Origin of the sequence: Mycolicibacter kumamotonensis, from assembly GCF_002086285.1 — a bacterium.
Classification (GTDB): Bacteria; Actinomycetota; Actinomycetes; order Mycobacteriales; family Mycobacteriaceae; genus Mycobacterium; species Mycobacterium kumamotonense.
The window spans coordinates 1-55,045 of the sequence record NZ_MVHU01000027.1 but is presented as its reverse complement, the minus strand read 5'-3'; the positions used below and the strand labels follow the sequence as shown (position 1 = coordinate 55,045).

Sequence of the window (55,045 nt, the reverse complement as noted above, 5' to 3'; positions counted from 1 at the left end):
ATTCGGTGATCCTGACGTTCTTGCCGTCGTGTGGGCACTGCTCTTACTGCGCGCGGGGGATGGGCAACATGTGCGACTTGGGTGCGGCGCTCATGATGGGACCCCAGATCGACGGGACTTACCGTTTCCATGCTCGCGGCGAGGATGTCGGCCAGATGTGCTTGCTGGGCACGTTCTCGGAATACACCGTGGTGCCGAAGGCCTCCTTGGTCAAGGTTGACCACGGGACACCGTTGGACAAGGCGGCGTTGATCGGGTGTGGTGTGACGACCGGGTACGGGTCGGCGGTGCGCACCGGTGAGGTGCGTGCCGGGGATACCGTGGTCGTGATCGGCGCCGGTGGCATCGGCATGAATGCGATTCAGGGTGCCCGCATCGCGGGCGCGTTGACCATCGTGGCTGTCGATCCGGTGGCGTTCAAGCGTGAGCAAGCTGCCGGTTTCGGTGCGACGCATGCCGTTGCCTCCATCGATGAGGCTTGGTCACTGATCAGCGACATCACCCGCGGCAAGCTCGCCGACGTCTGCGTGTTGACCACCGATGTCGCCGAGGGGTCCTACATCGGCGAGGCGCTGTCTTTGGTCGGTAAACGCGGCCGTGTGGTCGTTACCGCGATCGGGCACCCCGAAGACACGTCGATGTCGGGTTCGCTGCTGGAGTTGACGCTGTATGAAAAGCAGATCCGCGGCGCGCTGTACGGCTCGTCGAACGCCGCCCACGACATCCCGCGGCTGGTCGAACTCTACAACTCCGGACACCTCAAACTCGACGAGCTGATCACCCGTGAGTACACCCTCGATCAGATCAACGAGGGCTACGCCGACATGCGATCAGGCCGCAACATCCGAGGACTCATCCGCTTCTAATGCAGCAGCCCAAGCAGGGAACCGCAAAACGGCACCAAGCGAGCTCAGTACAACGATGGAGATGCTGCGGGTCAAGACTCTTCGTTGACGCTTTGATGCGGGAATAGCGATCGAAAGCAATGTGCCGCATATGCATAGGCGGTCGAGCTCGCGCCTGCGATCGGACCGGTCACCAGTTCTGGCTCCTACTGTCAGCGGGGAAGCCCTGATGGAACGTAGCTTTCGACGAGTTCACAGTGCTATTGGATAAGAGAGGAGGCGGCGATGACGAGGATTCAAATTCCCTATCCCCATAGGAAGGGAGGGCACTGTGGTTCCGGTGCGCTGCGTGACCTTACTGAATGGGCCCAACTAGGATGGGGGACAGAAGCACTCAATGAAGGATTGGTCTTCACCCTCGGTGGAGCCTTGGACTTCTCGTACGTCCGCTCTACGCAGTTGTTTCCCCAGATCTACCTGGTAGGACGAGGAAGCGACCTGGAACAAAATTACCTCTCCCGAGTTGGTGCAAACTGCGTCGTGCGATCGACCGATGACGCAGACGTGGGATGGTCATTTGTTACCGACGAAGTCGACAAGGGCCGACCCGTCATGGTCTGGGCTGACATCGGCGAACTTCCTTACCTGCGCGTCCGATTGCACATGAGCCGTCACGACATCGTCATCACCGGATATGATGACGAACAAGGGGTTGCCTATGTGGTCGATAATGACCGCGAGACCACCCAAACGGTGGCTTATGACGACCTGCGCCGGGCGCGGTCCTCGGTAGGGTTCCCTACACCGACCCGGCACACCACATATCACGTCGACTGGCCGGAGCGAGTGCCCGACCTTGGGCCGATTGCCGCCACTGCATTAGCCGCGAGCGCAGCTTTCATGCGCGGCGGTGCCGTAGGTGCGCCGCTACTGCGCATCGAGGCAGCTGAAGTCGAGGCTTCCGGTTTGAAGGGTGTGCAGGAGTTCGCCGATGACGTACGGCATTGGCCAACGGTGTTTGATGACGACGCCCTGACCGCGGCATTGTTCGGGCTCGGGGCGTTCATCGAGAAAGCCGGAACCGGTGGCGGGCTCTTTCGTATGCTGCAAGCACAAGGTTGCCAGAATATCGCCGATCTCCTCGGGGACGCCGCCGCAGCCGAAGCGGCGGCCGCGGCCCGACACGCTTCCCAAGCGTGGTCTGAGCTTGCGGCCGCAGCCACCGATGCCGGCACATCGCTACGGAGTCGTAGTCTCGCTGCGGCCAAAATCGCCGCGACGATCCCGGACTCCGAAACACGCCTCGTCGAAGCCCTCGAAACGGCCAGTCGATCCGTTGGCACTGTCGATACCGGCCTCGAGGCTTATCTGAAAGGCTATCTGTGAGCGACACTTCAAACGAATCGAGTTTCCTGGAGACAACTGGGTTCCTCGATTGGCAGCACGACGATGTACAGCGCTTCACCGAGGACGCGGTCGGTGACGTTCGTGACCCTGTGCAGAAGGCGAGGTTGATCTTCACCGCTGTGCGGGACAGGATTTGGTACGATCCCTATAGCACCGACGACGATCCCGAGCATTATCGGGCGAGCTATGTAGCGACAGCGTCGAGGGCGTATTGCATACCGAAGGCGGTGCTGCTGACCGCGGCAGCTCGTGCGGCGGGCATTCCGGCCCGGCTCGGATTCGCGGACGTGCGCAACCATCTGCAGACCACCACATTGCGTGCCCGGATGGGAGGTACCGACGTGTTCGTCTACCACGGATATAGCGAATTACAACTCAACAACCGCTGGGTGAAGGCCACTCCGGCGTTCAATGCCGAGCTCTGCGCGCGATTCGGTGTACCTCCGATCGACTTCGACGGCCACACCGATGCGCTCCTCCATGCCTACGACGGTGGGGGAAGCCAACACATGGAGTACCTCAACGACCGCGGTTGGTACCACGATCTCCCCTTCACCGACATCGTTACAGAGTTGCATCACCGGTACGGCCCGCTCATGGCTGGCGCCGAAGCCGAGCGTGACGCCTTCTCCCAGGAGTTGTGAGGCGCTGCGGACTGTGTGCCAGTTCATTGTGACGCGATCTGGCCGGCTATGAATACACTGCAGTCCAAGGGATTACGGGCAGGACCAGATAGCCGACAGTGTCCTAATCGGAAGGTGTGCCGCAGCGATGATCTCGGCGGGCTAACGAGTCCTACATACATATCTACCGGCGATCAGCGCTGACGCCGGCGCAATTCTTCAGTCGCGGGGTGAACCACGCGCTACGAGGGTCTATTTAGGAGGGTTTCGTCATCGAAGAGCAAGCGGAAGAAGATTCGGCCATCGCATGGTGGCAGACCTTTCAGAATCGTGCTGTCGCCGCCGACGGCGACTACCTCGATGCGCACCACCCGTGGTGCCTTGGTTGCGGCACAGACAATCCGCACGGTCATCGCCTGCGAGCGCGTCGGCATGGCGACGGGGTGAGTGCCAGGCATATCTTCGACGGCAGACATCGCGGCGCACCCGGTATCGCACATGGCGGCGCAGTCATGACCGTACTCGACGACATGGTGGGCATGTTGCTCTACGTCGTCGGTGAGATGGCCGTCACCCGCAAGTTCGATACCGAGTTCTACGCGCCGGTGTTGCTGGGGGTCCCCTACGAGGTCAGCGCGGAGCTGGTGTCCAAGACCGGCCGGAAACTCGAAGTCCGGACAGAATTGCGCGAGGAGACTACCGGTCAGCTAGTCGCGTCCGCGTCTGGGTTATTCGTCGTCGTCACGCTGGCGCACTTCACTAGTTCCATGCAGAAGGCGACTTCGACACGCTGCATTGTGGGATCGCCCCGGGAGGGAAGATCCTGAGCACCAGCTTTGAAGGTGCCGCACGCCTGGCGATGCGCGACCCACGTCCATTGCCCCGCTCGGCGCGGTCACCATCAACGCACTCATGTACCTGGTCGCCGAGGATCACCTCGACGAGACGGTGTCCAATCAGCGCCGTCATGTTCGACGGCCTTCGCCCGCGTTCAGGAGACGAGATATGAGCACCTACGGCCTGTCGGTTCTCGGCGCGGATTTGAAGTCACTGGCCCAGACCGCACAGGCCGCCGACGCGGCCGGATTCGACGCGGTATGGGCCTCGGAGTTCTACAACCGCTCCGGGTCGATCTCGATGGCCGCGATGGCGAACTGCACGGAGAACTGCCGGATCGGGTCCTCCGTTCTCTACGGCGTCGGCCGAAGCCCCCTGGTGCTGGCCACCGAGGCGCGCGACCTCGACGAACTCTCCGACGGACGACTGGTGCTCGGCATCGGCAACGGGACCAAACGGATGATGAGCGACTGGCACGGCGTGCCCGACGCCTCCGCACCTGCGCTGCGGATGGAGGAACTCGTCATGTTGCTGCGCCGCATCTGGAACCTGCACGAAGGTCCGGTCCATCACGAGGGTCGCTTCTACACGATGAACCTCATTCCAACCGGCGACATGCAGCCCCCGAGTCGGCCGATCCCGATCATCACCGCCGGTGTCCGACCCCGGATGTGCGAGGCGGCCGGGCGGGTGGCTGACGGCCTCGCGGGGCACCCGCTGTTCACCACCACCTACGTCCAGGAGATCGTCCGTCCCGCCGTCGCCAAGGGCGCGGCGCACGCCGACCGTGACCCCAGCGAGGTCGAAATCGTATCCATGGTCATGTGCTCCATCCACGAGAATGCCGAAGTCGCCAGACGCGAACTGGCGCAACAGATCGCGTTCTACTCCGCGGTCAAGTCCTACGAGTTGGTGCTCGACGTGAACGGCTTCACCACCGAGGGACGAGCCATTCGGGATGCATTCACCCGACGCGATTTCCCGGCGATGTTCGCCGCGGTGTCCGAGGAGATGATCGACACCATGGGCGTCGCAGGGACGGCACACCAAGTCCGTGAACAACTAAGACGCTACGAAGGCGTCCTCGACCACATCATGCTGTATTCACCATCGGTCGGCATTGCCCCGGAACGCGTGCAGCAAAATCTCGACAGCATCATCCGAGAATGCTCGCCGGCTTCGATGTCGCCAGGGCGGTCCAGTCCACGTTCAACCTGATCCAAGCATTGCCGCCCACGTCGACCCGGCCCCCCGCGGCCGCATCTAGTGCGCCTTTAGCTCAGTCCCCGATCTTCAACTACAGCCCGGTGCTGCCGCTGGCGCGGTTAGCCGGAGGAGGGTCCGGTCGGACCGTTCTGGCCGGGCATGCCGGGCCCGAAGGTGGCGCCGCTGACCCCGGCAGGGCCAGATCACGCCCGCGCGGGCCAGGCTGGGACACCGCAACCAGGCAGGACCGCGAGCGCTACCCGGTCGACCTGCTGCGGCCGGTCTCAGGTGCCGGCTTGGCCGCTGGCGCCGGTGTTGCCGTTGCTGCCCGCCGTGCTGTTCGTGCCGTTACTCGCGGGTGAGAATCAGGACGGGTCGAGCCTTGTCAAGCTGTGCGATGTGGATTGGTCGCATCAGTCGATGTCGAGGAAGGTACGAGCCGAGTGGCCGGCCAGCGCATCCACATCGTTCGGCGCTGACATACCGGCCGCGAGAATCTCCGCATCCCGTTCGGCGAGACGATGGCGACGTTCCCGTTCCAGCGCCCGTACCACGGCAGCCGCACGGCTGCGGGCGTGTTGTCCCCGGACCTCGTCATCGATAAAAGCGACGATCTCGTCGGGTAAGCGGACTACAATTTGTGTGCTCATTTCATAGATGGAACCAGTTTGGTATGCACTTAAAAGCCGCATATGCTACGGCCAAGGCGCTCACGCCTCGGCTCTGCTGGGGTCGAATCCGTTCGGCCGCAGCCTGAACAGAGCGGGTAGATTCCCGACTTGTCAGCAATGAACGCCTCGTTCAACCCCTTCCATCTGGTCAACACCTACGGGGCGTTCGGGACGGTCGGTCGTTCCCGCCGAGAAGTGGTGATCGAGGGAACCGACGATGCTGAACTCACCGAGACGACTGTCTGGCGGGAATACCAGTTCAAGGGCAAACCCGGTGCGATCGACCGGTTGCCGCGGCAATGGGCGCCCTACCACCTTCGGCTGGACTGGCTGATGTGGTTCGCGGCGCTGTCGCCGGCGTACGCGCTGCCGTGGCGGGAAGCACTGCTGCAACGTCTGCTGCGCAATGATCGGGATACGCTGCGACTGTTGCGACACAACCCGTTTCCCGATGAGCCGCCGCGCTACGTGCGAGCCCTGCTGTACGACTACCGGTTCACCACCCCGGCTGAGCGCCGGCGGGATCGGGCGTGGTGGCACCGCAGCAAGGTGGGCATCTGTCTGCCCCCGGTCTCGGCGGCTCGTCCCGGGCGTTAGCGGGTGTCGATCCACAACGCGGCGGCCGCCATCGCCAGGGTGAGCACGGTTAGCAGCACCTTGTCGACGACGCCCAGCGCTGGTGTCTCCGAGTTCTCCGCCGCCAACCGCCGTTCACGGGCGATCAGAAACAGCGGGAAGGTGACGCTGATCGCGATCAGCAAGCCACCGGCGATGTAGGCCCACACGAAACGCACGTTGTGCCTGCGCGCTTCGAGCACCATCAGGAAGGCTGCGGCCAACAACAGCAGCACGATATCGGCGGTGATCGACCGGGAGGCCGGCGTCACCGTGGTTTCTTGCAGGAACCGCGGGAACACCTCGGCGAAGTCGTAGGCCAGGTTCTGGCTCCAGGTGGCGATCAGCGCGACGACGGCTATCGCGGCGTAGATGGCGCAGCGGATCTTGGCGGCTTTGTCCATTCGGCCAACGTTAACGGCGCGCCGCCACACGTACGGTGGTTTCGGCTCACAGTTCCAGCAGCACGGTCACCGGACCGTCGTTGACCAGTTCCACCGTCATGTGCGCGCCGAAGACGCCGGTCTCTACGTGGGCACCCCACTCGCGAAGCGCATCGCCGAATGCGGCGACCAGCGGCTCGGCGAGAGTCCCCGGCGCCGCGGCGTTCCACGCCGGCCGGCGGCCCTTCGCGGTGTCGGCGTAGAGCGTGAACTGACTGATGACCAGGATCGGTGCACCGACGTCGGCGGCCGACCGCTCACCGTCGAGAATCCTTAACTGCCAGAGTTTTTCGGCGAGCCGCCGCGCCTTGTTCACGTCATCGTCGTGGGTGACACCGACCAGCGCCACCAGCCCCTGGCCTGCCGGTGTGATCGCGCCGACGGTATCACCGTCGACCAAGACCCGAGCCGACGAGACCCGCTGCACCAGAACCCGCATGAGCCCGATGCTAGGTAGGCTCGACGGTGGTGCGAGCGAGAGGGGTGCTCAGGTGTCGGTGCTGGTGGCGTTCTCGGTCACACCGCTCGGGGTGGGCGAGGGAGTCGGTGAGATCGTCGCGGAGGCGGTGCGGGTCGTTCGCGAGTCCGGCCTACCCAACCGCACCGATGCGATGTTCACCGTGATCGAAAGCGACAGCTGGGCCGAGGCGATGGCCGTGGTGCAGCGGGCGGTGGAAGCGGTGGCGGCCCGATCACCACGGGTGAGCACCGTGATCAAAGCCGATTGGCGAGCCGGCGCGGTCGATGCGATGAATACCAAGGTGGAGTCGGTGGAGCGGCACCTGGCGGCGCCACCCGCTAATTGACCGCAACGTCGAGGATGGGCCGGCCCACACCGGCACCCGGACCGTCGAAGTGCCACCATTCCGCGGAGTAGATCGCGAGGCCGCCGGCGCTCATCGCCTCGCGCAGGGTGGCGCGTTCGGCCGCGGCCCGCGCGCTGATGCCGTCGGCGAATGCCGCGGCGCGCGGCGAGAAGTCGTCGAAGTCAGTGCCCATCTCGACCAGGTGCCCCTGCGGGTCGGCGGTCGTCACGTCGACCGACCGGCCGGTCTCGTGGCTGCGGGCCAACGGCCCCGGCCGGGCCACCCAGTTCGGATTCGGGACCACCTCGAACATTCGCACCTGCACCTCGTGCGGCCGGTAGCAGTCCCAGAACACCAGCGTGCGGCCGCGGCCACGCAGCGCGTCGGCGGCCGCTGCCAAGCCCGGTGCCAGCGACTCGTGCACCAGACACCGGGCATCGGCCGGGTACAGCTGCACGCCGGTGAAATTGTTCGCCGTGGCATACCGCAGATCGATGACCGCGTCCGGCACCGCGCTGCGGACATCGATGAAACCGGCCGCGCGGGCCGGGGCGGGCAGCGGCGGCACATCCGATCCCGGAGTCGCCGCGGCAGGCCCGGCCGGCGCCCCGACGGCGATCATCGCCGCACCGATCAGGGCCCGCAGCGTCGCCATGTGCCCATTGTCGCTTCTCAAGCGGCAACCACGACGGTCAGCCGGTGCTCGTCGCGCTCCACCCGCATCCCCGCCCGGCGTGCGATGGCCGCCACGGCCGCGGCGTCATCCGGTTCGGATCGGGTGCTCGCCAGCACCCGGGCCAGCCTGCCCTTATGCGCCTTGTTGAAGTGACTGACGCTCGCCCGCCGACCGTCGGGGTGCTCGGCGACCACGTCGACGCGGACCGCGCCGGGGATCTTGGCCAACGCCGCATAAGACCCGGACCGCAGATCGACGATCAGTTCGGCGGCGGCGATCTCGGCCAGCACCGGCTCCAGCACGGGCCGCCAGCGTTGGGCCAGGCCGGGCCGACCGGGCAGCTTCGATGTCGCCGACAGCCGGTAGGCCGGCACCGGGTCCGTCGCCCGCAGCAGTCCGAACAGGGCCGAGCCCACCGCCAGGCGCTTCGCGGCACGCGCCGCCGCCAAGCCGCGCAGCGAGTCGACGTCCAGTGCCTCGTACAGCACGCCGGTGTAGCGGTTGATCGCCGGTGCCGTCGGCGCGGCGCGCAGCATCGCATTGCGCTCGATCTCAGCATCCTGGGCGGCCGAGAGCGCCAACGCGCGCCGGCTGGCGTCTCGATCCGCGGCCAGGGCGACCAGCTCGTCGACCAGCGCTGCACGTACGTCGGTGAGTTGCGGGGATCCCAGCGCGTCGAGGCGCAGCGGCTTCCCGTCGCCGCCGGTCCGCTTGGTCTCCGACGGGGGTAGCAGCACCATCACAGCGCAGACGTTAATCGAGCCGCTGCACAGACCGCCGCGGTGGCGAGCATCGCCGCGCCGAGGGTGTCGGTGAGGAAGTGATAACCGCAGGCGACCAACCCGAGCATGCCCAGCAGACTCAGCAGTGTCGCCAGGACCACAGCCCAACGCCGAGCCGCCACCACCACCATCATGCCCAGCACCGCGACCAGCAGCGTGGTGTGCCCACTCGGATACTCCAGGTAGGGGCCGTTGCGGCGGTCGAACAGGTATTTGAGGGCCTGGCTGACCGCGGTGACGGCGAACGGGCAGACCAGCACCGCGGCCGCCAGCGCCCACTGCCGCCGGAGCAGTGTGACGACCAGACAACCCGCCAGCACCGCGAGCACCAGCCAGCCGCTGGTGAAGGCCAACAGCCACCGCGGTTGTGCACCGGTGACATCGCGGAGGCGCTGGTCGAACCAGCTGTCGAGGGTTGTCGAGCCCCGGCCCACCGCCCAACCCAGAACCAGCGTCGCCAGCAGGCCGACCGGCGGCCACCAGCGCAGCGCCGCGGCCGCGCTACGGGTGCTCCGGTCTATCGTTAGGCCGATTTCTGAAACAGCGGCAGCAGTGCCTGACGGCGCTGGTCGTTGCCGTCGGCGAGCGCGTGCAGGGCCTGCTCCACCGAGCGCGCCGTCGGGAACATGGCGTCCTCGTCGAAGTCGCCGAGCAGTTCGTTGACCGCCTGGCCCTCGATGAGCGTCCACTCCACGCCCGCGGCGCGGCAGTCACCGTCGAGGACGCACAGCAGCCAGATGCCTGCGGCGGCGAACGAGGTGACCCCGCTCAAGTCGAGCAGCAGCGGTTCCTTGGCCAGGACGAATCGCCGGGCGTGTTCGCTGAGCTGGTCCACGTTGGTGGAATCGATCCGGCCCCGGATCGTGATCACCGTGGCGAGGTGACGGGAGTGAGCTCGGATCTGCGCGCCACCGCACTCGACGGTGGGGTTGCCCTGCTGACTGATCCGCGCCGTATCCGGAGTGGTGATCGTGATAGCCATGCCAGCCCCCGCTCTGCTCGTCTGCTCACTGCCGGTGGATAACCGACCGTGACATTTCCCGACGTTAGGCGGCGAAGTTAAGGCGCGTTGGGCGGCGGATTAACGCTTTGGTGAGATATCGAAGGGCTCCGTCCGCCCGCTGAACGCGGTGATCCGTCCGTCGCGTCCCCGCGCGTCGCCGTGGTAGCGGAGCCGGTAGCGTCCCGCGGCGGTGTCGTCGGGCACCGTCCAGGTCACGGTGATGGTCGACCCGCGGCGGCCGGTCCGGTGCCAGCGGAACGTCGTCGACCAGTCGCCGTCGTCGGCGACGGTGCTCCATCCTTGGCCGGTTTCGCGCTCAACGCGCAGGTAGGTGCCGCCGCGATGCAGGTCGTTGTTCGGGTACGCCCCGGCGAACACCGCCGTCACCGTGGCCCCCGGCTGGTAGCGGGACTGTGGCGGCAGCAGGACGTCCCCGAACCGGTGACCGGGGTCAGGTTCGTCCGGGTGTACGCGGCGCCGCGACCGCCGGTGGCGGGGCGGCTCGGCGGGGGGCTTGCCGTGCGGTGCCGGCCGCTGCTGGTGCATCGCGGTGGCCAACTCGGCGACCACCTGCTGCAGCGCTGCCAGCTCCCAGCGGCCGAACATCGTGCTGCCGCCTTCGTAGCGTTGCTCCTCGTACTCCTCGGGGGTGGTGACGTAGTGCAGGTAGCCGTTGCTGTAGCCGGCCACCAGCACGTCGCGCAGCTCCGCGCCGACGATGGCGGCTACCGTGCGGCGCAGTCGCAGCCCGGCCACGATGGTCACCTCGGCCGGGATGCCGATCAAATACAGCTGCCCGATGCGCAGCAGCTGGATCGGGCCTCCGGTGGCCATCAGGGTCAGGGCCTTGTTGAGCCGGCGTCCCGGTCCCACCGCCCCTTTGGGGGCGTGGGCGTCCCGTAGCCGGGGAGCCAGCCGGTAGACGGTGCCTGCGACCAGCGCATCGATGGGCCGGTTGCGGCCCTGTCTGACCAGCGGGTGCAGTGGGCCGGGGCCTTCGTCGGTGCCGGCCAGGGCCGCCGCGCCGGCCAGCGCGGGGCCGGTTCGATGGGATCGGCCGTCGCCGGTGAATTCGGGCCGGACCTCGAAATCCGACAGGTCGACGTAGGTGGCCCGCGCGTCGAGACCGCCGGTGACCTCGGTGCCGTGTCCGGTGGTCAGGTCGGTCGCCGCGGCCGCCTGCCGGGCGCCGATGATCCGGGTGTTCTCGAACTCGTCCTGGGTGGGGCCGCTGCCGGGCCGGTGGTTGAGGTTGGGCGACATGTCCCCGGCGTTGGTCTGGGCGAAGGCGGCGATGAATTCCGGCGGTTCGGACGCCAGGTAGTCGACGCCGCGGTCGAGGCGCTCCACCTGGTAGGCGGCGTAACCCTTATTGTCGCCGCTGATCAAGGTGTTGCGGTTGGTCATGGACGTGCCGTGGGTGGCGAACCAGTTGACCGCGCCGACCAGGCGGCCGCTGCGTTCGATGCGCAGCAGCGTGCTCTGGGGGTCGATGGCGTCGGGGAAATGGGCGCGGTCGGCGGCCGGGTTGCGGGCGAATGCCGAGGGTGAGCGGTTGCTGCTGGCATCGTGCAGACGGCCAACGGCGAGGCTCAAGCCGGCGGGCGCCAGGTCGGCATGCGCGCGATCGACGGCCTCGCAGATGCCGTCGACGATCGCAGCGAACGTCTGCGGCCGGAACCCGCCGGTGTTGGAGTTGTAGAGCCAGTGATCGGCGTAACCGCCTGGGCCGCAGTGAGTGTGCGTCGCGGTGAGCATCACGTTGTGGAACGTGTACGCCTCGCCGTAGGCGGCGGCGAGGCGACCGAGCACCTCCTGGTGCACGCTTTCCAGCAGCAACGGCAGTTCGCAGACGACCAGAAGCAGGCGGTCGGTGGCGGCGGCCGGGGCCGGGTGGACGAAAACGAAGGCCCGGGCGCGCAGCCGGTTGTGCAGGCCGGAGGTCTGCTGGGAGGCCACTCCGTAGCCGAGCATCCCGCACTCGGCCGGCTCGCCGGTGATATCGGCGATCCCGCGACCCACCCGATAGTCCTCTGGCATCGCTTCAGTATTCACAACGGTCGGCAAATATCCGGCAGACGCACCCGGTCGACAACTTCACCGCGGACAACGCCGCTGCTAGTCTGCGATGGCTGCCGGTCACCCCGCACCCTCGGCGGCCGAGACAGCAGAGCCCACCGGCGAAAGAGTGTTGTGCGCAGCGGAGAGATCAAAGCCCTCACCGGGCTCCGCATCATCGCTGCGGTGTGGGTGGTGCTCTTTCATTTCCGGCCGCTGCTGCGGCTGGCGTCGCCGGCATTCAGCGACGCGCTGGCCCCGGTGCTCGACCGCGGGGCCCAGGGCGTCGACCTGTTCTTCATTCTCAGCGGATTCGTGCTGACCTGGAACTATCTGGAACGGATGGGGGAGTCGTTCTCGGCGCGGGCTACCCTGCATTTCCTGTGGTTGCGGCTGGCCCGGGTGTGGCCGATCTACCTGGTCACGCTGCACCTGGCGCTGCTGTGGGTGATCTTCACCCTGCACGTGGGCCATGTCCCCACCGAGGACCTCAGCAGGCTGACCGCGACCAGCTATGTGCGCCAGGTTCTGCTGGTGCAGTTGTGGTTCGAGCCGTTCTTCGACGGGTCGAGTTGGGATGGGCCGGCCTGGTCGATCAGCGCCGAATGGCTGGCCTACCTGCTGTTCGGTGGGTTGATCCTGGTGGTCTACCGGATGATGCGGGCTACCTCGGCGCGTGGTCTGGCCGCCCTGGCGATCATCGCCTCGCTGCCGCCGCTGTTGTTATTGCTGGCCACCGGCCAGTTCTACACGCCGTGGAGTTGGTTGCCGCGCATCGTCATGCAGTTCACCGCGGGCGCGCTGGCCTGCGCTTCCGTGCGCAAGCTTGGACTGAGCGACCGGGGGCGCCGCGCCGCCGGATACTGCTCTGCGCTGCTCATCGCCGCGACCGTCGCCATCCTGTACTACTTCGATGCCCATCCGATCTCCGGGCTCTACGACAGCGGCGGCCTGGTCGACGTGCTGTTCGTGCCGCTGGTGATGGCCCTGGCGGTCGGAACCGGCAGCCTGCCCGCGCTGCTGTCGACGCGGCTGATGGTGTACGGAGGACAGATCTCGTTCTGTCTGTACATGGTTCACGAGCTGGTGCACACGGCGTGGAACTGGGCCGCAATACAATTCGAGATCATGCTGGACGAAGGGGCGACCGCGGCAAAGTGGACGGTATGTGCACTGTTGGCGGCGGCGACGGCGTTGTCGGTGCTGCTGTTCCACGGCATCGAGGAGCCGGGTCGGCGCTGGATGCGCAGGATGATCGGTGCTAGGCCCGAGACACCGCAGGTGACGCCCGCGGAGGACCCGTTGGCCGTCGAATCCGTGGATGAGATCCTCGATAAGCGCGCCGCCGCAGTTCCGGTCAGTGTGTCCTGACGGGCTGACCGCGGCTGACGTGCGCGCTGCCGATCGGGGAGGTGGGCTGTGAGTCGGGTGATGACATGTGCGGTCTCGTTGGTGGCCGTCGTCGCCGCAGTCGTGGGGGGAACCGGTTACCTGGCCCGTGGCCACGATTCGGCCCGCCACTTCCAGACTGTGCCGCTGAGCGCTTCGCCGAACCGGGTCGCGGTGATCGGCGACTCCTACACCGCGGGGTTTGAAGACACCGGTCGCGGCGCGGCGAACTGGACCGCGCGGGCCTGGCAGACCCTGGCCGGCCGCGGGATCTACGTCAGCGCCGACGTGGCGGCCGAGGGTGGCGCCGGCTATGCCGTGCGCGGCAACCGCGGCGGACTGTTCGGGGATCTCACCGCCCGAGCCGTGCAGCCCGACGACGCGCTGGTGGTGTTCTTCGGCTCCCGCAACGACCAGGATGTCGAGCCGGGCGAGCTGACCCGGTTGGTCGCCGACACCCTGAGCCTGGCCCGGCGCACCACCCCGTCGGCCCGGATGCTGGTGATCGGGCCGCCGTGGCCCACCGCCGACGTGCCCGCAAACGTGTGGCGCATCCGCGACATCCTCAGCGCCGAGGCACGGGTCGTCGGGGCGGAATTCGTCGACCCGCTGGCCGAACGCTGGTTCGTCGGCCGGCCGGAACTGATCGGTCCCGACGGGGTGCATCCCACCGACGCCGGGCACGCCTACATGGCGGACAAGATCGTGCCGCTGATCGCCGGCCAGCTGCCCAAGCGGACCTGACCCGCCCCGGTCGGGGCCCGAGCCGTAGCAGAATCGGTGGATGGCTGCAATGCGGGTGCTGATCACCGGAGGAACCGGATTCGTCGGCGGCTGGACCGCGAAGGCGATCAGTGACGCCGGGCACCGGGTGCGCTTCCTGGTTCGCAAACCCGCCGGTCTGCACACCAGCGTCGAACGGCTCGGTGTCGACGTGTCGGACTACGTCGTCGGCGACATCACCGACGCCGACTCGGTGCGGCGCGCGCTGGAGGGCTGCGATGCCGTCGTTCATGCGGCCGCGCTGGTCGCCACCGATCCGCGCCAGAACGAGCAGATGATGGCCACCAATTCCGATGGCGCCCGCCACGTGCTCGGCGGCGCCGTCGAATTGGGCTTAGACCCGATCATCCACGTCTCCAGCTTCACCGCGCTGTTTCGGCCCGGGCTCGGCACGCTGCGTGCCGACCTGCCGGTGGCCGGCGGCTCCGACGGCTATGGCCGGTCCAAGGCACGCGAGGAGCGCTACGTGCGCGGCCTGCAGGAAGCCGGCTTCCCGGTGGACATCACCTATCCGGGCATGGTGCTCGGTCCGCCGGTCGGCGACCGGTTCGGCGAAGCCGGCGAAGGCGTACGGGCCGCGCTGCAGATGCGGGTGATTCCTGGCCGCAGCGCCGCATGGCTGATCGTCGACGTGCGCGACCTGGCGGCATTGCACGTCGCACTGCTGGAACCCGGCCGCGGCCCGCGCCGCTACATGGCCGGTGGCCACCGGGTGCCGGCGCGGCAGCTGGCGAGCCTTTTCGCGACGGTGTCCGGCTCGGCCATGCTTGCCGCGCCGCTGCCGGATGTCGCGTTGCGCTGGGTGGGGCGCCTGCTGGATCAGGCCGAGCGGGTGCTGCCGATCAGCACGCCGCTCACCGCGGCGGGCATGCAGTACTACACCCAGATGCCGGCGTCCGATGATTCGCCGGCCGAACGCGACCTCGGCGTGGTGTTTCGTGATCCGCGGGAAACACTGGCCGACACGGTCGCCGCGATTCGGGCTTAGCCGCCTTCACCCGAGTGCGCGGCACCGGGTCCGACGGGTCGGTGGGACCCGGTGGTGCGGAATCGGTCTCGGTAAGCCTTCGGCGAGATGCCGAGGTGGCTGGCGAAGACCCGACGCAGCGTCTCGGTGCTGCCGAAGCCTGCCAGCCGCGCCGTGTCGGTGACGCTGTGACCCGCGTCGAGTGCTGCCCGGGCGATGTCGATCCGGATCGTTTCGACGTAGCGGGCCGGGGTGATTCCCAGTTCCGCATGAAACAGTCGGGTGAGCTGCCGTGTGCTCATCGATGCCCGTGCGGCAAGGGCTTTCACGCTGTGGTCGGCACCGGGATCAGCCGCGATCGAATCGAGAACACCGCGTAGCGCCGATCCCGGTGGTGGATCGCTTTCCACGAGGACCGAGAATTGTGATTGCCCGCCAGCACGTTTGAGGTACACCACCAGAGTGCGGGCTACTTGACGGGCCAGTTCGGTACCGAAATCCTGCTCGACGAGGGCCAGCGCCAGGTCGATGCCCGACGACACTCCCGCCGAGGTGAAGACGTCGCCGTCACGGACGAAGATCGCATCCGGTTCGACATCGATGTCGGGGAACGCGCGGGCCAGCCGCCCGGTGTGGCGCCAATGGGTGGTCGCGCGACGTCCCCTGAGCAGGCCGGCCCGGGCCAGGATGAACGCGCCCGTACACACCGACGTGAGACGGCGGGTGCGGGTGGCGACGGATGTGAGTGCGTGGACAAGCGCCGGATCTATGGGCCGGCCGACCAGCGCATCGCCACCGGCGACCATCACCGTGTCGACAGACTCCAGTGCCGAAATCCGGTCGGTGACCGTGAACGGGATCCCGATCGAGGTCCGCACCGCCCGACCGTCCACCGACGCGACTTTCAGTTGGTACGACGCGCCGAACCTGTTGGCTTCGGCGAACACCTCGGCCGGGCCCGCGACATCGAGAAGTTTCACGCCGTCGAAGACGACGAGCACCACCGTTCTGCTCACCGAAAACACCCCTCACACCTACCCAAGGGCATCAGCGACCTCCGCTCAACCAAGGTCAGTCTGCTGTGACCGCGCTCCGGACCCCAGGGTCATTGCCGCCGTGCATCCCACAGATAGCGACACGATCCCGGTTTCGGTGTCATGGTTGTAGCTGTGCGCCCAGTACTCGCCTCCGGTAGTCGCTCGGGGTAGTGGCGTGCCGCCGTCGCATCACCGTGGCGAGATGTTGGGAGCTGGCGAACCCGCATCGATGAGCGATCTCGGTGACACTCAGCGACGAGGTCGCCAGCAGTTCACACGCCCGCGCGAAGCGGCGGTGCATTAACCAGCGGCGCGGTGGCTCGCCGGTGGCTTCCCGAAAAAGCGCCGCAAGGCGTGTCACCGAGAGGCCTACCGACGCGGCGATCTCGCCAAGATCAAGCTCATCGGCGAGGTGGGCCTCGAGGTATTCGATCGCACGGTGTAGCCGCCAATCACGGTAGGCACCACCTGATTTCGGCGACTGCAGCTGTGTTCCAGTGACACTCGAATGCCGCCGCAACAGACCGGTCACCAGTTGTTGACCGAGTGCGCTCAGCATCGTCCGGGAAACCCTGTCGCCACAGGACATTTCCCGGAGGATCTGCCGAAAGACCAATTCGACGAACGGATCGTGTGAACACATCGGGTCGACGAGGGTGACCGGCTCGCCCATTGCCAGCAGGCCGCTTTCGACGGCCAGCCGCTCGATCATCTCGTGCCGCACGTAGACATGTAGATAGGTGAACGGCCGGTCCGAGGTGAACACTGCGCGCGGTTGTTCTCCGGCCACGACCATGTTCATGTGAAATACCGGATGCGGGCGACTCCATCTCAGCCGGCCGTTGCCGAAGTAGGTGTGGTGGTGGTGTCCGCTGATCGGCATCGCGATGACGTCGGTGTACCTGTCTGCGGTGCGGCTCAGTTCGTAGGACGGCCGGTCCCGGAACCGCCAGATCGCCGCCGACAACGACCCGTCCGGCGTGGCAAGGCAGCGTTGCGGGGCGAACCCCAATCCGCGTGCTATCGCCTCGGGTACCGCAATCATCGAGGAAGCCCGCGCGTAGCGCGACATCACCACAGCAGTGTCGGCTTCGGTGCAACTCAAGCGCAGTGGTCGATGTGACAACTTTCCCACAATAGCTGACATCGCGGGCCGTGACATCGGCGCGACGACGCCGACGAGCGTCTGGTGTACATGCCGCTCATCGCGGACACGCCTTGGCTTCGCCGCTTTGGTAAGACCACGGGGCGGTCGCGGCGCTCGGTGCCGTACCGACGTAACCACGTTCAGCAGAGGAGAAGTCATGCAATTGTCCTGTCACCCGGGTGGAACCGCAGGGGGGTCCGCCGCCCGGGTCCGGCTGTGCGTCGCCGCCGGCGCCGCGGCCGCCAGCGCGAGCGTCGTCGTAGGCCCCGTACCCGCGCCCGACATCGCGCAGATTCGCCGGGATGTGGCGCTGACCGCGGACCGGTTCAACGTCGGGGCTGCGGCCTTGGCCGACGACCCGGGCCCTGTCGTTCCCACTGCGACGGGAGCCGATGCGTTCACGATCGGCGGTTTCACCTTCGACCCGGTCAACGGGAACGAGGAGGGCTACGCCCTCGTTCACCCGCTCACCAGCGCTCCGCCCCTATTGACTCTGGGTGGGGGATTCGCGCTCGGCGGGCCAATGGCCGGGCAGGAATTCGAGGTGTTCAACGCTGCCGACGGCACCGACCTCGGCAGCATCAACACCAGTGTGGTGGTGGCGAATCTGGCGGGCTTCACCAATACCCAGTTCACCGTCGTCGGCGCGCCGCCGGCGACCGATGTGCCCTTACCGACGGTGGGATCGGTCTACGACGTATTCAACCTCGGTGGTGGCTTCGCGAACGTCTACACCGCCGTCGTGGGCGCCGACGATGAACCGGACACCGTCACCGACACGTTCGTGACGCCATTCGGAAACATGGATCTGACCCCGTTGTTCGGCGGTATCGATGCTGCGACTCCGCTGCAGCCCGGCGACGCATTCGCCGAGCTGCAAGCCGGTGCCGCCGGCGGGGGCGAAGACGCCTTTGCGATCGACGGGTTCACCCTCGACCCGTTCACCCAAACCGGCGGCTCCATCACGGAGGGCTTCGCTCCGGTCGCAGCACTGACCGGAGTCGCGCCGTTCCTGAATATCGGGGGCGCTTCGATCGGGGATGCCACACACGGCGGAATCATCTTGGCTCCGCAGAGTTTCGACGTCTATAGCGGTTCCGGTGATGCGGTCACGCAGGTCGGCACCATCACCACCTCTGAGCACGTGACGAACCTGTTGGGGATGACCAACACGCAGCTGATGGTCACTGGTGGAGAAGGCGACGACCTGCCGGCGGTGGGCACCGTGTATGACTCGGTCAATTTCGGCGGCGGATTCACGAACGTCTACACCGCCACCCCGGGACCAGACGGTGTCGTCACCGACACCCTGATCACACCGATGGGGAGTATGGATTTGAGCGCGTTGTTCGGCAGTATCGATGTGGCGGAGCCGCTGAACCCCGGCGATGCGTTCACCGGGTTGGCCGAAACGGCAATCGGCAAGGATGCTTTCAGCATCGGCGACACCACCTTCGATCCGTTCACCGGGGCCGGGGCTAACGCGACCGAGGGCTACACCCCGGTCTTCCAGACCATCGGAGCACCACCGCTGCTCAATATCGGCGGCGGTGTCGCCACCTTCCCCGGCACCTCGATCCTGCTACAGCTGGCACAGCAGAGCTTCCACGTCTACGACGGAACCGGTTCCGATGCCGAACAGCTCGGCAGTGTGCACACCGCGGAGACCGTGACGCAGCTGCTGGGCCTGACCAACACCGCGTTCACCGTCGACGGCGTCACCGCCGCCACCGGCGTGGACACAGCGGACTTGCCCGCGCTCGGCTCGGTGTATGACGTGCTCAACTTCGGCGGCGGTTTCGCCAACGTCTACACCGCAATCCCGGGTCTGGACGGCGCCGAGGGCACCGTTACCGACATCTTGGTGACGCCATTGGGGAACGTGGACCTCAGCGCACTGTTCGGCGTCTTCGACGCCTCCGCGCTGCTGGACCCCGGGGATGCGTTCCTCGGTCTGGACATTTAGGCAGTCCAGTCGTCACCACGGCCCAGGCGGTAGGAACCTACCGCCTGGGCCGTGCGCTGTTCATCGCAGCCCAGCGTCGCAAGCTGTGGGAACTACGGCGCATCTGCCATGGCTGGATCGCCGATTGGGCGACCAGAATCGGATCGAAGTGTTGTTGAGAGGAGAACAGATGCCCGAGAGCAGGTCGGACCGACGGGTGTTGATCACCGGCGCCTCCAAGGGAATCGGGCGGGCGGTGGTGGACCGCCTGGCATCGCGGGGGGTGGAGCCGATCGGTATCGCCCGCACCGCACCCGCGAGTTTTCCGGGGCCGTTCTATCCGGTGGACTTGGCCGACCGTGCGGCCACCGCGCGCACGCTGGATGCGATCCTCGCCGGCGGCACCGTCGATGCGGTGGTCAACAACGTGGGCTTCGCGCACTTCGGCCGGATTGGATCGATCGACCTCGATCACCTGTTTGAGACCTACGACCTCAACGTGCGTACCGCGGTGCAGGTGGTCCAGGCCGTACTGCCGGGCATGGTCGACCGCGGATGGGGCCGCATCGTCAACGTCACGAGCCTGACCACGTTGGGCAGCCCGGAGCGCACGCCGTATGCGGCGGCCAAGGCGGCGCTGGAAACCTGCACCCTGATCTGGGCGCGGGAACTCGCCGAGACGGGTATCACCGTGAATGCGGTGGCGCCCGGCCCCACCGAGACCGAAATGTACCGGGAGCGCAGCCCGGTCGGCTCGGAGCGGGAAAAGGTTTTCCTGCAGAACATTCCGATGCATCGCGTCGGTAGGCCGGAGGAGATCGCACATGCGATCTGCTTCTTGTTGGACGAGGACGCCGGGTACATCACCGGGCAGATCATCCGGGCGGACGGCGGCGGAAGTCTCGCCGGATAAGCCCACGTAGCGAACCGAAAGGAGCTGGATCAATGACCGCAGCATTGGAAACCGTTGCAGGGGTGTCGATCCCCGACACCGCGCTGGTGCGGGAGGCCACCGAGTTCATCCGCGACGTCGAAGACGATCTGCTGTATCACCATTCGCGCCGGGTGTTCTTCTTCGGCGCGCTACAGGGGCAACACCGCGGGCTGGCTCCCGACCTGGAACTGCTCTACGTGGGGGCGATGTTCCACGACCTGGGCCTGACCGAGCCGCGTCGCAGCACCTCGGCCCTGCGTTTCGAGGTCGACGGCGCGAACGCGGCACGGGATTTCCTGCTGGAGCGCGGCATCGACCAAGCCGATGCCCGCAAGGTGTGGTTGAGCATCGCTTTGCACACCACCCTGGGGGTACCGGAATTCCTCGACCCGGAGATCGCGCTGGTCACTGCCGGCGTCGAGACCGATGTCCTCGGCATCGGCCGTGACGATCTGTCCGCGGATCAGCTTGCCGCGGTGACCGTGGCGCACCCGCGACCCGACTTCAAACGCCGTATCCTGCATGCCTTCACCGAAGGCGTCAGACACCGCCCGGACAGCACATTCGGCACGGTGAACGCCGACGTGCTCGCGCACTACGATCCGTCATTCGTCCGTGGCGATTTCGTCGAGACCATTCTGGCAAACAGCTGGCCGGAGTGAGCCTCAGTCGTCTTTGCTGATCAGCTTGCCCAGCGCCACCCGATCCGATGCCAGCAGTTCGTCGATGCGCGGCTGGTTCACGTCGGCGACGATGATCTCGCCGACCTCCTGGTGCACGCTGCTGAAGATGCCGTGCGCCTTCATCTTCTCGGTCTGATACAGGTTGTCCTGGGTGGGCGTGACGTAGTGCACCGCGGCAGCTTTGAACCGGTGGATCAGCCACAGGTGGGTCAGATCCATCAGGCGCTTCTGGCGCAACTTCTCGGCGAAGGTGTTCTGGTCGCGCACGGTCAGGATGCTGCGGCCGTGTCGGTCCTTGATCGGGTCGACGATCACGTTGGCGAGTTTCTCGTCGTCGTCGCCGTAGATCCCGAGTTCGAGGACGTCGGAGCCGGGACGGGTCGGGCGAAGGTGCACGCGCAGACTCTCGGCGAGCTGATAGTGCTCGCTCCACAACGCCAGCCAGTCCTCCAGCAGCTTCTTGGGCACCTCGGTCTGCACCAGGTGCTGGGCCTGGGTGGAGCCGGCGCCCATCGCCTTGGTGGTGGCGGTGCGGCCGGAGGAGGCGGCCAGCGCGGCGTCGCTGCGGGGCCCGCCGACCAGGGTCTGCGGGGTCCGGTAGGGCGACTCGACCAGCCGCATCTTGCGCTGCAGCCGGGCCAGGGCCAGCATGCCGTCCTGCAGCAGGGTGGCCGCGAACTCCTCGGAGGCCACACCGTCGACCTGGTGGCCGCCGTAGGTGATGAAGTTGAAGACGAACCCCATCTTGCCGAGTTCGGCGGGGAAGGCCCGCATCTGATCGTCGGTCATGCCGGTGGTGTCCCAGTTGAACGAGGGGGACAGGTTGTAGGCCAGCATCTGGTCGGGGTAGACCGCATGAATCGCGTCGGCGAACTGGCGGGCGTCGTCGAGGTCGGCGGTCTTGGTCTCCATCCACAGCAGATCGGCGAATGGTGCGGCGGCCAGCGACTTGGCGATCGCATAGGGGATGCCGCCGCGAACCTGGTAGTAGCCTTCGGGGGTCTTGGCCCGCTCGCAGTCCCAGCCCGGATCGGCGTTCAGTTCGGCGGCCTTTGCGTGTGCGGTGTAAAACGGTGCCCGCTCGGCGAATTCGCGCCATTGGGCGGCGGTCATATCGCGCGGGTCGCCTTCACGCTCGGCGAACTCGAGCATCTCGGCCACGGCCTCCCCATAGGTCATCAGTCCGGCGTCGTTCTGCCAGGCCTCGACGAACTTCGATTCGATCTCGTCGTAGACCCGATCGACGGACCGGTGTCCGTTGCCGCGCCAGCCGTCGGCCGCCTTGGTGATCAGGGCGGCGATGCCGTTGCGTTCCAGCCAGGCGTCGGCGGCGGCGTACTCGCCGTCGGGCAGGTCGTAGAGCAGGTGACCGTTGACCTCGGTGACTCCGGCGTTGTACAGCATCCGGGTCATCGCCAGGAAGCAGGCCTTGTAGGCCGGAATCTTCAGGTTGGTGGTGCCCAAAATGAACGGCTGGTCGCGCTCGTCGGCGCGGCTGTCGATCAGGTTGGCCGCCTCGGCGTCGGTGCGCGCCACGATGATGCCGGGCACACCCATGATGTCCAACTGGAACCGGGCGGTGTTCAGACGCTTGATCTGCTCGTCGGAAGGCACCAGCACCTTGCCGCCCTGGTGTCCGCACTTCTTGGTCCCGGGACGCTGATCTTCGATGTGATAGCCGGGCACGCCGGCTTCGACGAATCGCCGGATCAGGTTGCGTACGTGCGGATCACCGCCGTGACCGGTGTCCGCGTCGGCGATGATGAACGGCCGGTAGTCCACGGCCGGGGTCGCGGCGCGCTGTTCTTCGGTCATCTGCAACCGCAGGTACTGCTGATTGCGGTCGGCGGTGAGCAGGGCGCGCACCAGCCCGGCCGCCTCGTCGGGCACCTGACTCAGCGGATAGCTGGCCAGGTCTGGGCCCGGGTCCTCGGTGATGGAACCCTTGGCCGACGTCGCCCAGCCACCCAGGTAGATGCCCTCGATGCCGACCCGCTTCATCACCACCGCCTGGCCGGGGGAGTAGGGACCGAAGGAGGTGATGCTCTTGTGCTCGGCGAACAGTTCGCGCAACCGCGCGTAGAACGCGGTCGCCGCCTCGCGCGCCACGGTGTAGTCGGCGGGGATGGTGCCGCGCTGCTCGACGACCTGACGCGCGGTGTAGAGGCGGGTGATTCCTTCGAAACGCGGGCTGTCGAAGTATTGCTGTGTCGCCACGACGTCGGCCTCGACGTCTCGGCCGGCCGGTGCGCTCGTTGCTGTGTTCGTTTCGGTAGTCGTCATGGATCCACGCTCCTGTTCGCCCCGGTTCGCACCTGTTACTCCCCAGTATTGTGCCGCCGCTGGCGCTGCGATAGCCCGGTTTCGCCATACATCTTCCGTACGCCGCAGACGATGCCCCGGAACTTGAGGCAAGCCGGTGGATTCGGCAGCTTTCGTGGCTATGGTGAACAGTTATGACGGCCCGGTCAGGCCATTGGAGCACCCCCGCGGGTCAACCGCCGCAGCGCATCGCTTCGGCGGATCGACCGATCGGCCGCTGGGGAGCGCGACGGATGAGCCGGCGCTTCGCCGAGGTCGGGGTACAGATCCCGGCGGCCCGCCTGCGGGAGATGACCGCCGGTGCGCCGCCGGGATCGGCGGAGTCGATCGACTACATGTTCGCGCTCGCCGCGACCGCGATGCAACGCGAGCAGAGGCTGGCCCGGGCGCAGCGCAACCGGCGCCGCCTGGTGCATGTGCTCATCGTGGGCGGGCTGATGCTCGCCGCGCTGAACCTGCTGATCTGCATGGGCTACCTCTTCATCAGCCTGGCACTGCACGAACCGGTGATGTGAGTCCCGCCGTACTCGTGGTCTGCGTCAGCCGATCTGTGCGAGTCTGGGCGCCAACTCGTCGCCGAGGCGGCGGACAAAGCCGACCGGGTCGGGGTTGCCCGGCAGCGGCCCGGTGTGGACCAGGTCGAATCCCAAGCCGGCACAGTAGTCCACGGTCCGCAGGTAGCCGTCGAGATCGGCGAACGGGTCGGCGAACAGTCCGACCGTCTTGCGGATCTCGGCCGGATCGCGTCCGGCCTCTTCGCAATGCCGGCGCAGCACCTCAACCTTGCGGCCCAAATCGTCGGGCCGCAGCACGGTGCCGTTGCGGTTCCATATGTCGGCGTACTGCGCCGCAAGCCGCAACGTCTTCTTCTCGCCACCACCACCGATCAAGATCGGTGGCTGTCTGACCGGCTGCGGCGCACAGATGGTCTCAGCCAGCCGGTAGTGCTTGCCGACATAGGGCCCATCGTCCGGGCTCCACATCTGTCTGCAGATCTGCAGCGTCTCCTCGACCATCTCGAAGCGGTCGCTCAGCGGTGGAAGCGGGACGCCGAGGCCGGTGTGTTCCCGTTCGTACCAGCCGGTTCCGATACCGAAGATGAACCGTCCTCCCGACAGGACGTCCAAGGTGGCGGCGGTTTTGGCCAGCACCCCGGGATGACGGTAAGTCACGCCGGTGACCAGCACACCCAGCGGGATGCTGCGGGTCTGACCGGCGACGAAAGCCAAGGCGGTATAGCACTCCAGAAAAGGATCCTGGGCGCGGCCCAGCTGTTCCATCTGGAAGAAATGGTCCTGCATGGTGAACATCGCCGCGCCTGCCTCCTCGGCGGCGACAGCGGCGCCGGCGAGCACCGGTCCGAGCCGGGCCGGGTCACCGGGCTGGAAATCAACAAAATGTATGCCTAATTCCATTGTGATGGACGTCCTTTGCGGTCAAGGCGGATAACGGCACGCGAGGGGCCGCGAACAGCCGGCGACCCATCACATAGTTGCAACCGCGGGCCGCCGAGGATGCTTCCGGGCACCGCTGCCGCAATTCGGCGGGCACCTAGACTGCGGTGCATGAAGGGCTTGGTCCAGATCGAGGAGTGCCTCGACGCGGACGGCGGCATCGTCCTGCCGCCGGGTGACACCCTGATCTCGCTGATCGACCGCAACGTCGCCAATGTCGGCGACGCGGTGGCCTTCCGCTATCTGGACTACGCCGGACCGGTCGAAGGCCGCGCCGTCGAACTGACCTGGGCGCAATTCGGTCGCAGGTTGCACGCCATCGCCGCGCGGCTGCAGGAGGTCACCGAGCGCGGCGACCGGGTGGCGATCCTGGCGCCCCAGGGCCTCGACTACGTCGCCGGGTTCTACGCGGCGGTCAAGTGCGGAACCATCGCGGTGCCGTTGTTCGCCCCCGAGCTGCCCGGGCACGCCGAACGCCTCGATACCGCGTTGCGTGACTCCACCCCGGTCGCGGTCCTGACCACGGCGGCGGCGCGTCACGTCGTCGAGGACTTTCTGGGCGGGCTGCCGCAGCAATTGCGACCACGGGTCGTGACCATCGACGAGATTCCCGACGCGGCCGCCGCAGCGTTCGTGCCCGTGGCAATCGATGTCGACGACGTGTCGCACCTGCAGTACACCTCCGGCACCACCCGGCCGCCGATCGGTGTGCAGGTGACCCACCGCGCGGTGGGAACCAACCTGCTGCAGATGATCCTGTCGATCGACATGCTGGACCGAAACACCCACGGGCTCAGTTGGTTACCGCTCTACCACGACATGGGCCTGTCGATGATCGGATTTCCCGCGGTCTACGGGGGGCATTCCACGCTGATCTCACCGACCGCGTTCATCCGCCGGCCGCAACGCTGGATCAACGCCCTGTCGGACGCATCACGGCGCGGTCGGGTGGTCACCGCGGCACCGAACTTCGCCTACGAACTGACCGCCCAGCGCGGCCTGCCCGCGCCGGGCGCCGACATCGACTTGTCGAACGTGGTGATGATCATCGGGTCCGAGCCGGTGAGCATGTCGGCGATCACTGCCTTCAACGAGGCCTTCGCGCCCTACGGGCTGCCGCGCACCGCGATCAAACCGTCCTACGGAATCGCCGAGGCGACGCTGTTCGTTGCCACGATCGCCCCCGACGCCGAGGCGAGCGTGCTGCACCTGGGCCGTGAGCAGCTCGGGGCGGGCCGCGCGGTGCCGGTGGCCGCCGACGCCCCGGATGCGGTGGTCCAGGTCTCCTGCGGCCGGGTCGCGCGCAGCCTGTGGGCGGTGATCGTCGACGCGGAAGCGGGCCGGGAGCTGCCCGACGGTCACATCGGCGAGATCTGGCTCCATGGCGACAACGTGACCGCCGGCTACTGGGGCCGGCCCGATGAGACTCGACGCGTCTTCGGCGCCCGGCTGCGACACCGGCTGGCGCAGGGCAGTCACGCCGAGCGTGTGCCGAGCGACGGCACCTGGCTGCGCACCGCGGATCTGGGGTTCTATCGCAACGGCGAGCTCTATGTGACCGGCCGGACCGTGGATCTGATGAACATCGACGGCCGCAGTCACTACCCGCAAGACATTGAGGCCACCGTGGCACACGCCTCGGCCATGGTGCGCAGCGGTTACGTGGTGGCGTTCACCGCACCGGCCGATTCCCTCGGCGGACTGGTGATCGTCGCCGAGCGCGCCACCGGAACCGGGCGCGAAGATCCCGCGCCGGCGATCGCGGCGATCCGCGCGGAGGTCTCCCGGGTGCACGGGTTGACCCCCGCCGATATCCGGTTCGTGCCGGCTGGAGCTATCCCGCGCACCACCAGCGGCAAGCTCGGGCGTACGGCGTGCCGCGAGCACTACCTCGCGGGCGCGCTGGACCGTCGCTGATACCGCGGCGTCATCGCCGGCACGCACAGCGGGCGCACAGCCGGGACATGTCGGGCACCCAAAGCAGCTAGCTAGCCTTCCTAAAGATATTGACCGGCGTGCCTTTGCCGGCCGGACATTAGGGGAGGCAATGGATTTCGGAGCCCTGCCACCGGAGATCAATTCGGCCCGGATGTACGCCGGAGCCGGGCCGGGCTCACTGCTGGCCTCCGCGACGGCCTGGCAGGATCTGGCCGCCGAACTGAACGCGACGGCCGCGTCCTACGGTTCGGTGGTCGCCGGCCTGACCACCGGGTCGTGGGCGGGGCCTTCGTCGGCGGCCATGGCGGCCGCGGCCAGCCCGTACATCACCTGGCTCAGCGCCACCGGGGCGCAGGCGCAGCAGGCGGCCGCCCAGGTGTCTGCGGCGGTCGGGGCGTATGAAACCGCATTCGCCGCCACGGTTGCACCTGCGCTCATCGCGGCCAATCGCAGCCTGCAGGCGACGCTGATCGCGACGAACGTGCTGGGGCAGAACACCGCGGCGATCGCGACCACCGAGGCGGAGTACCTGGAGATGTGGGCACAGGACGCAGCGGCGATGTACGGCTACGCCGCAGCGTCGGCGGCAGCCACCCGGCTCACACCATTCACGTCGCCGCCGCAGACCATCGACCCGTCCGGGCAGGCCAACCAGGCCGTGTCGGTGGCACAGTCTGCTGCCGCCACCACCGGAACCGACGCCGAGACGTTGATGAGTCAAGGGCCGCAGCTGATCTCGACAACCCCGGCGGCACTGCAGAGTCTGGCGGCGCCGGCGACAGAGACGTCGTCGGGTGCATCGGCGACGTCGCTGTCCAGTCTCTCCTCGCTGACCATGCCGTTGCGCATGGCGATGATGCCGATGAGCATGCTGATGCGGATGCTCATGGGCGGCACCAACGGAGCCAAGGGGGCTGCCGGGGCGGTAGCGACCGGGGTGGCGCCCGCCGCCGCGGCCGGGGCGCTGGCGTCTGGCAGTCGTGCGGTGACACTGACCGGACTCACCGGCGCTCCGACGGCGACGGCCGGACTGGGCCGGGCCGCCTCGATCGGTGCACTATCGGTGCCGCCGGCCTGGACCGGAGTGGGCGGCAGCGCCGCCCCGTCAGCGACGGCGCTGCCACTGGCCGGTGGGACGACCGCTCCGGCAGCCGGTGCCGGGATGATGCCGCCGATGGTGCCGGTCGGCAATCTCGCCGGGCGCGGCGGCATGGGCGGTGTCGCCACCCAGTACGACTTTCGTCCTAGCGTGATCCCGCGGTCACCGGCGGCGGGGTAGTCGCCGCTACCGCGGGCGGTGCGGTCCGCGCCGGCCGCACTCGGTGTATTTTGCTGGGCCACCAGAACCAACGGCCGAGCAGCGCCGCGATCGATGGGGTCAGAAATGACCGCACGATCAGCGTGTCGAACAACAGGCCGAGCCCGATCGTGCTGCCCGCCTGGCCGATCGAGTACAGGTCGCTGACCGCCATCGACATCATCGTGAACGCGAACACCAGACCTGCCGTGGTGACCACCGATCCGGTACCGCCGATGGATCGGATGATCCCGGTCTTGACCCCGGCGCCGATCTCCTCCTGGAACCGAGAAACCAGCAGCAGGTTGTAGTCCGAGCCAACCGCCAGCAGGATGATGACTCCGAACACCGGCGCGATCCAGTTCAGCGGCAGCCCGAAGATGTGCTGCCACACCAGCACCGACAGGCCGAACGCCGCACTCAGCGACAGCAGCACGGTTCCGACGATCACGGCAGCGGCCACCAGGGCGCGGGTGATCAACAGCATCACGATGAAGATCAACGTCACCGCGGCAACCCCGACGATCAGGATGTCGTAGGCGGAGCCGGCCTGAATGTCGTTGTATACCGCTGCGGTTCCGGTGAGATAGAACTTGGCGTTGGTCAGCGGCGTGCCCTTCACCGCGTCGTGGGCGGCAGCCAGCATCGGCTCGACGAACGAAATGCCCTTAGGCGTGGCCGGATCCGCATCGTAGGTGACGATGAAGCGAGCCGCGGTGCCGTCCGGGGACACGAAGATCGTCAGGCCCTTCTGGAAGTCGGGGTTGTCGAACGCCTCCGGCGGCAGGTAGAAGTAGTCGTCAGCCTTGGAGGCATCGAACGCCCGGCCCATCTCGCTGGCGGTGTCGCTCATCCGTGACATCTGGGTCACCAGGCCGGAGAAACTCGAGTGCATCGCAAGCAGGCTGGCCTGCATGGATTTCGCCACCGAGATCATCGGGTCGAACTGCCCGACGATCTGCGGCAGCACGGTGTTCATGTCGGCCATGTCGGCCAGCAGCGGCGCCATGTTCTCGCTGAACTTGTCCATGCCGTCGTAGGCGTCGAAGACCGAACGGATGGCATGACAGACCGGGATGCCGGTGCAGTGCTGTTCCCAGTAGAAGTAGTTGCGGACCGGGCGGGCGACGTCATCGAAATCGGCGATGTGGTCCCGGATCTCGTCGACGGTCGCGCTAATGGTGGCTATGTCGGCGTTCATGTTCTCGGTGGTGGTGCTCATTCGGGTGACGAGGTCCCGCAGCCGCACCATCGAGTCGACGGTGGCGTCGAGATCGTCGCTCATCGTGAGCATGTCGGCGAGCCGATCGCTCATGAATTGCAGGTTTTCCTGGATCGGAACGGCTTGCATGCTGATCTGGAACGGTATCGACGTGTGGTCGATGGGACTACCCAGCGGCCGAGTGATGCTCTGCACCCGCTCCACCCCCCGGGTGCGAAAGATGTTCTTGGCGATCCGGTCCAAGATGATCATGTCGGCGGGGTTGCGCAGGTCGTGGTCGGTTTCGACCATCAACACGTCGGGATTCATCCGGGCGGCGCTGAAATGCCGTTCGGCGGCGTCATAGCCAACATTGGCTGGCAGGTGGGCCGGGATGTAGAAGCGATCGTTGTAGCTGATCTTCATGCCGGGCACCGCGAGCATCCCGACCAGGGTGACCAATAGTGCGGCGATGAACACCGGTCCGGGCCAACGGACGTTGGCGGTGCCGATGCGCCGCCATCCACGCCCTTCGACCCGGTTGGGGTCGAGCAACGGGGCGGCGACCGCGACGATGGCAGGGGCGACGGTCAGCGCGCCGGCGATCACCACCAGCAGGCCCAGAGCCGAGGGGATGCCGAGTGCTTTGAAATAGGACAGCCGGGCGAAATGCAGACACAGCGAGGCTCCGGCGATGGTCAGCCCCGAGCCCAAGATGACATGCCAGGTGCCGCGGAACATCGAGTACCATGCCGTTTCGCGGTCATCGCCGGCGTTGCGGGCTTCGTGGTAACGGCCGATCAGAAAGATCGCGTAGTCGGTCCCCGCGGCGATCGCCAGCGACGACAACATCGCGACGACGAATGTCGAGAAGCCCAGCAGGCCCTGGTCTCCCAGCAGCGCGACCAGGCCGCGGGCGGTGCCCATCTCGAAACCGACCATCACCAGAACCAGGGCCACGGTGGCGGCGGATCGGTAGACCAGCGCCAGCATGATGACGATGACACCGCCGGTGACGGCCATCATCTTGAGCATGGATTTATCGGCGGCTTCGGTCATATCGGTGGTCAGCGCGGCCTGGCCTGTGACGTAGGCCTTCACCCCGTTTGGTGCCGGCACCGACGCGACGATCTTGCGGACTGCGTCGACGGACTCATTGCCCAGGGTGCTGCCCTGGTCGCCGGCGGTGTTGATCTGGGCGTAGGCGGCGCGGCCGTCGTTGCTCTGCACACCGGCGGCGGTGATCGGGTCACCCCACAGATTCGTGATGTGCTGGACGTGTTCGTGATCGGCCGCAATCCGTTCGATCAGCGCGTCGTAATAGCGGTGGGCGTCCGGACCGAGTTCGGACTCGCCCTCGAGCACCAGCATGACGATGCTGTCGGAGTCGAACTCGTCGAACTTTGCGCCGATGTGCTTCGCCGCGATCAGCGACGGGGCGTCGGGAGGGGACATCGTCACCGCGTGGTCTCGCGCCACCGACTCGATCGGCGGCACCAGTACGTTGAGGCCGACGGTCACCAGCAGCCAGAAGACGATCAGCGGCCAGGCCAGCCTGCGGACCAGCCGCATGTACCACGGCCGGGGATCAGCCGGGGTGCTCATGCGGCTTTGACCAGACAAAAGGCCTGGGCGTGGCGTCCGACCGCGACGTGTTCGTCGTGCACCGAGCCGTTGACGGTGATGCGGCAACCAATCCGGTCGCCGTCACCCTGGGCCACAACGTTGCCGATCACGGCAGGACTCGTTGTGGTGATGGTGAAGCTCCACGGCAGCCGGGCGAACATCGCGCGCCTCGGCTGGGCCCCGTCGTCGAGGTAGCTGATCCGGCCCGTGCTGGTGTCCGGGCCGAAAACCTCGTAGATGACTTGTTTTTCGTTGATGGAGGCGATCGGCTGGGAACCGCTGCCGTCCCAGTGGAAGATCGCGTCGGATCCGAAGGCTCCGCGCAGGTTGAGCACGGCCATGGATCCGGCCACTGCCGCCAAGGCGACCACCAGTGGCAGCCAGGCCCGTTTCGTGATCGTGGCTATCAGACGCACCTCGCACCTCCTGTCCTGCAAAATACCATACCCCGTAGGGTATATAGCCCAGGTCGGTATCCGCCGGTGGAGGTGGTTCGAGCTAGAGGCCGCGCTTTTTCTGCGCCGCGACCGCTTCGCCCAGCCAGCGCCTCAGGAACCGGCGCAGGTCATCTGGCGAGCGATCGGGATCGTTGGGCGCCACGATGAACGAGAGCATGATCCGCAGGGTGAACTCGACGAGTTCGCGCAGGCTGGCCTCGTCGTAGCCGTATCGTTTCCAGTCGACGTCGAACCGTTCGATCATCCGCATCCCGAACGCCCGGGCCTCCTCGGAGGTCATTTCGCGGCTGTGCGTGGACGAGGACGACAGCACCGCCCCCAGGTGCGGCGAGCGGACCACCGCGTCCAGGGTGTAGAGGGTGCCCTCGGTGAGCGCGTCGGCCGGATCGTGAATGCCATGGACGTGCTCGGTCAGCCGGTCGAGAAAGCCGTCGACCGAGGCGATGGCGACGGCGCGCATCAGGGCATCGGCGGTGGGGAAGTAGCGGTACACCGTCTGCCGGATGACGCCCAGCGAGTTCGCGACGTCGGCCAGCGAGACAGCCGACCCGGTCTCGGCGACCAGGTCGACGGCCGCGGCGATGATCCGCTGCCCGGCCTCTTCGTCACTGTGGGGCGGGTTGCCGCCCCAGCCGCGCCGGCGTGCCATCAGCGATCCCCTTGACAACGGTCCTGTACCGAACAATCATACGCGAAGACGTTCATTTGTATGTTGATAGGCGAGGTGGCCATGACCGACCTGATCGTGCGCAAGTTGCGGTTCGCATTCGCCGATCATCCCGTGCCGTTCCTGTGGAACGAAACCAACCCGGCGTTCTCGTCGATGGCCAACGCGGTGTCGTTCCTGGCGATCGGGTTCGAGAAGATGATCGTCAGCATGATCGCCGAGGCCATGCCGTTGATCACCGACCCGGCCGTCGCCGAGGAGGCCGACGCCTTCGTCCGTCAGGAAGGCCAGCATTCGATGGCCCACCGCGGGCACGCACGGGCGCTGATCAAGGCCTACCCGGGGCTCAAGGAGACCCTCGACGAGTGCAACGCGATGTTCGACACGATGACCGCGGAGAAATCCCTGGACTATCGGCTCGCCTACACCGCCGATCTCGAGGCGACATTCACCCCGGTTTTCAAGCTCATGCTCGACCACGACGACACGCTGTTCGCTCCGGGTGATGACCGCGTCGCGTCACTGTTCTTGTGGCACTTCGTCGAAGAGGTCGAGCACCGTAGCTCCGCACTGATCATCTATGACCACGTGATCAACGATCCGTGGTACCGGATGCGGATGGCGCCGTCGATCTTCAAACATGTGATGGGTGTGATCAAGGTGGCCTGCCTGGGGTTCAACAAGCACATCCCGGTGGCGGACCGCAAGGTCGATGCGCTGTCGCTGTTCAGCACCTACCGAGGCAAGCAGGCCTGGCGGCGGCGGATGCCGTTCGGGTGGCCGGCCGATCACGGACCGGTACTCGATGCCTTCAGACATCTGCCGAAGGGGGAGATGCTCACGGCCGTGAACGGTATCGTGCGTAGTCAGCTGCCCAATCACAAACCGGCGCACGAGAAGATTCCGGTCCTGGCCGAGGAGTGGTTCGCCCGCTACGACCAGGGCTACGACGTGACGAAGTGGTACACCGCTGACGAGAAGAGCGCCTGATGTCCGATCTGTGTGCACCCACTTTCGAGAGGCTCGCCGAATCGCTGGGCTTTTCCTGCTCGGAGGCCGGGGGGCTGGCGGAGTTCCGCAATCCGCTGCACCTGGAGAACTGGACGCTGCCGGTCCTGGAGCTGACCGTGATCATCGGGGCGGTGCTGGCGCTGGTCTACGCGATCAACCGGTTTCGGCGGCACGGGGATGCCACCAATCTGGCGCTGTGGTTCGGTGCGATCGCCTATCTGCTGATCATCGAGCCGCCGCTGTATTTTCCGGCGGCGTTCGGCATCGACGAGCATGTCGACACGATGTTCGCGCACAACGTGTTCAGTGTCGATTTCTTGTGGGGCAGGCTGCCGCTGTACATCGTTGCGATCTATCCGATGATGGCGACCGTCGCCTTCGAGATCGTCCGCATCCTGGGCGTGTTCCGCCGCTACGGCGTCGTCGTCGGCGCGGTGTGCGTGGGGTTTGTCCACCACGCCTTCTACGAGATCTTCGATCACCTTGGGCCGCAGCTGCGCTGGTGGGAGTGGTCGGTGGACAACCCGCTCAATCAACCGATGTTCGCCTCGGTGCCGATGGGCAGTGTGGTGGTGTTCGCAGCGCTGTGGCCGGCGTCGCTGGCGTTCTGTGTCCAGCTGCTCGTGGGCCGTCAGGTCGATCAGGGTAGGCGATTCGGTGGGCTGCAGGTGCTCCTGCGAACCATCGTCATCGGCCTGCTGGCATCGCTGGGTACCGGCATCCTGCCGCTGCCGGCGACACTTCTGGGCGCCGCCACCGATGGCCGGTTGCTGGGGATCGCTTATGCCGCAGAGCTTCTGATCATGGTGGTGATTGCCGTTCCGGTGCTTATCCTGCAATGGCGGCGGCTGCGATTGAACCTGATCGTCGGTGGTCGGCACGACAATCCCCTGATCGTCCGCTACGCGGCGGTCTACCTCTCGGTCATGACGGTGTTGTGGCTGACCGCGCTGCCGGCCTACCTCGACGCGGTGGACGGGGTGACCGCCAACGGCGACCCGGTGGGCAGCCTGTGGTACACGATCGTGTGTTTCGCGGTGGCCTACCTGTGCGTCACGGCCGCGGCCACGGTGCCGCCGATCCTGCCGGATGCAGCCGAGCGGGCCGAGCACGCTCCCGCCGGGGTCTGATTCAGCGGCCCTGCCAGCGCGGCGGCCGCTTCTCCCGCCAGGCGCGCATACCCTCGGTGACGTCGTCGGTCGCCCCGACCACCTTGCGCATGGTCTCCCCGAACCGGACGGCGTCGATCCAGCTCATGTCGCCGGTGCGCCACGCCACTTCTTTGGTGGCTCGCTGAGCCAGGGGAGCGGCCTTGGCCAGCGTGCGCGCCCAGGACCGGGCGGTCTGCTGCAGGTCGGCCGGCTCGACCACCTTCCACACCAGACCGATCTCCTTGGCCCGCTGGGCGGTCATCGGCTCCCCGGTCAACAACAACTCCATGGCATTGGCCCAGCCCACCCGGTGCGGCAGCCGGATGGCACCGACGATGGTGGGCACCCCGAGGCGCACCTCCGGGAAACGGAACACCGCCTCGGTGCTGGCGATCACGAAGTCGCAGAACAGCAATCCGGTCAATCCGTAGCCGACGCACGGGCCGTGCACGGCGGCGATGGTCGGCTTGAAAAGCTCCATACCGGACTCGAAGGAGTTGATGGTGGGCTTCTCCCAGAACGTGCCGGCGAACGTGCCGACAGTGCCCTGAGAGTCGGCGAGGTCGGCCCCGGCGCAGAAGACCTCCCCGTTGGCGGTCAGGATCCCCACCCAGGCGTCCTCCTCGGCGCGGAAGCGCTCCCAGGCCGCGTTGAGGTCGGTGCGCAGCGCTCCGTTGATGGCGTTGCGGGCCTCGGGGCGATTCAGCGTGATCGTGGCGACATGGTCGTCCAGCTCGTAGGTGACCAGGGTCATAGCACCACTGCTCCTCATCGCCGGCGCTGCATCGTCGTGGCGCGCGCTCATTGCTGCACCGTACCGTCGGAGCCGTGCGATGGATCATCGATGCGATGAACGTGATCGGTTCTCGCCCGGACGGCTGGTGGAAAGACCGCCATCAGGCCATGGTCCGGTTGACCCGACACCTCGAACGGTGGGCGGCCGCGGACGGCAGGGACGTCACCGTGGTCTTCGAAAGGCCGCCGTCCCCGCCGATCGACTCGGAGGTGATCGCGATCGGCGCGGCGCCGCGAGCCGGCACCAACTCCGCCGACGACGAGATCATCCGGATGGTGCATGCCGACCGGCATCCGCACCACATCACCGTCGTGACGTCAGATTCCGCCCTGCTGGAACGGGTCCGGGAAGCCGGAGCGAACACCTACCCCGCGAAGGGATTTCGCGATCTCATCGAGGCACCCCCGGCCCCGGGCCAAGGACGGGTTCAGTCCGGTCGCTGAGCGGCCGCCGCCGCCCCGGCACGGCGGCCGGCGAACACGCAGTCGGCGATCGACAGCCCGCTGACGTAGGACCGTGATGCGATCCCGATGGCGGTACGCCCGGCGCTGTAGAGCCCGGGGATCGGGGCGCCCTCGGCGTCGAGCACCGCGCCGGTGTCCTCGGCGACGCGTACGCCGCCCAAGGTCAGCATCGGGGTGGGCAGCAACACGTTGGGGCGTACCGAGATGTCCAACAGGGTGAACGGGGCTTTGTCGATACGACGGCGGAATTCGGCCGGTTTGCCGACCGGGTCCTCGCTATCGGAGTCGATCGCGTCATTGTGCGCGGCGACGGTGGCCGCCAAACCCACCGGATCGATGCCGGCGGCCCGTGCCGCTTCCGCAAGCGTCTTGCCGCGTTTGGCGCCGGACAGCATCAGCGCGGCGGACTGGGCGCGCTGAAACCACAGGGTCTGGGTGAGCAGCTGACGCCGAGCCTCCGACATGAGTGCGGCATCGGCGAGAATCCACCCCTTGCTGCCATGGTTTTTCACCAGGGCCTGGCCGAGTGCTGCGCCGTAGCGGGTCTCGTCGAGCACCCTGCTGCCCTTCTCGTCGACGACGATCGAGGAGATGAACGCACTCGGCGGGGTGATGAACCGCCACGCCGACACATTGTCCATCCGGTCGGTCACCGCGCCGACGCTCTGCGCCAGCGCGATACCGCTGCCGTCGTCACCGCTGGTGCCCAGCGGCAGGCCTCCGTTGAACTCCGGTGCGTAGCGTTTACGCCACTCGGTGTTGGCGATGAAGCCGCCGGCGCAGATGATCACCCCGCGGCGTGCGGTGATCTCGATGGGGCGCGCGTGCCGGCGCTGCAACGTCTTGAGTCGGCGTTCCATCGCGGCGCGCAGCGGTGGGTAGTAGACGCCGGGCTTGGAGGAAATCGCGGCCAGCCGCGCGTAGCGCCGCTGGATGCGCCGCGGTGCCTGATCCATCGTCATGGCACGCACCCCGATCACCCGGCCCGCTGCGTCCTGCAGCAGATCGGTGACGCCTGTGTGCGGCCGGAAGTCCACACCGAGCTTGCGCGCCGAATCGGCCAGCGGCGCATAGATCTTCTTGCCCGAGGTGCCCTTTCCGTAGGCCCGGTGGCCGCGCTGCACCGGCGGGGTGTGGGCGCGAAACGCCCCGGCGTTCTCGCTGCCGGAGTGATACAGGTAGTAGCGGTTGTTCGGAAACGACGTCTTGTAGGGGCACAGGCCCGGGTGGAACGGCACCCCGTGGGCGCTCAGCCAGTCGATCATCTCCGGACTGGTGTCGACGAAGCGCTGAAGTGTGCCCGGGCTGACCGCGTCACCGACTTCCAGGCGCAGGTAGTCCAGCATCTGCTCGGGGGTGTCCTCGACCCCGGCGTCTTTCTGGACCGAGGTCCCGCCCCCGGCGTAGATGATGCCCCCGGAGATCGCGGTGGCGCCGCCGCCGTTTGCGCGGTCCACCGCGATGACCTCGGCGCCGTGTTCGCGGGCGGTGATCGCCGCGGAGGTACCGGCTGCGCCGAACCCGACGATGACGACGTCAGTGGTCACGCTGGTGGTGGTCACGCGCTTTCCCCTCGATGACGTGAGCTGGTCGGCCCACAATGTAACAATTCGTAGTCAACGGTCAACGATGATGACCAGCGCATATTATCGCCTACTCCGTTTATAACGGAACGTGTTCTAGTTGGTCGGGAACGCTCCGGATGCCCGTCTTGCGTGGTTTCGGCCGGTTCGGGGGCCAAGATGATCGGTATGCCTGCTCGGTTCCTGCGCGCCGTCGCCGCCCCGCTGCTCGTCCTCGTCTTCACGACGGCGGCACCGGTCGGGGCGGCTCCGGGCCCCGATCCGGCCGCGCTGGCCGCCGATCTGGTCGCCGCCGATCAGGCGCTGCGTAATCCCTCGGCACCCGAACAGGTGCTGGCCGCCGCCGCGCGCCGCCAGCAGGTTGCCTACCGCACCCTGGGCGCCCACCCCGAGTGGGACGCCATCGCCCGGCCGCAGATCCCGCCGGCACTGCTCGCGGTCTACGACCGCAACATCGACGCTCGTCGCCAACTGACCGCCCTCACCCCGCCCAAAGACAGCCTGCCGCCGTGGCGGGTGGTGCCCCCGGTGCCGGCGAACGAACTGCTGGACTGCTACCGGGCGGCCGAGGCGGCGACGGGGGTGCCCTGGAATTACCTGGCAGCCATCAATTTCGTCGAGACCGGCTTCGGCCGAATCAACGGAGTCAGCGATGACGCCGCGCAGGGTCCGATGCAGTTCCTGCCCTCGACCTTCGCCGCCTACGGCAACGGCGGAGACATCCACTCGCCACGCGACAGCATCATGGCCGCCGGCCGGCTGTTGGCCGCCAACGGGTTTGCCACCAATCGGGATCGGGCGATCTGGGGCTACAACCACTCCGATTATTACGTGCGGGCGGTCAACGACTACGCCGCGGTCCTCGGCGGGGACCCGGCCGGGTTCGCCGGGTACTACCGCTGGGACACCTATTACCGCACCACCGCCGGCGATCTGTTGCTGCCGATCGGCTACGCCTCGAGTACCCGCATCCCGGTCAGCGAGTACCTGGCCACCCATCCGCAGTAAGGCCCGGCAGGCGGTTCAGCGGGTCGCGTTGAGGATCTTGATCGCGAAGACCAGCGTGTCGCCCGGCCGGATGCCGGCGGCCGGTTGCCCTTCGGGGTAGCCGTCGGCGGGGATCATGGCAACCGCCACCGTCGACCCCACCTTCTGGCCCGCGATGGCCTTCTGGAAGCCCGGCACGACCCGGTCGAGTCCGAACTCGACCGGTTCGCCGCGCTCGTAGCTGCTGTCGAACACCGACCCGTCTCGTCCGTTGACGCCCATGTAGCAGACCGACACCGTCGCATTGTCCGAAACGACGCGCCCCTCGCCGGCATGCAGCGTGTGCACCTCGGTCTGGGTGACGCTGAACGGCGCCTGCACGGCCACGCGTGGCGCGGCCGTGTCGGTGGAACCGGTCACCGCGACGCTGCCGCTGGCTCCGGTCAGTGTCCAATCCGCCGCCGCTTCGGCAGCCGGCGCAGATGAGGGACACGCGGTCACCGTCTCCGCGGTGGGGGGCATGGTGAACAGATCGGTCACCGAGGACGTCTTCGTCGACGAGGTGTCGGTATCGGAGCCGCTACAACCGGCAAGGGTCAAGACCAACGAGGTGGCAGTGAGTCCGACGAACAAAGGCAGGCGAGAACGATTCACCTTGGTCAGGCTACCGGCCCGGCTTCGACGAGCCAGGCGCCGGTGGGTCACGTCGTGAGTCCTGCTTCTCCAGCGTGAACTGGGTGACATCGATATAGCCGGCGCGGAATCCATCGGAGCAGCCCGTCAGGTAACGCATGTAGCGGTCGTAGACCTCTTGGGACTGGACCGCGATCGCCTCCTCACGGTGGGATTCCAACGCGCGTGCCCAGCAGTCGAGAGTCCGCACGTAGTGCGGTTGCAGGGATTGCCGTTGGGTCAGCGTGAACCCCGCGGCCGCGGCATGGTCTTGCACCATCTCGATGGTGGGCAACCGGCCGCCCGGAAAGATCTCGGTGACAATGAATTTGATGAAGCGGGCCATCGCGAATGTCAATGGCAGGCCGCGTTCTTGCATCTGGGGATAGGTCAAGCCGGAGATGGTGTGCAAAAGCATCACGCCGTCCGGAGGCAAGACGTTGGCGGTCATGGTGAAGAAGTCGTCGTAGCGCTCGTGGCCGAAGTGCTCGAACGCTCCGATGGAGACGATCCGGTCGACGGGCTCGTCGAAGCATTCCCAGCCCTCCAGCAGCACCTGCCGGCTGCGGGAGGTGTCCATCGTGTCGAGCGCCGCCTGGGCGGCGACGGCCTGGTTCTTGCTCAGGGTCAGGCCTACGACGTTGACGTCGTACTTCTCGACAGCGCGGCGCATCGTGGCGCCCCAGCCGCAGCCGATGTCGAGCAGCTTCATCCCCGGCTGCAATCGGAGTTTGCCCAGGGACAGATCGATTTTGGCGAGCTGAGCTTGTTCCAGTGTCATATCCTCGCGCTCGAAGTAGGCGCAGCTGTAGGTTTGGCTCGGATCGAGGAACAGCCGGAAGAACTCGTCGGACAGGTCGTAGTGTGCCTGTACGTCGTCGAAATGAGGCTCGAGATCCTTCGGCATCTGTTCTGCCGCTTTCTAATACGTGCCGAAGACCAGCGCCACGTTGTGACCGCCGAATCCGAACGAGTTGCTGATCGCGTAGCGATAGTCACCCATTCGAGGCTGGCCGGCCACTACGTCCAGGTCGACGCCTGGGTCGAGATGGTGCAGGTTCAGCGTGGGCGGGATAATGCCGTCGCGTAATGCCAGTACCGTCAGGATCGCCTCGACCGCGCCCACCGCGCCGACCGAATGGCCCAGGGCGGATTTCGGTGCGTACACCGCCGGCCGGTGGCTGCCCATCGCATTGCAGATCGCCTGTGCCTCGGCCAGGTCCCCGATGTGGGTGCCCGTGGCGTGAGCGTTGACGTGCCCGATATCGGCCGGTGTCAGCCCCGCGAGTTCGATCGCCCGTGTCATGGCGTAACCGGCTCGCTCGCCGGACGGGTCGGGCGCCACGATGTGGTAGCCATCAGAGGTGATCCCCGCGCCCATCAATCGGGCCAGAATGGAAGCGCCGCGTGCCTTGGCGTGCTGTTCGGTTTCGATGACCATCAGTGCAGCGCCCTCACCGAAGACGAAGCCGTTGCGGTCACGGTCGAACGGGCGGCACGCACCGGCCGGATCGTCGTTGCTGGTGGACAACACGATGCGCATCGCGGCGAAGCCGGCTATCGGTACCGCCTCGATTTTGGTCTCCACCCCGCCGCAGATGGCGATGTCGGCTTCGTCATAGACGATGTCGCGCCAGGCCTGCGCGATCGCTTCGGCTCCCGAGGCGCACGCTGAGACCGGGGTCAGCACCCCGGCCTTGGCGCCTCTCTCCAGCCCGACCGCCGCGGCCGCCGCGTTGGGCATGTACTTCTGAACCCCTAGCGGTGACACGCCTTTCATGCCGTGCTCGACCATGCCCTGATAGCCCCAGACCAGTTCCTCCGGTGAGCCCAGCCCGGTGCCGATGGACACCATCAGACGGCGGGTGTCGACCTCCGGTGATCCGGCGTGGGCCCAGGCCCGCCGGCCCAACACCGTGGACATCTTCTGCAGATACGAAAAACGGTGCAGTTCCTTGTGGGTCAGTTCATGGTCGAATTCTTCGAGCAGGTGGCCGCCGATGCGTACCGGCAGGTGGAACTGCTCGACGAAGGGGTCATCGAGACGGCGAATGCCGCTTTGACCGTCCAGCAGTTTTTTCCAGGTGTCGTCGACGTCGGTGGCCAGTGCGGTGGTCATAGCGACCCCGGTGACCACCACATCGGGAAATCCCTTGCCCGTCGAGAACCTGGTCATGGCAGTCACCCGGCTTTCTGGTGGGGGATCGCTTGGTGAGGATGAACCGGCCGGACTGCGGTCACGCGGGCCGACCCTGTCCCGCGAGAATGCACCGGCGCATCCCGCTCACGTGTTGACCTTCGAAAACGCACCCGCCGTTCCCAACCGAGTCGACTGTCGGGGTGTTTTCCCCGGTGCAGGTCGGCCCAAACGCCGCTTCGCGGAATTTCTCTTCAGCTCAGCGCCGATTGCGGTGCCGCCGAGAGGAGATCATCTTTGGCCCATGGCTCAGGCGACCGGCGGTCACGACGAAGCAGCTGCGCCGAGTCCGGTCCGGACAGGGTGAAAGCGCCGCGATATCGCGGCAGGTCAGCTTGTGGCGCTGAGGATCTTGATCGCGAAGACCAGGGTGTCGCCCGGCCGGATACCGGCGCGGGGCTGACCGTCGGGGTAGCCGTCCGCGGACGTCATCGCGACGGCGACCGTGGAGCCCACATGCTGTCCCGCGATGGCCTTCTGGAATCCCGGCACGACTCCGTTGAGGGGGAAGTCGACCGGGGCGCCCCGGGTGTAGCTGCTGTCGAACACCGTGCCGTCACGACCGTTGACACCCATGTAGCAGACCGACACCGTAGCCGTCGGGGCAACCACCGGCCCGTCGCCGGCCTGCAATGTGTGCACCTGGGTCTGGGTCACGCTGAACGGCGTGGTGACCTCGACCCGCGGCGCTGCCGAGGACGTCGACCCGGTGACCGCGACGCTGCCGGTGGCGCCGTCCAGCGTCCACTCCGGCGTCCCGCCGGCCGCCGCTGCAGCGGTGGGGCAGGAGTCGGCCGCGGTTGCCGTGCCGGCTCCGGCCAGGGGGACGGCGGCGGCGGCAATGCAGGCGGCGAGCCAAACCAGGGAACGCATCCGTGGGGAATTCACCTCCGTCACGCTACAGGCAGGCCTTAGCCGCCGAACAGCATGCTGGGTCGTCGATATCCGGACTCGGCCCGGCGTGAAGCCGGTTATCGGCACGATCCACCCCGTAGGATTCGCTCGTGCATGTTGACGTCATGGCCATTCCACAGCCGCTGGGGAAGGTCGGTGAGTTTGCCCGCCAGACCCAGGCCGCGGGTTTCTCGGGTCTTTTGCTCACCGAAGCCGGCCGCACCGCGTATCTCAACGCCGCCATCGCCTCTCAGGCCGCACCGGGACTGGAGATTTCGACCGGAGTCGCGGTGGCCTTTCCGCGCAGTCCCTTCGTCACCGCTGCGACGGCGTGGGAACTGCAGGAGGCGACGGCGGGAAAGTTCCGGCTCGGTCTCGGCACGCAGGTCCGTACCCACGTCGTGCGGCGTTACGGTGCGGCGTTCGACCATCCCGGTCCACGTCTGCGCGACTACGTTCTGGCGGTCAAGGCATGCTTTTCCGCATTCCGGACCGGGACCTTGGCTCATCACGGGCCGTTCTACGACCTCGATTTCATCACTCCGCAATGGAGCCCCGGCGTGATCGACGCCCCTGACCCCAAGGTGGACATCGCGGCGGTGAATCCGTGGATGCTGCGCATGGCGGGCGAAGTGGCCGACGGTGTGCACGTCCATCCGCTTGGCGAGCCCGGTTATATCGCGCGCCACGTCGTTCCGAAGGTCGCCGAAGGCGCCCACAAGGCGGGCCGCTCCACCGCTGACATCGACATCATCGTGCCCGCGATGACGATCGTCGGCGACAGCGACGAAGAGCGCCATCAGGAACGCGAACTGGTGCGCGCCAGTATGAGCTTCTACGGAAGCACGCCGAACTATGCATTCATCTGGGACGAGGCCGGGTTCGACGGCACGACCGCCCGTATCCGCGAGAAGCAGAAGGCCGGCGACTTCGCGGGCATGGCGGCGCAGATCACCGACGAGCACCTGGCCGTCTTTGCGACCGAGTCGACCTGGGATGAGTTGGGGGACAGTCTGATCGCCAAGTACGGGGGTGTGGCGACTCGCCTGGTCTTGTACAACGCGCTGGGCGACAGCAAGCGTTTCGAACGCTACGGCGAGATCGCGCGAGGTATCTCGAGCCGGTAGTCCCCGGTGGGGTCAGTGGGCCGCCCCTGGATTACCGGGATCTGGTGCCGCGGCCCGCCAGGGCTGCTCGTTGCGCCGCTGCCTCTGCCGCTCGCGCTCTTGATCCTGGACCCAGAAATCCTCGAAGCGCTCGCCGGGGTGCACGTTCGGCATGCGGTTCATCAGGCTGCTGAGCCAGCGCGGCGGGCGTTCCGGTTCCCATTGGGGAACCACCGTGCTGAGTGAGGCGAGGGTCTTGAGCACCACGAAGACCCCGAACAGCGTGCCGGGAGCATCGGTGGCGGCGATCCCGGCGAATCCGAGCAACAACGTCAGATGCACGACCATGACGCGGCCCAGCCCGATATCGGCGGTGCGCTCGACGTCTCGGAACGACCATCGGCGCAGGTCGACCAGATCGAGTAGGAAATTGAGCGTCAGGAACAGCAGTACGCTCAAACACCCCCATCCGGCGCTGCGCCAATCCAGATCGAGGAGTTCAAGCTCAGTCGCGCGGTTGTGCGCCAGCAGTCCCAGAATGGCGCCGAGGAAGATCCCGTGGGCAGCGCAGAAGGCCAGGCTGACGCGGGCGAAGCCGGCCAAAAACGATTGCTTCGCCGGGCCGCCGGATTGCGGTGCGCGATAGTGGAAGTGACCATATCTGGGATTCCAGCGCCGGTGCACGGCGATGCGAGCTATCACGAACAGGCACACGGTCACGTTCTCGAACCAGTACACCACCAGGGTCGTCGCGCCGGACCAATCTTGGGTGAACCAGCCCAGGGCCGGGATGGCGATCACTCCGAGGGCAGCGAACAGCTGAAAGCGCGAGATCGCCGTCGCCCGCGAAGAATCGGGCGACGTCATGATCCGGTCATCAGGATGCGGCGATCCATTGCATCATCATGGGCTCTGGAAGCTCTTTGGAGGGCGAGTTCGCCGACCCGGAGACAACGCGGTCGCCCGTTCCGGTTTACGAACGGCCGGTTCGGGACCGCGCCTCGCTCAACACGGCTTCGATTTCGTCCCAGGTCCGGCGGATGATCTCCGACACCGGGAGAAGTTCGGCAATGCGCGATGACACCTGGCCGGTGTTGGCGACGCTGGCTTCCATGTCGCCGTCGAAGTACAGCTCGGTGACCTTTCCCAGCAGCTGCGCGCCCGGGTCATGTGCTGCGACTCGGGCCGCCAGTCCGGTCCGCAGAACCCGCATGGTCGGATTGCCGGGAATGTCGAGAAGCACTGTGCCGGCGTCGTTTGCCGCCACGATCGCTTCCTTGAAGTTCGTGTGCACCGCGGATTCCTGACTGGCCAGCATCCGGGTGCCCATCTGCACGCCCTCGGCGCCCAACACCAGTGACGCCGCCGCCGACCGTGCATCGCACATGCCGCCCGCGGCGATGATGGGCAGGTCGACGTTTTCGGCAACCAGGGGCAGCAGCACCATGGTCGAGGCCCCGAGCAATGATTTGAATCCGCCGCCCTCGACGCCCTCGACCACCAGCGCGTCGACACCGGCGTCGGCGGCCTTGTGCGCGCCCTTGAGTGATCCGACGACATGCACCACTGTCATCCCGGCGTCGTGCAGCAGTTTGGTGAACAACGCGGGATCGCCGGCCGAGGTGAAGACGTGGCGTATGCCGGCCTCGGCCAGGATGTCGACGATCGAGGGATCCTTCTTCCATCCCTGGATCATGAGGTTGGCTGCCACCGGTTTGTCGGTGAGTTCGCGCACCCGCCGCAGGTCCGCGCGCCCCTCCGGGGTGAGGGTTTCGATCATGCCGAGCCCGCCGGCCTCGGAGACCGCCGCAGCGAGTTCGGCGCGCGCGATGTACGTCATCGGCGCCTGGATGACGGGGTAGGCAACCCCGAGAAGCGACTGGATCCGGTTGGCCACGGCTTATTCAAGCACTTCGGGTTCGAGACGCAGCCGTGGCCATCCGGAGGCGTCAGCGTGTCGCGCCGTGGAGATTCTTGGCTGTCGGCGACGTCGGGACCGCCGACTGATCCGGGTAGGTACCGAGTAGTCGATCCGCGGTTCCGGTGCTGGTGATGGTGAACCAGTAGTGCTCATTCTTGAAGTGGTGCAGTCGGTGATTACGCCAGATCGCCCGGTACACACCGTATTTCGGCTTGTAGTCGGTGTGGATGAGGTAATGCGTCCACTCGTAGACGAGTCCGAGGGCGGTGATGAAGACCAAGAATGTCAGCCCGAGACCGAGTCGATTGAAGACCAGCAACGGCAAGGCGACCGTGGTGGGGATCAGCCAGAGCAATGTCTGCGAGGGGATGAAGATGAGCTCGATTCTGCGCGGTTCACGGTGGTGCTCGCGGTGTTTGCGCGCCAGTAGCGGATCCAAGGTGAACCGGCCGGCAGTGCGCGGTCGCCAATGCAGGATGACGATGTGGATGATCCACTCGAAGACGGGGAAAGCAGCGACCATCAGCACCGGCAGCACGACGTCGCTGAACTGCCAGTCGCCGACCACGATCCGGGCGGCCAGCGCCGCGATGAACGTGAGCGACAGGACCCAGGAGGAGGGGTGCCGCCAGAACTCCCGGCCGGCATCGACCAGGGTGAACCCACTACGTACCTGTGTCGTCATCGCTGTTCATCCAGACCGGACAGGGCGGTCAGCAGGCCGCGTGTGGCCGGCTCGAGCAGTTCGACCGCGGCGCTTCTCGCGCCGGCCGGGTCGCCGGCGGTGATCGCTTGCGCCACTCGCTGATACAGCTCGGGGTGACTGACCTCGGCTGCCATGACCGTGGCAAGGGCTTCGAGGGCCGGCTCGTAGGTGGCACGCAGGGTGTTGAACATCAGCCGGAAGACGATGGAGTCCGCGGCGTCGACGACGTGGTCCCAGAACCTCAGCGCCGCACGCTGACGTTCCACCGGGTCCTCTTGGGCGGCCAACGCGGCCACGGCGGCCTCGAGCACGTCGGCCGCCTGTGCGCCGCTGCGTTCGGCGGCCAGCTCGGCGACCTTGGGCCCGTTGTGCAGCCGGGCCTCCAAGATGCTGCGCACGACCGCCAGGTCCAGTTCGTCACCGCGGAGCAGCAAGCGGGGCAGTAGGTCCAGGCCGGCGTGGCGGCGGTAGTCCCGCACGGTGGTGGCGTCTCCGTGGCGGACTTCGATCAGGCCGGCGGCGTTGAGACGGGTGAGCGCTTCGCGGACCGCCGGCCGCGACACGCCCAGCACCTCGGCGAGCCTGCGCTCGTTGGGCAGCAGTTCGCCGGGCGCCATTTCGCCGCTGAGCACGTCGGACATGATTTGTTCGAAGACGTGGTCAGGTACCGATTGTCGAGTCACCTGTCGAAGAGCCATGCGCCCACCATGCCCGAAGACTGACCAGAGGTCAAGTGGTCAGACCAGTGCATGCGGGCGCACAGCGGGACCGTCGACACCCGCTCGGGGAACCGAACGGGAGATTTCACGCCGGTTGCAGTTGGGCAAAGATCCTGCCGCGTGCCCGCGGGGAGTGGTCCGACATCGACCGTGGGGCCTTAGTGTTCGCCGCTATGGCGGGACAGGTGAGCTACGTGCAGCACTGGCGCACAGCGCTGCACGCAATCGTGTCCGCGGTGATGGTCGTTGTCTTCGGACTCCTGACCGCTGCCGCAGCGCATGCGGCGGCGGCCACCGCGACACTGGTGGTGACGTCGACGTGGCAGACCGGTTTCATCGCGCGCTTCGCCATCACCAACCGGAGCGCGGTGCCGTTGACCGATTGGAAACTCGAATTCGACCTGCCGCCAGGAGAATTCATCTCGCACTCGTGGAATAGCAACTTTGTCCGGTCCGGTACGCACTATGTTCTGACGCCGGCGAACTGGAATCGCATCATCGCCCCCGGCGGCTCGGCCACCGGTGGTTTCCGAGGTGTGCTGAGCGGGCCGTACTCGCCACCGGTGAACTGCATGCTCAACAGGCAGGTGCTCTGCACGTAGAGGCCGCCTCGGTGACGCACGATCAGTGCGTGTGGGCGTGGTCGTCCAGCCGGCCCTCGTCGTGGGTGTGGGTGTGGGTGTGCACGGTCCCGTCGGCATGAGTGTGGGTGTGCGTGTGCTCGATCGAGCCCTGGTCGTGCGTGTGGCCGGGGTTGTCCTGGTCGCAGGTGGGGGTGTGTGACATGGGATCGCCTCCGTGGTTGCGCCGAGCCCTTCCCGGCCCACAATACCAGAATGTATGAAGAGGTCTTCATATATACCTGGATGGGTTAGGCTGTCGACCATGGGGCACGGGGTTGAGGGCCGGACCCGCTCGGCGGGCAAACTCGATGCCGAGTCGGCCACGCAGATCGCAACCACCTTGCAGGCGTTGGCCACCCCGAGTCGGCTGATGATCCTGAGCACGCTGCGGCAAAGCCCGCTGCCCGTGGCGGACCTGGCGAACGCGATCGGCATGGAACACTCCGCGGTGTCGCACCAGTTGCGATTGCTGCGCAACCTAGGCTTGGTCACCGGCGTGCGTAACGGACGCAGCATCGTCTACAACCTCTATGACAACCACGTCGCGCAGTTGCTCGACGAGGCCATCTACCACAGCGAGCATCTGCGCCTCGGCCGGACCGATCGCCCCCAGTCTGCCGGCTGAAACCCCGGGCCCGGTCAGCCTTAAGCGGGCTCGTCTTCGGCGGGGGAGTCGTAGCTTGCGGCCAGGTGGTGCAGGACTCGTTCGTTGAGGGTGGCGAGCATGTCGAGCTCGGCCGGGGAAAACAGCTCGATGAAGTTCCGGCGGACGTCCTCGACGTGCCCGGGTGCCACCTTCTCGATGGCGGCACGGCCCGCCTTGAGCAGGCAGACCATGGTGCTGCGCGCGTCGTCGGGATTGGGTTCGCGGCTGATCAGCCCGTCCTTCTGCATGCGCCGCAGCTGGTGGGAGAGACGGCTCTTCTCCCAGCTCAGCGCGTTGGACAGGTCGCGGGCGGCCATACGGTCCCCATCGTGCGCCGAGAGCACCGCGAGGATCTCGTAGTCAGCCCCGGACAGGCCGGATCCCTGCAGGCAGCGGTTCAGGTGCACGGCGAGCCGATGCGGCGCGTGCAGGAAGGCGCGCCAGGCGCGGTCCTCGCGAGAGTTCAGCCAGTTCGCTTCCATCGGCCTCTATGTTACCCCAATTGGTTGACGTATCACCCATTCTGTGCATATGGTTGACACATCAACATTATTGATTGTCAACCACGACGGGACATGTCATGAGCAGCATCAGCATCATCGGCCTGGGGAACATGGCGAGCGCTTTGGCGCACCGGGCGATCGCCGGCGGAAACGCAGTCGAGGTCATCGGCCGCGACCAGACCAAAGCCAAGGAGTTGGCCGCCGCGGTCGGCGGTGCCGCCGTGGGGACGCCCGGCCTCGCCCCCGTCGGGGAGATCGTCATCCTCGCCGTGCCGTACGCCAGCGCGGCGGCGGTGGTCAGCGAGTACCGAGATGCCCTGCACGGCAAGGTCATCATCGACATCACCAACCCGATGACCTCCGATTTCACCGGCCTCGTCACCCCCGAGGGCAGTTCCGCCGCAGAGGAGATCGCCAGGGTGGCCCCCGCGGGTGCGCACGTCGTCAAGGCGTTCAACACCCTGTTCGCCAACGTTCTCGCCGATAGTCCAGCCGATGTGTTCATCGCCGGAGACGACGCGGCGGTAAAGGGGCGGGTGTCGGCGTTCATCAAGAGCCTGGGACTGCGCCCGCTGGACACCGGGCAGCTGCCCATGGCACGGGCTTTGGAGAACGCGGCTCTACTGCAGATGGGCCTTCTTGCCCATTCCGTCCAGCACACCAACTTCTTCCTCGGGGTCAGCTTGCTCAGCTGAGCGCACCCGAACACCCAGTTCACCTATCCCAGAAGGGCAGTAGCTATGCGCGTTCTCGTTGTCGGCGGGACCGGCCATTCCGGTTCCCACATCATCCCCGAGCTCATCGCCGCCGGGCACGAGGTCACCGGCCTTGCCCGGTCGGACAAGGCCGCGGCGGCGTTGTCCGAGCTCGGCGCTACGGTGCGCCGCGGCGACATTCAGGATCTCGATGGGCTCAAAGAGGCGGCGGCGGACTCCGACGGCGTCATCCACGTCGCGCACCGGCAAGACCTACTTGCCTCCGGAGGGATCGACGCCGTGACCGCCGCAGAGCTCCCGGTCGTGCTCGCCTACGGTGAGGCGCTCGCGGGAACCGGAAAGCCACTGGTGGCCGCGGGCAGTATGGCCTCGCCCGGATACTTGGGCCGACCGGTCACCGAGGAAGACCCGGCGCTTTCAGTGGCGACGGGTATAAGGGCACCCTGCGGTTTCGTAACGCCGTGGAAATCGCGGTAATCGGCCTCGCCGAGCGGGGAGTGCGGTCGTCAGTCGTGCGCCTTCCCACCATCGCACACAGCACAACCGATCAAGCCGGCTTCCTCCCGGGGCTCATCGCGCTTGCGAAGGAAAAAAGCTTCGCCGGCTACCCCGGCGACGGCGAAAACCTCTGGGGCGCTGTGCATGTCCGCGATGCAGCCGCCGTGTTCCGCCTGGCACTGGAGAAGGGGCCGGCCGGCAGATGCTGGCACGCGATCGAGGACGGGGGCATCCGGTTTCGCGAGATCGCCGAGGCCATCGGCAGCCGCCTGGGTCTGCCCACCGTGAGCATTCCCGCGGACGTGATGATGCTGCCGGGGCACTTCGGGTTCTACGCGAACCTGGTCGCGCTGTCCCTGCCGGCCTCCAATCTCATCACGCGCCGGACCCTCGGCTGGGAACCCACTCGGCCCGGCCTGCTCGCCGATCTGGACAACGGCAATTATTTCTCCGGCCGGCTGACGGCCTGAGCCCTGACCAGAGCTGACCTGGCACAGGGAGTAGCGATGACCACCTTCGCCCCACGTCGCGACACCGTGGCCCTCACCCGTTTGCCCGACGACGACAGTTAACGGGGAAGCCCTCAGCGGTGGGACCAGCAGCGCCGCGTTTGCCAGGCTACGAATCGGAGGCGTCGCAGTCAACGGGTTCTTCTATGCCCGGCTCGATGCGGACGGGAGGTCGGCGAGATGTCCATAAGCTGGCGTCCGCTGCCGGCCTGGGTCGGGGGAGTGCCCTGGCGCGCCTGACCCAAGGCGGCTGGGAATGCCGCGCAGCACGGGGTTGTTGTCGCGGTCGTCGACTATGACCCGAACCCCAAAACGCGGAGAGATCATGAAGTCAAAGCAGCCATCACATCGCGGAGAGGTACTCGTCATCGGCGCCGGTGAACTCGGCGGCGCCGTTGTCGCCGCGCTGTCCCAACGGGACGACGCACCGCCGGTGACGGTGCTGCTGCGACCGGCGAACACGCCCCGGCATGCCCAGTTGCGCAATGAGATCATGGCCCGCGGTGCCGGAATCGCGGAAGCTGACGTGGCGACGGCGACGGTGGCCGAGCTGGCGACGGTGCTGGCGCAGTTCCACACAGTGGTGAGCTGCATCGGATTCGCGGCGGGTTCGGGAACCCAACGCAAAATCACCGAAGCCGCGCTGGCGGCCGGGGTTCCCCGCTACTTCCCGTGGCAGTTCGGCGCCGACTACGACGCGATCGGACGCGGCAGTCCCCAAGACCTGTTCGACGAGCAACTCGACGTTCGCGATATGCTACGCGCCCAGAGCGCCACCGAATGGGTGATCGTGTCCACCGGCATGTTTGTCAGCTTCCTCTTCGAACCCGACTTCGGTGTCGTCGACCTCACCACCAATACCGTTAACGCGCTGGGCAGTTGGGATACCGAAGTCACCGTTACCACTGCGGAGGACATCGGTGTACTGACCGCGGAGATCATCCAGGCCCAGCCACCTATCGCCAATCAGGTCGTCTATGTCGCCGGCGACACGATCACCTACCGCGAGCTCGCCGATATCGTCGAGCGGACCCGGGGAGCTCAGGTCATCCGTAATGAATGGACCGTCGCGCACCTACTCGATGAGCTTGAAAGAAACCCCGGTGACAGTCTGCGCAAATACCGGGCGGTATTCGCTCTGGGCAGGGGCGTCGCGTGGCCAAAAGCCGCTACGTTCAATGCCATCCGCGGCATCTCGACTACCACCGCCGAGGAGTGGGCGTCCAAATACCTCAGCGCAAGAGAATAGAGCTGGAGGTTCTGCCTCGTGGCGCCGCGAACAGGGGGAGAATTGCAGCATGTCGATCACGCTCTGGATCATCGCTGCCATGCTCGCTGCCGGGACGGTGGCCGGCGGGCTCTTGCGGATGCGGGCGTGGTTGCGGAGGCCGGTACCGCCTGAGGTGATCGAGGCCGCGCACCGCGACGACGACAAGGACGATTAGCCGGCGTGGAGACCTTGTAGCGAGCCGACAGTCGCTGGTTCGTGACCGCCCGCAATTACAACGCGGACGAGCAAGGGGTTAGCTGTGACCCGCCATACTCGATACGGGTGAATTGCGGCATTCGTTGGCACCGAAACAGTCGACACCGTTGGGGGAGCGAGTGCCACGAACTCCCCGATGGGAGGGGTCAAAGACGGCTGACAGGCTTAACTGGAGCGATTGACTTCGTCCTGTTGACGACGGTTGAAAGTCCGGCCAGTCGCGACGGGGTGGGTTCTAGTCAACGTCGCAACACCGACGGTTTCTGGGAGGCTAACAGGGCGGCGAATAGATCGGCGGGGCAACGGTCTTGAAGAACCATGCGAGGGCGGTGGTTGAGTTCGTGTTCGACGGCCCGCAGGTGCGCCGGCGGGTGATTGATGAGGGTCACGCCCTTGGGGAAGTAGTCGCGCAGCAGTCCGTTTGTGTTCTCGTTGCTGCCGCGTTGCCACGGTGATCGGGAGTCGCAGAAATAGACCGGTGCGCCGAGCTTCTCGGTGGTAGCCAGATGCCGTGCCATCTCGGTGCCCTGGTCCCAGGTGATCGATCGCATCAGCGCAGCTGGCAGATCCTTCATGCGGGCCACCAGGGCGGCGTGCAGCGAGTCAGAGTCTGCGCGGGGTAGATGCACTAACCGCACCATCCGGGTCTGACGCTCGACCAGCGTGCCGATCGCCGAGAGGTGATTGTCGCCGATGATGAGGTCACCCTCCCAGTGCCCGGCCTCGGACCGGTCGATAGCCGGGAAGGGCCGGTCGTGGATGGTCAGCATCGGCTGCTGGAAGCGGCCGTTCCGGCGCTGCTTGCGGTGGTGTGCTCGGCGGTGATCCCGACCGGTGCGTAGCGGTGAGCGTCGGTGCGGCGCCAAACGTGAGGGGCGTAGAAATCGCGAATTCGGTTGATATACAGCTTGATAGATACTTTCGTGACACAGCCACATCGATGGGTCGTCGAGGAATCGCAATCGGAGGTGACGGCTGATCTGTTGCGGGCTCCATCGCTGAGCGAGCAGCTCGCTGACCACGGCGCTAAGGTCGCTGTTGGTGTCGAGTCGACGCCGGTGCTGACGTGCCCTTCGGACGGTGGCCCGGCGATGAGCGTCGAACGGGCGATAGCCGCGGCCAGGGACGGTATTGCGGCGCAGTTCCCGCGAAATCGTCGACGGCGAGCGGCTCAACTTCTGTGCGATCGCCCGCAGGCTGAGCCCGGACCGGCGCAGATCGGCGATCTCAATGCGTTCGTCCTCAGACAGGTACCGGGTGCTGATCTGACGGACCGCCAGCCGGTCCAGCGGTGCGACGAACCCGATGACCACGCCATTGCGGTAGACCTTGTGACCGCGCGCCCAGTTCGTCCCAGAGGACCGCGACACACCCACTTCGCGGGCTGCCGCACGCACGCTCCACCCCCTTGACGGCGCTCATCGAAAATCCCCGGCGGTGCTCGTTGAAATTCCTCACCTGTGAGCGTGGGTCAGTGTAGTTGTTGGCGGGTTCCGGTGGTGGTTCTGCGTAGGGTTTCGGCGGCGGCGTGGTGGTCGCGTAATCGGTAGGACTCGCCGTCGAGGTTGATGACGACCGAGCGGTGCAGCAGGCGGTCGAGCATGGCGGCGGCCACGGTGGTGTCGCCGAGGATCTCTCCCCAGGCTCCCACGCCGCGGTTGGTGGTGATGACGATGCTGGTCTTCAAATACCGTTGGGAGACAACCTGAAACAATGCCGATGCGGCTTCGGCGGGCAACGGCAAGTACCCCAGCTCATCGATCACCAAGAGCGTCGGACCGGCATAGAACCGCATTGTCGTGGCCCAGCGTCCCTCGATTGCGGCGCGGTGACACCGTGCAGCCAGATCCGCGGCAGTGGTGAAGTAGGTGCGGTAGCCGGCATGTGCGGCAGCGCGTGCCAGTCCGACGGACAAGTGCGTTTTTCCGGTGCCTGGAGGCCCGATGAGCAGGATGTTGGTCGCCGATTCGAGGTAGCGGCAGGTGCCCAGTTCGTCGATGAGCTTGCGGTCGATCCCGGCGGCGGCATCGACATCGAAGTCGGCCAGGGTGGCCGGGGTTGGCAGGCAGGCGAAACGTAGCCGTCCGGCCAGCCGTCGGGCGGTGCTGGCCTCGACCTCGACGGCCAGCAGCCGCTCCAACGCAACGGTCAGCGACAACCCTTCGGCGGTGGCCTGGTCGAGCACCGCCGGCAGGGCTTCGGCGGCCGCGGCCAGTTTCAGCTCGGCCAGATGCGAGCGCAGCTGCTGATAACGGCTTGCCGCCGCCGTCGGCGATTCCTCGGCGGTCATGGTGGGGGTCTTGGCGGTGCGTGGGGTTGGGGTCATTGGATGGTCCTGTTCTGTGCCGCCCGCTCGTAGGCGGACAGGTCTGTGACGGTGGAATCGCTTGATGAAGTTGGTGTTTCAATGGCGCTGGTGGAGGTCTTCTTGAATTGCAGCAGTTGCGCGGCAGCGGCTTTGGCAGCCGAGCCCGGTGGGATGCGTTCCTTACGCCGGTGTGGGCGTCCGGTAGCCGCGGTGGCCATCGCGGCGGTGTCCAAGGCGATGACATGGCCGCTGTCACGCACCGCGACGCCGAGCCCGTCGGCGGCCATGCGGTGGCGGGCGATCACGATCCCGCTCGTGGTGGCGATGTCGCAGAACTCGGCCCCGACCGGATGTGACACCACGACCTGGGCGGCGGCCAGCTCCGGGGGCACCGAGTAGCGGTTACCGCGGTAGGACACCATTGCTTGGCGCGATGCACTACGGGTCTCGGAGATGATCACTGGATATGCCACCGACGGCACCGGTGCCAGAGGCTCCCTTTTAGCCACCACCGCAACCGAGGACCGGCCATCAGCGGTGGCCCGCAGCCGGGTATCACCGCGGATCGCAGCGAAGCGATCCAGACTCACCTGCGCCGCCTCGACGGTCATGTCGTCGGCCAGGGTGCGCCACCAGCGCTGAGCGGCAGTGTGGTTGACCTTTTCCACCACGCCCTTGCGGTTGCCGCGCCGGGGCGGGCAGATCGCCACCGACACCCCGCAGTGCTTGGCCACCCCGGCAAACGATGCGGTCACCCGGCCGCTGCCAGGGTCACAGACCGTGGCCATCCGGTCGAACCGCCACACCCGGCTACACCCGCCGAGTCCGCGGGTCACCCGGTCCAGGCCGGCGACCAGGTGCGGCTGATCTTCGCTCGGCGCCAGGAAGCCGCGCCACTTGCCCGAATGAGCCAGCGAGCCGACTAACAGGTGCGCGGTCTTGCCCCACCCCCACGATTCGGGTGGATCAGGCAATTCCACCCAGTCCCATTGGGTTTCATCACCCGGGGCATGTGGGATCACCGCATTCGGCCGCTGTGTGGCGGTCCGGCATGCTTCGCAGACGGGGCGCAGATTCCGGGTGCGGATGTTGCGGGTCAGGCTCTGATACGACAGCGGAAACCCCAGATCCTCGAGCTCGTCGAACAGCGTGCGGGCCCACAGGTGCGGGTCCTCGGTCAGCCTCGCGGTGACGTAGTCAATGAACGGGTCGAACGGATCCGGGTCGGGGCGGGCGCGCACCCCGGGTTTACCGTCGCCGGCCAGGTACTTGCGGACCGTCTTGCGGTCGAAGCCGGTGTGGCGGGCGATCGCCGAGATCGTCCAACCACGCTTGTGTAGGGCATGTACTTCCACGTCGTCCTCCCATGTGAGCATGAGAAAGCGGGCCTCCTTCGACTGGAACTGTTGGCGTCAGACACCAGCAGCATCGAGGGAGGCCCGCCCTTCTCGGCGGAGCCACACGGGTGGGGAATTTCGATGAGCGTCAGTGGGGAATTTCAGTGAGCGCGGTCACCCTCGCCCGTAGCTCCATGAACCGCTGACGCTTGGCCGACTGCGGGCGACGCCCCGGCCCCTTCTTCACCCGACGCGACGATGCCAACACAACCTCCAGAATCTACGGAAGTGTTGCGACCGTCCCTAGAAACCACCGAGCAATGATCAATACCTGTGGATGAGCCTCGGTGAGGCGGCGTAGGAAAGGGCGCACCTTCCCGAGGATGATCTGA

Annotated in this window: 58 protein-coding genes and 2 pseudogenes (1 of these 60 cut by a window edge); 28 read left to right on the top strand and 32 right to left on the bottom strand. The window is 66.5% G+C overall.

Annotated features, from left to right (window positions below):
- From BST28_RS16770 to BST28_RS16760, 3 genes are all read left to right on the top strand, one after another.
- Window positions 1-866: the 3' portion of an NDMA-dependent alcohol dehydrogenase gene (locus tag BST28_RS16770; RefSeq protein ID WP_083081980.1), read on the top strand. It extends 241 nt beyond the left edge of the window; 866 of the gene's 1,107 nt are visible here — the last part of the coding sequence; its start codon lies off the left edge, out of view; it ends in the stop codon at window positions 864-866.
- Window positions 867-1,130: 264 nt separating this feature from the next.
- Window positions 1,131-2,231, top strand: coding sequence for a BtrH N-terminal domain-containing protein (locus tag BST28_RS16765; protein WP_083081978.1), 1,101 nt, complete (start codon window positions 1,131-1,133; stop codon window positions 2,229-2,231).
- Complete coding sequence (locus tag BST28_RS16760) at window positions 2,228-2,896, top strand: transglutaminase-like domain-containing protein (RefSeq protein ID WP_083081976.1); 669 nt, start codon at window positions 2,228-2,230, stop codon at window positions 2,894-2,896. Before BST28_RS16765 ends, BST28_RS16760 begins: the two co-directional genes overlap by 4 nt.
- A gap of 221 nt (window positions 2,897-3,117) precedes the next feature.
- Here the strand turns inward: BST28_RS16760 and BST28_RS24140 are convergent, their stop codons facing one another.
- Window positions 3,118-3,351, bottom strand: coding sequence for a hypothetical protein (locus BST28_RS24140; protein ID WP_165693085.1), 234 nt, complete (start codon window positions 3,349-3,351; stop codon window positions 3,118-3,120).
- On the opposite strand from BST28_RS24140, the gene BST28_RS16755 reads away from it, so the two are divergent.
- Window positions 3,319-3,702, top strand: a complete 384-nt coding sequence (locus tag BST28_RS16755; protein ID WP_083081974.1) for a PaaI family thioesterase — start codon at window positions 3,319-3,321, stop codon at window positions 3,700-3,702. The genes BST28_RS24140 and BST28_RS16755 overlap by 33 nt on opposite strands.
- A gap of 178 nt (window positions 3,703-3,880) precedes the next feature.
- On the top strand, window positions 3,881-4,930 hold the full coding sequence (locus BST28_RS16750) for an LLM class flavin-dependent oxidoreductase (RefSeq protein ID WP_083081972.1): 1,050 nt from the start codon (window positions 3,881-3,883) through the stop codon (window positions 4,928-4,930).
- 339 nt (window positions 4,931-5,269) lie between these two features.
- Here BST28_RS16750 and BST28_RS23365 read toward each other — a convergent pair.
- Window positions 5,270-5,332: pseudogene (locus tag BST28_RS23365) on the bottom strand (type II toxin-antitoxin system PemK/MazF family toxin); the annotation flags it as partial.
- Complete coding sequence (locus BST28_RS16745; protein WP_272937540.1) at window positions 5,332-5,568, bottom strand: YlcI/YnfO family protein; 237 nt, start codon at window positions 5,566-5,568, stop codon at window positions 5,332-5,334. The pseudogene BST28_RS23365 and the gene BST28_RS16745, both read right to left, overlap by 1 nt.
- Window positions 5,569-5,706: 138 nt before the next feature.
- Between BST28_RS16745 and BST28_RS16740 the strand changes: the two are divergent.
- Window positions 5,707-6,186 (top strand): annotated as a pseudogene (locus tag BST28_RS16740) (lipase maturation factor family protein); the annotation flags it as partial.
- Here BST28_RS16740 and BST28_RS16735 read toward each other — a convergent pair.
- Both BST28_RS16735 and dtd read right to left on the bottom strand, forming a co-directional pair.
- Window positions 6,183-6,608 (bottom strand): DUF2834 domain-containing protein, encoded by a 426-nt coding sequence (locus BST28_RS16735; RefSeq protein WP_065287347.1) that lies wholly within the window; start codon window positions 6,606-6,608, stop codon window positions 6,183-6,185. The pseudogene BST28_RS16740 and the gene BST28_RS16735 sit on opposite strands and share 4 nt — an antisense overlap.
- 46 nt (window positions 6,609-6,654) lie before the next feature.
- Window positions 6,655-7,086 (bottom strand): D-aminoacyl-tRNA deacylase, encoded by a 432-nt coding sequence (gene dtd / locus BST28_RS16730; RefSeq protein ID WP_065287348.1) that lies wholly within the window; start codon window positions 7,084-7,086, stop codon window positions 6,655-6,657.
- A gap of 52 nt (window positions 7,087-7,138) precedes the next feature.
- Between dtd and BST28_RS16725 the strand changes: the two genes are divergently transcribed.
- Window positions 7,139-7,453 (top strand): MTH1187 family thiamine-binding protein, encoded by a 315-nt coding sequence (locus BST28_RS16725; RefSeq protein WP_019735354.1) that lies wholly within the window; start codon window positions 7,139-7,141, stop codon window positions 7,451-7,453.
- Here BST28_RS16725 and BST28_RS16720 read toward each other — a convergent pair.
- The 5 genes from BST28_RS16720 to BST28_RS16700 form a co-directional block, all read right to left on the bottom strand.
- Window positions 7,446-8,108: a M15 family metallopeptidase gene (locus tag BST28_RS16720; RefSeq protein ID WP_065287349.1), complete on the bottom strand. Its 663-nt coding sequence runs from the start codon at window positions 8,106-8,108 to the stop codon at window positions 7,446-7,448. The two genes, BST28_RS16725 and BST28_RS16720, sit on opposite strands and share 8 nt — an antisense overlap.
- Window positions 8,109-8,125: 17 nt before the next feature.
- The gene (yaaA, locus tag BST28_RS16715) at window positions 8,126-8,872 is read right to left on the bottom strand and encodes a peroxide stress protein YaaA (protein WP_065287350.1); all 747 of its coding nucleotides are present in this window, start codon (window positions 8,870-8,872) and stop codon (window positions 8,126-8,128) included.
- Window positions 8,869-9,345, bottom strand: a complete 477-nt coding sequence (locus BST28_RS16710; RefSeq protein ID WP_083081970.1) for a phosphatase PAP2 family protein — start codon at window positions 9,343-9,345, stop codon at window positions 8,869-8,871. The genes yaaA and BST28_RS16710 overlap by 4 nt, the downstream gene beginning before the upstream one ends.
- Before the next feature lie 89 nt (window positions 9,346-9,434).
- Window positions 9,435-9,893, bottom strand: coding sequence for an STAS domain-containing protein (locus BST28_RS16705; protein ID WP_019735350.1), 459 nt, complete (start codon window positions 9,891-9,893; stop codon window positions 9,435-9,437).
- A gap of 99 nt (window positions 9,894-9,992) precedes the next feature.
- Complete coding sequence (locus BST28_RS16700; protein WP_083081968.1) at window positions 9,993-11,954, bottom strand: neutral/alkaline ceramidase; 1,962 nt, start codon at window positions 11,952-11,954, stop codon at window positions 9,993-9,995.
- A gap of 153 nt (window positions 11,955-12,107) precedes the next feature.
- Between BST28_RS16700 and BST28_RS16695 the strand changes: the two genes are divergently transcribed.
- From BST28_RS16695 to BST28_RS16685, 3 genes are read left to right on the top strand one after another with little or no spacing between them, the layout of a single operon-like run.
- On the top strand, window positions 12,108-13,343 hold the full coding sequence (locus BST28_RS16695; protein WP_019735348.1) for an acyltransferase family protein: 1,236 nt from the start codon (window positions 12,108-12,110) through the stop codon (window positions 13,341-13,343).
- A gap of 48 nt (window positions 13,344-13,391) precedes the next feature.
- Window positions 13,392-14,105: an Rv0518 family GDSL lipase gene (locus BST28_RS16690; RefSeq protein WP_065287353.1), complete on the top strand. Its 714-nt coding sequence runs from the start codon at window positions 13,392-13,394 to the stop codon at window positions 14,103-14,105.
- 49 nt (window positions 14,106-14,154) lie between these two features.
- Window positions 14,155-15,132 carry an NAD-dependent epimerase/dehydratase family protein gene (locus tag BST28_RS16685; protein WP_029248841.1) on the top strand — a complete coding sequence of 326 codons (978 nt, stop codon included), beginning with the start codon at window positions 14,155-14,157 and terminating at the stop codon, window positions 15,130-15,132.
- Here BST28_RS16685 and BST28_RS16680 read toward each other — a convergent pair.
- Together BST28_RS16680 and BST28_RS16675 are read right to left on the bottom strand one after the other, a co-directional pair.
- On the bottom strand, window positions 15,129-16,136 hold the full coding sequence (locus BST28_RS16680; RefSeq protein WP_019735345.1) for a GlxA family transcriptional regulator: 1,008 nt from the start codon (window positions 16,134-16,136) through the stop codon (window positions 15,129-15,131). The two genes, BST28_RS16685 and BST28_RS16680, sit on opposite strands and share 4 nt — an antisense overlap.
- Window positions 16,137-16,266: 130 nt before the next feature.
- Window positions 16,267-17,031 carry an AraC family transcriptional regulator gene (locus BST28_RS16675; protein WP_234808309.1) on the bottom strand — a complete coding sequence of 255 codons (765 nt, stop codon included), beginning with the start codon at window positions 17,029-17,031 and terminating at the stop codon, window positions 16,267-16,269.
- A 421-nt stretch (window positions 17,032-17,452) separates the two neighbouring features.
- On the opposite strand from BST28_RS16675, the gene BST28_RS16670 reads away from it, so the two are divergent.
- The 3 genes from BST28_RS16670 to BST28_RS16660 all read left to right on the top strand — a co-directional run bounded on the left by BST28_RS16670 (window position 17,453) and on the right by BST28_RS16660 (window position 20,836).
- On the top strand, window positions 17,453-19,261 hold the full coding sequence (locus tag BST28_RS16670; RefSeq protein WP_083081965.1) for a hypothetical protein: 1,809 nt from the start codon (window positions 17,453-17,455) through the stop codon (window positions 19,259-19,261).
- A gap of 169 nt (window positions 19,262-19,430) precedes the next feature.
- Window positions 19,431-20,153 (top strand): SDR family oxidoreductase, encoded by a 723-nt coding sequence (locus BST28_RS16665; protein WP_019737036.1) that lies wholly within the window; start codon window positions 19,431-19,433, stop codon window positions 20,151-20,153.
- A 44-nt stretch (window positions 20,154-20,197) separates the two neighbouring features.
- Entirely contained in the window at window positions 20,198-20,836 is a 639-nt protein-coding gene (locus tag BST28_RS16660; protein WP_207570120.1) for an HD domain-containing protein, read from the top strand.
- A 3-nt stretch (window positions 20,837-20,839) separates the two neighbouring features.
- Here the strand turns inward: BST28_RS16660 and aceA are convergent, their stop codons facing one another.
- The gene (gene aceA / locus BST28_RS16655) at window positions 20,840-23,140 is read right to left on the bottom strand and encodes an isocitrate lyase ICL2 (RefSeq protein WP_065287358.1); all 2,301 of its coding nucleotides are present in this window, start codon (window positions 23,138-23,140) and stop codon (window positions 20,840-20,842) included.
- 272 nt (window positions 23,141-23,412) lie between these two features.
- Here aceA and BST28_RS16650 point away from each other — a divergent pair, with 272 nt between their 5' ends.
- A complete protein-coding gene (locus tag BST28_RS16650) occupies window positions 23,413-23,694 on the top strand; it encodes a hypothetical protein (protein WP_083081961.1) in 282 nt (93 codons plus the stop codon).
- Between the two features lie 24 nt (window positions 23,695-23,718).
- On the opposite strand, the gene BST28_RS16645 is transcribed toward BST28_RS16650, so the two are convergent.
- A complete protein-coding gene (locus BST28_RS16645; RefSeq protein ID WP_019737040.1) occupies window positions 23,719-24,594 on the bottom strand; it encodes an LLM class F420-dependent oxidoreductase in 876 nt (291 codons plus the stop codon).
- A gap of 150 nt (window positions 24,595-24,744) precedes the next feature.
- Here BST28_RS16645 and BST28_RS16640 point away from each other — a divergent pair, with 150 nt between their 5' ends.
- The gene (locus BST28_RS16640; RefSeq protein ID WP_083081959.1) at window positions 24,745-26,550 is read left to right on the top strand and encodes a fatty acyl-AMP ligase; all 1,806 of its coding nucleotides are present in this window, start codon (window positions 24,745-24,747) and stop codon (window positions 26,548-26,550) included.
- 130 nt (window positions 26,551-26,680) lie between these two features.
- Window positions 26,681-27,850, top strand: coding sequence for a PPE family protein (locus BST28_RS16635; protein ID WP_019737042.1), 1,170 nt, complete (start codon window positions 26,681-26,683; stop codon window positions 27,848-27,850).
- Here the strand turns inward: BST28_RS16635 and BST28_RS16630 are convergent.
- From BST28_RS16630 to BST28_RS16620, 3 genes are all read right to left on the bottom strand, one after another.
- On the bottom strand, window positions 27,816-30,674 hold the full coding sequence (locus BST28_RS16630; protein ID WP_019737043.1) for an MMPL/RND family transporter: 2,859 nt from the start codon (window positions 30,672-30,674) through the stop codon (window positions 27,816-27,818). The two genes, BST28_RS16635 and BST28_RS16630, sit on opposite strands and share 35 nt — an antisense overlap.
- The gene (locus BST28_RS16625) at window positions 30,671-31,111 is read right to left on the bottom strand and encodes an MmpS family transport accessory protein (protein ID WP_019737044.1); all 441 of its coding nucleotides are present in this window, start codon (window positions 31,109-31,111) and stop codon (window positions 30,671-30,673) included. The genes BST28_RS16630 and BST28_RS16625 overlap by 4 nt, the downstream gene beginning before the upstream one ends.
- Window positions 31,112-31,193: 82 nt before the next feature.
- On the bottom strand, window positions 31,194-31,802 hold the full coding sequence (locus BST28_RS16620; protein ID WP_065287362.1) for a TetR/AcrR family transcriptional regulator: 609 nt from the start codon (window positions 31,800-31,802) through the stop codon (window positions 31,194-31,196).
- Window positions 31,803-31,883: 81 nt separating this feature from the next.
- Here BST28_RS16620 and BST28_RS16615 point away from each other — a divergent pair, with 81 nt between their 5' ends.
- Together BST28_RS16615 and BST28_RS16610 are read left to right on the top strand one after the other, a co-directional pair.
- The gene (locus BST28_RS16615) at window positions 31,884-32,810 is read left to right on the top strand and encodes a metal-dependent hydrolase (RefSeq protein WP_065287417.1); all 927 of its coding nucleotides are present in this window, start codon (window positions 31,884-31,886) and stop codon (window positions 32,808-32,810) included.
- Window positions 32,810-33,961 (top strand): hypothetical protein, encoded by a 1,152-nt coding sequence (locus BST28_RS16610; RefSeq protein ID WP_065287363.1) that lies wholly within the window; start codon window positions 32,810-32,812, stop codon window positions 33,959-33,961. Before BST28_RS16615 ends, BST28_RS16610 begins: the two co-directional genes overlap by 1 nt.
- Before the next feature lies 1 nt (window position 33,962).
- Here BST28_RS16610 and BST28_RS16605 read toward each other — a convergent pair whose 3' ends face one another.
- On the bottom strand, window positions 33,963-34,736 hold the full coding sequence (locus tag BST28_RS16605; protein ID WP_083081957.1) for an enoyl-CoA hydratase/isomerase family protein: 774 nt from the start codon (window positions 34,734-34,736) through the stop codon (window positions 33,963-33,965).
- Window positions 34,737-34,810: 74 nt separating this feature from the next.
- On the opposite strand from BST28_RS16605, the gene BST28_RS16600 reads away from it, so the two are divergent.
- Window positions 34,811-35,221, top strand: a complete 411-nt coding sequence (locus BST28_RS16600) for an NYN domain-containing protein (protein ID WP_065287418.1) — start codon at window positions 34,811-34,813, stop codon at window positions 35,219-35,221.
- On the opposite strand, the gene BST28_RS16595 is transcribed toward BST28_RS16600, so the two are convergent.
- Window positions 35,206-36,804 (bottom strand): FAD-binding protein, encoded by a 1,599-nt coding sequence (locus tag BST28_RS16595; protein WP_083081955.1) that lies wholly within the window; start codon window positions 36,802-36,804, stop codon window positions 35,206-35,208. The genes BST28_RS16600 and BST28_RS16595 overlap by 16 nt on opposite strands.
- 189 nt (window positions 36,805-36,993) lie before the next feature.
- Here BST28_RS16595 and BST28_RS16590 point away from each other — a divergent pair, with 189 nt between their 5' ends.
- Window positions 36,994-37,833, top strand: coding sequence for a lytic transglycosylase domain-containing protein (locus BST28_RS16590; protein WP_065287419.1), 840 nt, complete (start codon window positions 36,994-36,996; stop codon window positions 37,831-37,833).
- 15 nt (window positions 37,834-37,848) lie between these two features.
- On the opposite strand, the gene BST28_RS16585 is transcribed toward BST28_RS16590, so the two are convergent.
- The 4 genes from BST28_RS16585 to BST28_RS16570 form a co-directional block, all read right to left on the bottom strand.
- On the bottom strand, window positions 37,849-38,475 hold the full coding sequence (locus tag BST28_RS16585; protein ID WP_420093445.1) for an FKBP-type peptidyl-prolyl cis-trans isomerase: 627 nt from the start codon (window positions 38,473-38,475) through the stop codon (window positions 37,849-37,851).
- A 1-nt stretch (window position 38,476) separates the two neighbouring features.
- A complete protein-coding gene (locus BST28_RS16580; RefSeq protein WP_083081950.1) occupies window positions 38,477-39,391 on the bottom strand; it encodes a cyclopropane mycolic acid synthase family methyltransferase in 915 nt (304 codons plus the stop codon).
- A 15-nt stretch (window positions 39,392-39,406) separates the two neighbouring features.
- Window positions 39,407-40,660 (bottom strand): 3-oxoacyl-ACP synthase KasB, encoded by a 1,254-nt coding sequence (gene kasB, locus BST28_RS16575; RefSeq protein WP_065287366.1) that lies wholly within the window; start codon window positions 40,658-40,660, stop codon window positions 39,407-39,409.
- A 351-nt stretch (window positions 40,661-41,011) separates the two neighbouring features.
- Window positions 41,012-41,554: an FKBP-type peptidyl-prolyl cis-trans isomerase gene (locus BST28_RS16570; protein WP_109560720.1), complete on the bottom strand. Its 543-nt coding sequence runs from the start codon at window positions 41,552-41,554 to the stop codon at window positions 41,012-41,014.
- Window positions 41,555-41,685: 131 nt separating this feature from the next.
- On the opposite strand from BST28_RS16570, the gene BST28_RS16565 reads away from it, so the two are divergent.
- Window positions 41,686-42,702 (top strand): TIGR03617 family F420-dependent LLM class oxidoreductase, encoded by a 1,017-nt coding sequence (locus BST28_RS16565; RefSeq protein ID WP_065287367.1) that lies wholly within the window; start codon window positions 41,686-41,688, stop codon window positions 42,700-42,702.
- A gap of 12 nt (window positions 42,703-42,714) precedes the next feature.
- Here BST28_RS16565 and BST28_RS16560 read toward each other — a convergent pair whose 3' ends face one another.
- The 4 genes from BST28_RS16560 to BST28_RS16545 form a co-directional block, all read right to left on the bottom strand.
- Entirely contained in the window at window positions 42,715-43,548 is an 834-nt protein-coding gene (locus tag BST28_RS16560; RefSeq protein WP_083081948.1) for a DUF6498-containing protein, read from the bottom strand.
- A gap of 106 nt (window positions 43,549-43,654) precedes the next feature.
- Complete coding sequence (locus BST28_RS16555) at window positions 43,655-44,578, bottom strand: NAD(P)H-dependent flavin oxidoreductase (RefSeq protein ID WP_083081946.1); 924 nt, start codon at window positions 44,576-44,578, stop codon at window positions 43,655-43,657.
- Window positions 44,579-44,630: 52 nt separating this feature from the next.
- A complete protein-coding gene (locus BST28_RS16550; RefSeq protein WP_083081943.1) occupies window positions 44,631-45,287 on the bottom strand; it encodes a sterol desaturase family protein in 657 nt (218 codons plus the stop codon).
- Window positions 45,284-46,006, bottom strand: a complete 723-nt coding sequence (locus BST28_RS16545) for a FadR/GntR family transcriptional regulator (protein ID WP_065287370.1) — start codon at window positions 46,004-46,006, stop codon at window positions 45,284-45,286. Before BST28_RS16545 ends, BST28_RS16550 begins: the two co-directional genes overlap by 4 nt.
- A gap of 194 nt (window positions 46,007-46,200) precedes the next feature.
- On the opposite strand from BST28_RS16545, the gene BST28_RS16540 reads away from it, so the two are divergent.
- Window positions 46,201-46,629, top strand: coding sequence for a cellulose-binding domain-containing protein (locus tag BST28_RS16540; protein ID WP_019735620.1), 429 nt, complete (start codon window positions 46,201-46,203; stop codon window positions 46,627-46,629).
- A 22-nt stretch (window positions 46,630-46,651) separates the two neighbouring features.
- On the opposite strand, the gene BST28_RS24130 is transcribed toward BST28_RS16540, so the two are convergent.
- The gene (locus tag BST28_RS24130) at window positions 46,652-46,813 is read right to left on the bottom strand and encodes a hypothetical protein (protein WP_019735619.1); all 162 of its coding nucleotides are present in this window, start codon (window positions 46,811-46,813) and stop codon (window positions 46,652-46,654) included.
- Window positions 46,814-46,912: 99 nt separating this feature from the next.
- On the opposite strand from BST28_RS24130, the gene BST28_RS16530 reads away from it, so the two are divergent.
- Window positions 46,913-47,275 (top strand): ArsR/SmtB family transcription factor, encoded by a 363-nt coding sequence (locus BST28_RS16530; RefSeq protein WP_019735618.1) that lies wholly within the window; start codon window positions 46,913-46,915, stop codon window positions 47,273-47,275.
- Between the two features lie 20 nt (window positions 47,276-47,295).
- On the opposite strand, the gene BST28_RS16525 is transcribed toward BST28_RS16530, so the two are convergent.
- On the bottom strand, window positions 47,296-47,778 hold the full coding sequence (locus tag BST28_RS16525) for a MarR family winged helix-turn-helix transcriptional regulator (RefSeq protein ID WP_019735617.1): 483 nt from the start codon (window positions 47,776-47,778) through the stop codon (window positions 47,296-47,298).
- Window positions 47,779-47,876: 98 nt separating this feature from the next.
- On the opposite strand from BST28_RS16525, the gene BST28_RS16520 reads away from it, so the two are divergent.
- The 5 genes from BST28_RS16520 to BST28_RS23360 all read left to right on the top strand — a co-directional run bounded on the left by BST28_RS16520 (window position 47,877) and on the right by BST28_RS23360 (window position 50,967).
- Complete coding sequence (locus tag BST28_RS16520; RefSeq protein WP_019735616.1) at window positions 47,877-48,494, top strand: NADPH-dependent F420 reductase; 618 nt, start codon at window positions 47,877-47,879, stop codon at window positions 48,492-48,494.
- 45 nt (window positions 48,495-48,539) lie between these two features.
- On the top strand, window positions 48,540-48,992 hold the full coding sequence (locus tag BST28_RS24830) for an NAD(P)H-binding protein (RefSeq protein WP_234808307.1): 453 nt from the start codon (window positions 48,540-48,542) through the stop codon (window positions 48,990-48,992).
- A complete protein-coding gene (locus BST28_RS24825; protein WP_234808306.1) occupies window positions 48,977-49,483 on the top strand; it encodes a Rossmann-fold NAD(P)-binding domain-containing protein in 507 nt (168 codons plus the stop codon). The genes BST28_RS24830 and BST28_RS24825 overlap by 16 nt, the downstream gene beginning before the upstream one ends.
- Before the next feature lie 364 nt (window positions 49,484-49,847).
- Window positions 49,848-50,771 carry an aromatic alcohol reductase gene (locus BST28_RS16510; RefSeq protein ID WP_083081941.1) on the top strand — a complete coding sequence of 308 codons (924 nt, stop codon included), beginning with the start codon at window positions 49,848-49,850 and terminating at the stop codon, window positions 50,769-50,771.
- A gap of 49 nt (window positions 50,772-50,820) precedes the next feature.
- Entirely contained in the window at window positions 50,821-50,967 is a 147-nt protein-coding gene (locus BST28_RS23360; protein WP_109560719.1) for a hypothetical protein, read from the top strand.
- Window positions 50,968-51,247: 280 nt separating this feature from the next.
- Here the strand turns inward: BST28_RS23360 and BST28_RS16505 are convergent, their stop codons facing one another.
- The 3 genes from BST28_RS16505 to BST28_RS16495 form a co-directional block, all read right to left on the bottom strand.
- The gene (locus BST28_RS16505) at window positions 51,248-52,405 is read right to left on the bottom strand and encodes an IS30 family transposase (protein ID WP_420093444.1); all 1,158 of its coding nucleotides are present in this window, start codon (window positions 52,403-52,405) and stop codon (window positions 51,248-51,250) included.
- 74 nt (window positions 52,406-52,479) lie between these two features.
- Entirely contained in the window at window positions 52,480-53,334 is an 855-nt protein-coding gene (gene istB / locus BST28_RS16500) for an IS21-like element helper ATPase IstB (RefSeq protein WP_083081939.1), read from the bottom strand.
- The gene (locus BST28_RS16495; RefSeq protein ID WP_083081937.1) at window positions 53,331-54,692 is read right to left on the bottom strand and encodes a Mu transposase domain-containing protein; all 1,362 of its coding nucleotides are present in this window, start codon (window positions 54,690-54,692) and stop codon (window positions 53,331-53,333) included. The genes istB and BST28_RS16495 overlap by 4 nt, the downstream gene beginning before the upstream one ends.
- Between the last annotated feature and the right edge of the window lie 353 nt (window positions 54,693-55,045).

Excerpts from the sequence above, each read along its gene's own strand:
- BST28_RS16545 (WP_065287370.1), bottom strand. The coding sequence starts at position 46,006 with ATGGCTCTTCGACAGGTGACTCGACAATCGGTACCTGACCACGTCTTC.
- BST28_RS16685 (WP_029248841.1), top strand. The coding sequence starts at position 14,155 with ATGCGGGTGCTGATCACCGGAGGAACCGGATTCGTCGGCGGCTGGACC.
- BST28_RS16580 (WP_083081950.1), bottom strand. The coding sequence starts at position 39,391 with ATGCCGAAGGATCTCGAGCCTCATTTCGACGACGTACAGGCACACTAC.
- BST28_RS16525 (WP_019735617.1), bottom strand. The coding sequence starts at position 47,778 with ATGGAAGCGAACTGGCTGAACTCTCGCGAGGACCGCGCCTGGCGCGCC.
- BST28_RS16670 (WP_083081965.1), top strand. The coding sequence starts at position 17,453 with ATGCAATTGTCCTGTCACCCGGGTGGAACCGCAGGGGGGTCCGCCGCC.
- BST28_RS16735 (WP_065287347.1), bottom strand. The coding sequence starts at position 6,608 with ATGGACAAAGCCGCCAAGATCCGCTGCGCCATCTACGCCGCGATAGCC.
- BST28_RS16650 (WP_083081961.1), top strand. The coding sequence starts at position 23,413 with ATGAGCCGGCGCTTCGCCGAGGTCGGGGTACAGATCCCGGCGGCCCGC.
- dtd (WP_065287348.1), bottom strand. The coding sequence starts at position 7,086 with ATGCGGGTTCTGGTGCAGCGGGTCTCGTCGGCTCGGGTCTTGGTCGAC.
- BST28_RS16520 (WP_019735616.1), top strand. The coding sequence starts at position 47,877 with ATGAGCAGCATCAGCATCATCGGCCTGGGGAACATGGCGAGCGCTTTG.
- BST28_RS16630 (WP_019737043.1), bottom strand. The coding sequence starts at position 30,674 with ATGAGCACCCCGGCTGATCCCCGGCCGTGGTACATGCGGCTGGTCCGC.
- BST28_RS16615 (WP_065287417.1), top strand. The coding sequence starts at position 31,884 with ATGACCGACCTGATCGTGCGCAAGTTGCGGTTCGCATTCGCCGATCAT.
- BST28_RS24140 (WP_165693085.1), bottom strand. The coding sequence starts at position 3,351 with ATGTCTGCCGTCGAAGATATGCCTGGCACTCACCCCGTCGCCATGCCG.
- BST28_RS16540 (WP_019735620.1), top strand. The coding sequence starts at position 46,201 with ATGGCGGGACAGGTGAGCTACGTGCAGCACTGGCGCACAGCGCTGCAC.
- istB (WP_083081939.1), bottom strand. The coding sequence starts at position 53,334 with ATGACCCCAACCCCACGCACCGCCAAGACCCCCACCATGACCGCCGAG.
- BST28_RS16495 (WP_083081937.1), bottom strand. The coding sequence starts at position 54,692 with ATGCTCACATGGGAGGACGACGTGGAAGTACATGCCCTACACAAGCGT.
- BST28_RS16665 (WP_019737036.1), top strand. The coding sequence starts at position 19,431 with ATGCCCGAGAGCAGGTCGGACCGACGGGTGTTGATCACCGGCGCCTCC.
- BST28_RS16745 (WP_272937540.1), bottom strand. The coding sequence starts at position 5,568 with ATGAGCACACAAATTGTAGTCCGCTTACCCGACGAGATCGTCGCTTTT.
- BST28_RS16510 (WP_083081941.1), top strand. The coding sequence starts at position 49,848 with ATGAAGTCAAAGCAGCCATCACATCGCGGAGAGGTACTCGTCATCGGC.
- BST28_RS24130 (WP_019735619.1), bottom strand. The coding sequence starts at position 46,813 with ATGTCACACACCCCCACCTGCGACCAGGACAACCCCGGCCACACGCAC.
- BST28_RS16765 (WP_083081978.1), top strand. The coding sequence starts at position 1,131 with ATGACGAGGATTCAAATTCCCTATCCCCATAGGAAGGGAGGGCACTGT.
- BST28_RS16750 (WP_083081972.1), top strand. The coding sequence starts at position 3,881 with ATGAGCACCTACGGCCTGTCGGTTCTCGGCGCGGATTTGAAGTCACTG.
- BST28_RS16590 (WP_065287419.1), top strand. The coding sequence starts at position 36,994 with ATGCCTGCTCGGTTCCTGCGCGCCGTCGCCGCCCCGCTGCTCGTCCTC.
- BST28_RS16620 (WP_065287362.1), bottom strand. The coding sequence starts at position 31,802 with ATGGCACGCCGGCGCGGCTGGGGCGGCAACCCGCCCCACAGTGACGAA.
- BST28_RS16550 (WP_083081943.1), bottom strand. The coding sequence starts at position 45,287 with ATGACGACACAGGTACGTAGTGGGTTCACCCTGGTCGATGCCGGCCGG.
- aceA (WP_065287358.1), bottom strand. The coding sequence starts at position 23,140 with ATGACGACTACCGAAACGAACACAGCAACGAGCGCACCGGCCGGCCGA.
- BST28_RS16705 (WP_019735350.1), bottom strand. The coding sequence starts at position 9,893 with ATGGCTATCACGATCACCACTCCGGATACGGCGCGGATCAGTCAGCAG.
- BST28_RS23360 (WP_109560719.1), top strand. The coding sequence starts at position 50,821 with ATGTCGATCACGCTCTGGATCATCGCTGCCATGCTCGCTGCCGGGACG.
- BST28_RS16605 (WP_083081957.1), bottom strand. The coding sequence starts at position 34,736 with ATGACCCTGGTCACCTACGAGCTGGACGACCATGTCGCCACGATCACG.
- BST28_RS16635 (WP_019737042.1), top strand. The coding sequence starts at position 26,681 with ATGGATTTCGGAGCCCTGCCACCGGAGATCAATTCGGCCCGGATGTAC.
- BST28_RS16530 (WP_019735618.1), top strand. The coding sequence starts at position 46,913 with ATGGGGCACGGGGTTGAGGGCCGGACCCGCTCGGCGGGCAAACTCGAT.
- BST28_RS16720 (WP_065287349.1), bottom strand. The coding sequence starts at position 8,108 with ATGGCGACGCTGCGGGCCCTGATCGGTGCGGCGATGATCGCCGTCGGG.
- BST28_RS16640 (WP_083081959.1), top strand. The coding sequence starts at position 24,745 with ATGAAGGGCTTGGTCCAGATCGAGGAGTGCCTCGACGCGGACGGCGGC.
- BST28_RS16570 (WP_109560720.1), bottom strand. The coding sequence starts at position 41,554 with ATGCGTTCCCTGGTTTGGCTCGCCGCCTGCATTGCCGCCGCCGCCGTC.
- BST28_RS16560 (WP_083081948.1), bottom strand. The coding sequence starts at position 43,548 with ATGACGTCGCCCGATTCTTCGCGGGCGACGGCGATCTCGCGCTTTCAG.
- kasB (WP_065287366.1), bottom strand. The coding sequence starts at position 40,660 with ATGACCAGGTTCTCGACGGGCAAGGGATTTCCCGATGTGGTGGTCACC.
- BST28_RS16645 (WP_019737040.1), bottom strand. The coding sequence starts at position 24,594 with ATGGAATTAGGCATACATTTTGTTGATTTCCAGCCCGGTGACCCGGCC.
- BST28_RS16675 (WP_234808309.1), bottom strand. The coding sequence starts at position 17,031 with ATGCCGATCAGCGGACACCACCACCACACCTACTTCGGCAACGGCCGG.
- BST28_RS16610 (WP_065287363.1), top strand. The coding sequence starts at position 32,810 with ATGTCCGATCTGTGTGCACCCACTTTCGAGAGGCTCGCCGAATCGCTG.
- BST28_RS16700 (WP_083081968.1), bottom strand. The coding sequence starts at position 11,954 with ATGCCAGAGGACTATCGGGTGGGTCGCGGGATCGCCGATATCACCGGC.
- BST28_RS24830 (WP_234808307.1), top strand. The coding sequence starts at position 48,540 with ATGCGCGTTCTCGTTGTCGGCGGGACCGGCCATTCCGGTTCCCACATC.